We start from the raw sequence: 56,090 nt of genomic DNA, 5'->3' as shown, positions 1-56,090 counted from the left end.
ACGTTCCACCTGCCGCTGGTGTCGCTGACCGACCAGGCGGGCATGGTGATCGGCGCGGCCGCCGAACACGCGGGCGCGATCCGCCACGGCGCCCGCGCGGTGACCGCGGTCTACCAGGCGCGGATCCCGATGGCCGAGGTGATCGTCCGCCGCGTGTTCGGCGTCGGCGGCGCGGGCCAGGTCAACCGGCACCGCCTGGTCCGCCGCTGGGCGTGGCCGTCGGGCGACTGGGGTTCACTCCCGGTCGAGGGCGGCATCGAAGCGGCCTACCGCGCCGAACTCGACGCCGCCGACGACCGGGCGGCCCGGATCGAGGAGATCCGCGCCCGCCTGGACGCCGTGCGCTCGCCGTTCCGCACCGCGGAGCGGTTCTCGGTGGAGGACGTCATCGACCCCCGCGAGACCCGCGCCCGGCTGTGCGACTGGGTGCCGGACGCCTACGCGGTGCTGCCGAAATTGCTGGGCCGGCCGTCTTTCGGGATGCGTCCTTGAAGGACCCGGTACCAGTTCGGCCGCAGCGGCTCGAGCGCGACGGTCTTGCCGCCGGGGTGGTCGAACATCCGGACGCCGTCCCCGAGGAGCACCGGCACCGGCATCGCGAGGATCTCGTCGAGCAGGCCGGCTTCGAGGCACTGCCGGGCGATGTCGGCGCCGAGGACGTTGACGTACTTGTCACCCGCCGCCTCCTTCGCGGCGGCGACCGCGTCGACGAGGTTGTCGATGAACGTGACGCCGGGTACCGGCGCCGGCGCGTGGTGGGTGAGCACGACCTGCGGGCCTTCCCAGCCGCCGCCGAAGGCCTTGCCCTCGCCTTCGGTGCCGCGGTGCGGGTCGTCGCCGCCGAACGTGCGGCGCCCGACGAGCAGCGCGCCGATCTCCGGGATCAGCTCGTCGACCACCGGATCCGGGCCGAGGTACCGGGTCAGCCAGGACATGTCGCCGCCGGGGCCGGCGATGAAGCCGTCGACCGAGCAGCTGAAGCCGTAGAGCAGTTTCGCCACGATGTCTCCTTCGGGCCGGGTTCGCGGACTCCGGTACTGACGTCGGCGGCCGGGGAAAGTCATCGGTTCGCCTCACGACCGGCCGGACCCCTAGGGTGGCACCATGACCGACTCGACCTCGGAAGAGCTGGCCCGCGCCCTGCGGGACCAGGCCAGGAGCGCCGCGACCACGGCCCTGCGCGAAGGGCTGGAAGACATCGAAGCCCGGCACGGCCAGCACGTCGCCGACGAGGTCGCCGCCCTGGTCGACGTCGCCGGGGTGTTCGACGGCCTCACCGAGCGCGCGGCCCCGGCACGCCGGGACGACCGGGACGAGGACGGCGCCTGGGAGTTCAAGCCGCTGACCGGGTACTGAGGTCGTCACTTCCGCCAGTCGTAGCTCAGGGTGGGCGGGTCGTCCGTGCCCAGGTGGACGGTGAGGTTCTGGTCGGGGTGCGCGGCGGCGTACCGGGTCATCTCGGCGTAGATCCGGTCGCGCATGTCCGTGTCCCGCACCTCGATCGTGGCGCGCTGGCCCAGCGCGTCGGGGTTCACGTCCGAATCGGTGCGGATCGCCAGGTTCCAGAAGTGCTTCTTGTCGGTGCCGTCGGCGCCCTGGCCGTCGTTGGTGAAGTAGACCTCGCCGGTCGTCTTGTCGTAGATCTGCTGGGTCACCTTGATCTGGTCGTCGCCCTGGGCGGCGGAGAAGTAGCCCTCGGGGTGGTCGTCCCCGGGTTCGCGGGTGTAGAACCCGACCTCGCCGCCGTACGCCCCGCCGAAGCCGTAGCTGCCCTTCCACAGCTCCAGCCGGTACTGCTTCCCGGTCTTCGGGTCGGTGAACTCCATGTTGTCACCGCCGTCGCTGGTGTGGTCGAGCTTCGCGCCGATGACGGGTTCCAGCTTGTCGTAGAGGTCGTGCCAGCCGAGGTAGCTCTGCACGGAGTGTTCGCCGGTGGTGTAGAAGTCGCCGTTTTCGTCGTATTTGAAGCCGAAGTAGTCGTAGATCACCTGCGCGACGTCCGGGTCCTGCATGATCTTGTCCCAGTCGCCCGCGAGCAGGGCGAGCCGCAGTTCCGGGTTCTTCGCCACCAGCGCGGCGAGGGCCGGCAGCTCGCGGAGCAGGATCGCGGCGATCTCGGCGGGGTTGCGCTTCTCGGAGCCCGCCAGCTCCCACACCTGGCCGGTCTTGGTGCGCAGCTTCAGGCCTTCGGCGAGCAGGACGGCGTCGTAGGTGGTGACGGCCAGCTGCAGGTCGGCGAGCAGGACGAGGGCCTCGGCCTTGAAGATCTTGTCCTGCCCCCAGGCGAAGACGATGTTCCCCTTGCCGTGGCTCAGGTCCTGCCAGACCCGGTCGAGCTTCGTCCGGAGGGCATCGGCGCGCTCGCGCTTGTCCCGCGCTTCCGACTGGGCCTTTGCCAGCGCGTCGCGGATCACCTCGAACGACTTCGCCGACTCCTCGAGGTCTTCGGCCTGCGCGTCGCGGTTCTTCTTGAAGTCGTCGAGCGAATTCAGCGCGGCTTCACCGGCCCCGCCCTGCCAGCCTTCACCCAGTTCGACGCGCACGCTTTCGATCAGCGCCTTGGCGTCCTTGACGGCTTCCTCGGCGGTCCGGCAGGCGCGAGCCCGGTCGTCCAGCTCGGTCGTGCTGCCCTTCTCGACCTGGCCGGCGAGGTCGTGAATCCGGTCGAAGATCCCGGTCACCGGTCGATCCGTCCCAAGCCGCTGTCGAGGGCCTTCAAGAACGCGTCCCGCGCGCCGTCGTCACCGGCGCGGTAGGCCTTGGCGGCGGCGTTGATGCTCTCGACCAGGCTCTCGACCTGCTGCTGCGCGGCCTGCAGGTCTTCCTGCCGGGTGGTCAGCCAGACGTCGTAGTCGCCGGCGAACCCACCGGCCCGCGCGGTGTCCCCGACGTTCGGCGCCCCACCCGCGGCGATTCTCGGGGGTGGCCCCGCGCCGAGCTTGGCCGCGGCTTTGCGGATGTCCTCGACGTCGACCTCGAACCCCACCGGCTTCCTCCCCGTGTGACACGATCTGTCGGCAATGTAACAGTCGTGCTGGGCTGGCGTGGGGTGTTTCAGCCTGCCGGGTGGGGTGGGAATTTCGGTTCGCGGTTGGTTCCGGCTCGCCAGCGCCTTGGTCGGTCCGGAATGGCTGAATGACTCGATCGGTCGGTGTGTTGCGAGGCGAACCGCCGCACTCAGCCCCCGGAGTAGGGCGGGAATTTCGGTTCGCGGCGTTCGTTCCAGCTGGCCAGCCCCTCGGCCAGCTCGGGACGGCCGAACGACTCGATCATCAACGCCGTCGCCTCGCGGGCCGCCTCCTCCAGGGGCAGCAGAGCCTCCCGCAAGAACTGCGCCTTCATCACCGCCATCGACCGAGGTGCGCTGTGCGTCGCCAGTTCCGTCGCGTACGCGTGGGCCCGCAGCGGCAGCTCCTCCGCCGGGACCACCTCCTGGACCAGTCCGTAGTCCAGGGCCTGCTCGGCGGTGAACGTCCGCCCGGACAACAGCAGGTCGCGGGCCCGGCCCTCGCCCACCAGTGACGGCAGCAGCTTCGCGATCCCGTACTCCGCGATCAGCCCGCGCCGGGAGAACGCCGTGGTGAACTTCGCGCCCGCCGCGGCGAAGCGGACGTCCGCCGAGCACGCGATCACGAATCCCAGGCCCGCGCAGCCGCCGTTGATCGCCGCCACCACCGGTACGCCCACCGAGGACGCCGCCAGGACGTCGCGGAAGTTCTCGTGCCCGCCTCCGGATGCCGGGGGCGCCGCCGCGATGCCGTCCAGCAAGCCCAGGTCGGCGCCCGGGCAGAACGCCCGGCCCGCGCCCGTCACGACCACCGCCCGGATCGACGGGTCCGCGTCCGCCTCCCGCAGCAACCCGCCGTAGCGGGCCTGCATCGGCACGTCCATCGCGTTGCTGCGGGAGGGTTTGTCGAACGTCAGCGTGGCGACCGGGCCGTCCGCCGCGTACCGGACTCCGTCCACAGTGGACATGGGGCCTCCTCGGGGTCGCTGCCCATACTAAGCGGTCGCTTGGCGATGCCGCCAGGGAAAGCCGGATCTAGCTTCGGGCGCGCAACGCCTGCGAAAGGGCGCCGATGCTGACGCCGACGATCGCGTGGAGCTGCTCCTGGCTCGCTCCGGCCCTGCTCATCACGGCCAGCGACTGGTTGACTGCCGCAAGGTGAACGGCGAAGTCGTCGGCTGGCTTCGCGGCCTTCAAAGCGCTCCGCAGCCGCGCACGCTGAAGGTCCAAGGCTTCGATCGCGCGCTTGGCGATGGCAGGGCTCAGCACCGGTGTCGCCATCGCGGTCTGGGCGATCAGGCACCCGTCCGGCAGGTCGGGATCGGCAATGCGCTTCAGGGTGACGTCGAAGAACTGCCGTATCGCCCGCAACGGCTCCTCCGACGCACTCGAAAGAGCCTGGTCGTACCTTTCCCCGTAGTGCGCGGCGTAGCGGTCCAGGCAGCGCAGGTAGAGCGACTCCTTGTCGCCGAGCGAGGAGTAGATGGAACTGCGGTTCAGTCCAGTCGCCCTGGAGAGGTCGTCGAGCGATGTGTCGGCGTACCCGGCTCGCCAGAACTGGACCATCGCCGCGTCGAGCACGACGTCCACATCGAACTGCTTCTTCCCGGCCATCGCGCAGGCAACCTCGCTTCTGAGTCAAGTCGCTGTGACCTTCCATCGTATCTTGAACTGAACAGTTTAAGATGAGTTAGGGTGGTGACATGACCGAGAACTCGATCTCCGGGCTGCCGCAGCACGACCTCGCGGGGTTCACCCACCGCTGGGTCGACGCGGAAGGCGTCCGGCTCCATGCCGTGGAAGGCGGCCGGCCGGCCGGCCCCGCCGTCGTCCTGCTCGCCGGATTCCCGCAGACCTGGTGGGCTTGGCGCAAGGCGATGCCGGGCCTTGCCGAGCGCTTCCGCGTGATCGCGATCGACCTGCCGGGACAAGGTCACTCCGACCGCCCGCACGACAGCTACGACACGCACACCGTCGCTGCGCGCGTCCAGGCCGCGGTGACCGCGCTCGACGTGCCGAGGTACTGGCTCGTCGCGCACGACATCGGGGCGTGGGTCGCCTTCTCGCTGGCCCTGAAGTACGAAGAGCGCCTGCACGGCGTCGCTCTGCTCGACGCCGGCATCCCCGGAATCACCCTCCCGGACGCCGTCCCCACGGATCCCGGCCGGGCCTGGAAGACCTGGCACTTCGCGTTCCACCTGGTGCCCGATCTTCCCGAGACACTGCTCACCGGTCGCGAGCGTGACTACGTCGGCTGGTTCTTGACGGTGAAAGCCCTTTCCTCGACCACGTTCGACCGCACCGAGATCGACCACTACGCCGCCGCCATCGCGGCCGAGGGAGGTCTCCGCGCGTCTCTCGCCTACTACCGCGACGCCGCGGAATCCGCGCGCAAGAACCTCGACGCTCTCGGCCGGCGGCACTTGACCGTTCCGGTCCTGGGAATCTCCGGCTCCCATGGCTCGATCCCCGACATGGCCGCTTCCCTCGGCCCCTGGGCGGACTACACGACCGGCGTCGTCATCCCGCAGGCCGGGCACTTCATTCCCGACGAGCAGCCCGGCGCGGTCGTGGACGCGTTGACCGCCTTCATCGATCACGCACGCGTGGGGTAGCGGAGATCGGACAACCTGCGGGCGTTCGAAATTATCGAACCCTTTGTTCACTCGGAAACCCTTGTGCAATAGTGCTTTCCGCCGCATCTTCCCGCCGGAAGGGACTTCTCCGATGCCGAACACCCCGAGCAGACGTCAGGTCCTGGGCGGAGTCGGCGCCGCCGTCGTCACTTCCGCGCTCTCCCCGGCCGCGAAGGCCGCCGGAACCGGTCTCGGCCGGGCCACCGACCTGACCGACGGCTGGCGGTTCGTCCTCGCCAACCCCGACGGTGTCACCGACCCGGACGGCCGCTTCGCCGACGCCGCGAACCCCGGGTACGACGACTCGGGGTGGCAGGTCGTCGACGTCCCCCACGACTGGAGCATCGAACTGCCGCCGACCGCGACCGGCACGGTCAGCTCGTCCGGCTTCTTCCGCGGCGGCCTCGGCTGGTACCGCAAGACGTTCGTCCTGCCGCCCTCGGTCGCGGGCAAGCGGGTCTCGGTCGAGTTCGACGGTGTCTATTCGGACGCGCATGTTCACGTGAACGGCGAGCTGCTCGGCAACCACCCCTACGCCTACACCGGCTTCGCCTTCGACCTCACCGGCCGCCTGCACACCGACGGCCGGACCCCGAACGTCCTCGCCGTGCGGGCGGTGAACCCGCTGCCCAGCAGCCGCTGGTACTCCGGCAGCGGCATCTACCGCAAGGTCCGCCTGGTCGTCACCGAGCCGGTGCACGTCGCCCGGCACGGCACCTTCGTGACCACTCCCGGCATCGCCGCCGGCCGCGGCGCCGTCGAGGTGGCCACGGACGTCGTGAACGACTCCGCCGGAGCGCTGGCCGCCGAGGTGCGCACGACGGTCACCGATCCGTCCGGACGGGTGGTGGCCCAGGGCTCGGCGACCGTGCCGGTGGCGGCGGGGAAGACCGCCACGGCGGTCACCACGCAGACCGTCGCCGGCCCCCGGCTGTGGTCGGTCGGGGAGCCCCGGCTGTACCGCGTCCGCACCGACGTCGTCGTGGCCGGGCGCGTGCTCGACACGACCACGACGGACTTCGGCTTCCGGTACACCGAGTTCCACCCGGACCACGGGTTCTCGCTCAACGGCGTGCCGATGAAGCTGCGCGGGGTCAACCTGCATTCGAGCCAGGGTGCGCTCGGCGCCGTGATCGACCCCGCCGCGCTGGAGCGCCAGCTGCGGCTGATGCTCGCGATGGGCGTCAACGCGCTGCGGACCGCGCACAACCCGCCCGCGCCGGAGCTGGTGGCGCTCTGCGAACGGCTCGGGATCCTGATGATGGTCGAGGCGTTCGACTGCTGGCGGACCGGGAAGGTCGAGTTCGACTACCACCGCGACTTCGACGCGTGGAGCGCGCGCGACATCGCCGAAATGGTGCACGCGGCCAAGAACTCGCCGGCGGTCGTGCTGTGGTCGATCGGCAACGAGGTGCCGGACGCGTCGATGGCCGGCGGCCCGGAGATCGCGGCGGGGCTCATCAAGACGGTCCGCGGCATCGACCCGACCCGGCCCGTCATCATGGGTTCGGACCGCTACCGGAGCGTGCCCGCGCCCGGGTCGCCGCAGGACCTGATCCTGCGGCAGCTCGACGGCCTCGGCGTCAACTACAACACCGCGCAGTCGATCGACGGGCTGCACGCGGCCTACCCGGACAAGTTCTTCTTCGAGTCCGAATCGTCGTCGGAGACCTCGACGCGCGGGGCGTACCAGGACCCGGACCTGCTCAACACGGGGGAGAACCACACGCCGGGCAAGCGGGCGACGTCGTCGTACGACAACAACCTGGCCTCGTGGACGTTCAGCGGCGAGTACTCGCTGAAGAAGGACCGCGACCGCAAGTTCTGCCAGGGTCAGTTCCTCTGGGCCGGCCAGGACTACCTGGGCGAGCCGACGCCCTACGACGTCTTCCCGGTCAAGACGTCGTTCTTCGGTGCCGTCGACAGCGCGGGCCTGCCGAAGGACGCCTTTCACCTCTTCCGCAGCCAGTGGAGCACCGCGCCGATGGTGCACCTGACCCCGATGGACTGGACGGCCCACCGCCCCGGCGAACCGGTCGCGGTGTGGGTCTACTCCACTGTGGACACCGTCGAGCTGGTCCTCAACGGGAAGTCCCTCGGTGTCAAGGAGTTCGATCGGAAGACCACTGTGGACGGCCGGCCGTACCTCGAGACGACCGAACCCGTCGGCGACGACAAGAACGATCCCTCCGGCAGCTACACCAGCCCGAACGGCAGCACCGGCAAGCTGCACCTGACGTGGACCGTGCCGTTCGAACCCGGCACGCTCACCGCGATCGCCCGGTCCGGCGGGCGCGAGGTCGCCCGCGACCGGCTCGTCACGGCCGGGCCGCCGCGCGCGGTCACGCTGACCGCCGAGCCGCGCGGCGACGGCGCGATGGCGTTCGTGACGGCGTCGGTCGTGGACTCCCGCGGCGTCGTCGTGCCCGGGGCCGAACCGGTGCTGCGGTTCGCCGTCCGCGGGCCGGGACGGGTCGCCGGGGTGGACAACGGCCGGCAGGAGCTCGCGCAGAGCTACCAGCAGCCGACGATTCCCGCCTTCCGCGGGCAGGCCGTGGCCGTCATCGCCGCGACCGGCGGCCGGGGCCCGATCACCGTCACGGCGAGCGCGCCGGGCCTCACACCGGGAAAGACGACGGTGCCGGGGACGCACCTCGGGCAGCGCAACGGCCCCGGTGCGCGAGCGGTGGAGCGGCCGGAGCCCCCGGTCGTCCTGGCCGCGGACGCGAGCTATTCGGGCGCCCCGGACACGCTGCCCGCGGCGATGCTGGACGGCGACCCGGCCACCGGCTGGTCGAACTTCCACGTCAAGCAGGCGACCGCGACCCTGCCCGCGGTGAGCCGGCCGCGGCCGGCGGACTGGGTGTCGCTCGTCTGGCCGCGGCCGCAGCGGATCGGCGTGCTCACGGCAAACTTCGTCGTCGACGGCCGGCATGGACGGCCGGACGCCGTCGAAGTCGCCTACCGCACGGACCGCGGGTTCGTGCCGGTGCGCGAGCCGAAGATCACGTGGGGAACCGGCTCGAACGAGCCCACGACGGTCTCGTTCGAGCCGGTCACCACCACGGAAGTGCGGATCACGATGACGACCCGGGGCTTCCTCCGGATCAGCGCCCTCGTCGCCCGCTGACCCTCACCGGCTGCAGGGGGCGAGGGCGTCGAGGCCCTGCGGCTTGTCGGCGTTGCGGCCGATCGCCGTGGCGATGCGGTTGATGGTCGCGACGCGCTTGTCCTCGAGCGGGCCGAGGATCGCGTTCTGCACGAAGTTCGCGCCACCTTCGCCGGCACTGGTGACGAGCCGGTTGTTCGCTTCGGCGATCTGCGTGTTCAGCAGCTCGAGGTTGCGCTGGACCTCGGCCTGGGCCTGTGCGGGGATGGCCGGGAGCTGCGAAGCGACGTCCGGGCAGCTGATCTGCCCGGCGTTGCCGCCCGTGTTCCCCGTGTTCCCGGTCCCTTGCGCCGGTGCCGTCGCCGGAGCGGTCGACACCGTGCCGGCGCCGGTGTTCGCCTGCCCACCCAGCGAGCACGCGGCGAGCCCGCCGAGGTTCTGCGGCTTCTCGCCCTGGCGGCCGATGGCGATGGCGATCCGGTCGATCGTCGACGCCCGCTTGTCCTGGAGCGGCCCCAGGATGGCGTTCTGCACGAAGTTGGGGCCGCCTTGCCCGGCGGTGGTGACGAGGCGGTTGTTCGCCTCGGCGATCTGCGTGTTCAGCAGGCCGAGGTTGCGTTGCACCTCGGCCTGGGCCTGAGCGGGAATCGCGGGGAGCTGCGAGGCGACGTCGGGGCAGCTGATCTGGCCTCCCGTGGCGGCGCTGGCGGCGCCGGGGTCGCCGACGGTCGTCGCGATCACCAGCGCCCCGGCCGCGATCCCGAGGCCGAGGGCCGCCGTCGCGATCTTCGTCCGCCGCGAGAGGCGGTGTCGTCCACCGGTAGCAGGCATGAATCACTCCAAGTTAGCGTGAACATAGAGGGTCCACACGGGCAGCGCGCGGTTGTTCCGAATGGTGCGGCCGAGTCGGTCGCGGAGCAATCGTGGTGGCTTCACCAGGGGTTTGTCCAGGGCGAAGTGAGAAATAGGGAAAAGGTGAACCATTCCGAACCGGCGGCCGTATTCACCGGTGAAAGGAGAGTTCTGCATTTCCGTGGCGGAGCCGGGTCTTGACGCGGGCCGCCGTGGCCTCCTAGCGTCGGCATACCGACCGGTCGGTGTCCAAGGGAGGTCACTGGATGAGCTGGTACGACGCGAAGCCCTGGCTCGCGAGCTACGACGAACGAGTGCGGACGGCGGAACCGGCGAAGCCGACGACGCTGCCCGAGTCGTTCCGCCGCGCGGTGGACCACGTCCCCGACCGGGCCGCGATCGCCTACTTCGACGCGCGGCTGAGCTACCGCGAGGTCGACGAGCTCTCCGACGGCGTCGCCCGCTACCTCACGAAGAGCGGCTTCGCCCGCGGCGACCGGCTCGCCCTGGTGCTGCAGAACATCCCGCAGTTCGTCATCGCGCTGCTCGGCGCGTGGAAGGCCGGCGGGATCGTGGTGCCGGTCAACCCGATGTACCGCGAGCGCGAGCTGACCCACGTCTTCACCGACGCCGGCGTCAAGGCGGTCGTCTGCTCGCAGCGCGGCTGGAACGCCTACATCGGCGAGACGGCCGCGGCCAACGGCGTCGGCATCGCGCTCACCACCAGCGAGCTGGAGTTTCAGACGCGCACTGACGAACGCGTGCTGGGCAAGGTCACCCGCGAAGAGACCCCGGGCGCCACCGAACTCCTCGAAGCCGCCGCCACGCCGGGCCCGAAGCCGCCCGAACCCGCGTTCGCGCTCGACGACACCGCGCTGATCAGCTACACCTCCGGCACGAGCGGCACACCGAAGGGCGCCACCAACACCCACGGCAACATCGGCACCAACGCCGCGGGCCTCGGCTCGTTCAGCGGTCTCCCCGAGGGCTCGACCCTCTTCGGGCTCGCGCCGCTGTTCCACATCACCGGCATGGTCTGCGAAGTCGGCTCCGCGATCGACATCGGCGGCACGCTCGCCCTCGCCTACCGCTTCGACGCCGGGGTCGTGCTCGACGCCTTCCTCGAGCACCGGCCGTCGTACACGGTCGGGCCGTCCACCGCCTACATGGCGCTGATGGCGCACCCGTCCTTCAGCCGCGAGCACTTCTCGTCGTTCGCGCTGCTGTACTCCGGCGGCGCCGCGCTGCCACCCGCCGTCGTCGAGGCGTTCCGCGCGAAGACCGGGCACTACATCCACAACGGCTACGGCCTCACCGAGACGACGGCCGGCTGCGTCGTCGTCCCGGGCACCCTCGAGGCGCCGATCGACCCGGAGTCCGGCACGATCTCGATCGGCCTGCCGGTGCCGGACACGATCGTCCGGATCCTCGGCGAGAACGGCGAAGAGCTGCCGTTCGGGCAGCCGGGCGAGATCGCCGTCGAGGGCCCGATGGTCGTCTCCGGCTACTGGAACCGCCCGGACGCGACGGCGGAGTCGCTGCCCGGCGGGCGGCTGCTCACCGGCGACATCGGGTTCATGGACGAGCGCGGCTGGGTCTACGTCGTCGACCGCAAGAAGGACATGATCAACGCGTCCGGCTTCAAGGTCTGGCCCCGCGAGGTCGAAGACGTCCTGTACACGCACCCGGCGGTCCGTGAGGCCGCCGTCGTCGGGATCGCCGACGAGTACCGCGGCGAGACGGTCAAGGCGTACGTCAGCCCCGCGCCGGGCGCGACCGCCGACCCCGCGGAACTGGTCGCCTGGTGCAAGGAACGGCTGGCCGCCTACAAGTACCCGCGCACCATCGAAGTCCTCGACGAGCTGCCGAAGACCACCAGCGGCAAGATCCTGCGCCGCGAGCTGAGGGCGAGGGGCTGATGGTCGAGACCGTCCGCGGCGCGATCGCGCCGGAAGCGCTGGGCCGGGTGCTGATGCACGAGCACCTCTTCGTGCTCAGCCCCGAGTTCGTCGCCAACTACCCGGACGACGACGGGTTCAAGGAAGAAGTGCACGTCCCCGAGGCGATCCGGCGGCTCAAGGAGCTGAAGGACGCCGGGATCGACACGATCGTCGACCCGACGGTGATCGGCCTGGGCCGCTACATCCCGCGGGTGCAGCGGGTCGCCGCCGAGGTCGACGTCAACATCGTCGTCGCCACCGGGCTCTACACCTACAACGACGTGCCGCACTACCTGCACTTCCGCGGGCCCGGCACGATGCTGCAGGGCGAGGATCCCCTGGTCGGGATGTTCGTCGGGGACATCCGGGACGGGATCTCGGGCACCGGTGTCAAGGCGGCGCTGCTCAAGTGCGCCACCGACGAGCCGGGCGTGACCCCGGGTGTCGAGCGCGTGCTGCGAGCGGTCGCGAAGGCGCACGTCGAAACCGGCGCGCCGATCATGACCCACACGCACGCGGGCACCCGGCGGGGCCTGGAGCAGCAGGCGATCTTCGAAGAGGAGGGCGTCGACCTGGGCAAGGTGCTGGTCGGGCACTCCGGCGACTCGACCGACCTCGGTTACCTGACCGAGCTGGCCGACCGCGGGTCGCTGCTCGGCATGGACCGGTTCGGGCTCGACCTGCTGCTGCCGTTCGAGGAGCGGGTGGCCACGGTCGCGGCGATGTGCGAGCGCGGCTACGCGGGCAGCATGGTGCTCTCGCACGACGCGTCCTGCTACATCGATTGGCTGCCCGCCGAGCAGCTGCCGGTGCTCACGCCCAACTGGCACTACCTGCACATCACGCGGGACGTGCTGCCCGCGCTGCGGGAACGCGGGGTGTCCGAAACGGACATCACGACCATGCTCGTCGACAACCCGCGGCGGTTCCTGTCCTGGGCCGGCTGAGCCGTTATCCTGTGCGTTCGACTTTCGAGGAGGGGGTCTTGCCGTGACGCGAGCAAGCACCCGCAAGCCGGGCGAGGCGGCCGGCGACGACCAGGCCGCCGTGCCGCGCCGGCTGCTGGAGCACGCCACGAAGCTGTTCGCCAAGAAGGGCTTCGACCGCACGTCGGTCCAGGAGATCGTCGAGGCCGCGGGCGTCACCAAGGGCGCGATGTACCACTACTTCGGCTCGAAGGACGACCTGCTCTACGAGATCTACGCCCGGGTGCTGCGCGAGCAGACCCGCCAGCTGGAGAGCGTCGCCTCGTCGAGCGCCCCGCTGCGCGAACGCCTCGCCGCGGCGGCGTCCGACGTCGTGGTGTCCAGCATCGACAACCTCGACGACAACACGATCTTCCTGCAGTCGATGCACCAGCTGTCGCCGGACAAGCAGAAGGCGGTGCGGGCGGAGCGCCGCAAGTACCACGAGCGTTTCCGCGGCCTGGTCGAGGAAGGGCAGGCGTCGGGCGAGTTCCGCACGGACAAGCCGGCCGACGTGGTGGTCGACTTCTTCTTCGGGTCGGTCCACCACCTGGGCTCGTGGTACCGCCGCGGCGGCACGCTGTCGGCGCGCCAGGTCGGCGACCACTACGCGGACCTGCTCCTGGACGCGCTCCGGCCGCCTGGTTAGTTGGCGGGGTGACGCTGCCTGTTCTCGACAAGCTGACCGGAGCGGAGCGGGAACTGGTCGACGCCGCCCGTCGCGGCCTCGCCTACGTGACCGACGCTCCGGTGCGGGCCGCGGTCCTGCGCGAGCTGCTGCTCGGCCTCCGCGGTCCGGTGGACCCCCGCGGGGTGCGCGTCGCAGGCGCCCGGATCGCGGGGACGCTCGACCTCGACCACGTCGAGGCCGGAGTCGGCCTGGCGCTGGTCGATTGCGTGGTCGTGAACACGATCAGTGCGCGGCGGGCCCGGCTCCCGTGGCTCGACCTCTCCGGCAGCCGGATCGCCGGGTTCGACGGCACCGCCGTCCGGATCGGCCACGACCTCGACCTGAGCGGGGTCCGCGCGACCGGCTCCGGGGACTTCGGCGTGATCTGCCTGCGCGATGCCCGCGTCGACGGCCTGACCGTCTTCGCCCGCGCGGAGATCCGCAGCGGCGACGGCCCCGCGCTGTTCCTCGACGACCTCGAGTGCCGGGCGGTCAAAGGCATCGGCCTCCAGGCGGCCGGCACCGGAGACAGCGGCGCGGTCCGTCTGCTCGGGGCGCGCGTATCCGGTGAGATCCACCTGGGCGAAGCGGTATTGACCAACGAATCCGGGCCCGCGCTGCACGCGGACAGCGCGCTTGTCGACGGCGACCTGAACCTGGCGGGCGCCACGGTGACCGGCGCGGGCGAGGGGGGCGCGTTCCGCCTCCTCGGCGCCCGGGTCGGCGGTCAGGTCGACCTCGGGGACGCCGTGCTGGCCAACGACAGCGGCCCGGCCGTGGGAGCCGACCGTCTCCGGGCCGGCGGCCTGTACGCCACCGGCGTCACCGCGACCGGAGTCATCTCCCTGCTCGGCGCCCGGATCGACGGCCAGGTGAACCTCGGCGGCGCGAAGCTCGCCAACCCGCGTGGTCGCGCGCTGAGCGCCGACAGCATCCGGGTCGGAGGCAGCGTCCACGCCACCGGCCTGCGGGCGGTCGGCGCGGGGGAGCACGGGCCGGTCAGCCTGATGAATGCGCACGTCAAGGGCCACCTCTACCTGGTGGATGCCGTACTCGCCAACGAGAGCGGACCGGCCCTGACCGGTGACCGTCTCCAGGTGGACGGCAGCCTGCGCCTGACCGGCCTGACGGCGACCGGCGCAGGCCCGGACGCGACGGTCGGCCTGCCCGGCGCGCACCTCGGCGGTCAGCTGACCTTCACCGGCGCCGAGATCGGAGCCACCGGCGGGACCCTCGTGAGCCTCCAGGACGCCGTGGTCGACGGGCCGGTCTTCTTCCCCGCCGGGCTGGTTCCTCCCGGCGGCCTGGTGGACCTCGACGGCTTCCGGTTCGGCTCGCTCGGCGACGTCACCTGGCGCGAGTGGCTCGACCTGATCCGCTCGCACACCGCCGAATACCGGCCCGGGCCGTACCAGCAGCTGGCCGCGGCGGAGCGGGCCGCCGGGCACGATGGCAACGCCCGGCAGATCCTCATCGCCCAGCAGCGGGACCTCCAGCGGCGAGCCCCCGAAGCGATCGGCGGCTGGCCGGCCCGGCGGTTCCACTGGCTGTGGGGCGCCCTGGCCGGGTACGGCTACCGGGCCCGGCGGACGGCGGCCGTGCTGCTGCTGGCGGTGGTCGCCGCCGGGGGACTCGGGTTCTGGGCCGGGCACGTCGGCGACGCGGGCCATCGCGCCGCCGAGCGCACCGCGGACCTCACGGCCGCTCGCGGTACTCCCTGCACGACCGTCGAACTCATCGGCGTCGGCCTCGACCGCGGGCTGCCGCTCTCGCCCGGGGTGCGCGGACGGTGCGACCTCAACACCGGGATCGCCGCCGGTCAGTGGTTCACGGTGGCGATCTGGCTGGTGCAGGCCGCGATCTGGGCGCTGGCCACGCTCGCGCTGGTCGGCTACACCGGGCTGGTCCGCAAGACCGGCTAGTGCTGCCGGAGGTGGTCCAGCAGGTGCGCGCTCACCTCGTCGGGAGCTTCCATCGCCATCCACTGGCTCGCGCCCTCGACGATCTGGAAGCGGTACTCCGCGTCGATGTGGTGGACGGTCAGCTCCGCGGCGCTCTGGCCGAGGTACGGGTCCTCGCTGCCCCACAGGTAGAGCGTCGGCACGGTGATGCGGCCGGCCGGGACGTGGAATACGTCGTTCGTGGCGCCGCGGTACCAATTCAGCGTCGCGGTCAGCGCGCCCGGTTCGGAAAGGCGGGCGACGGCGCTTTCCACGAATTCGGCCGGAATCCGGCGGTTGTAGACAGCGCGTAATTGCGCGGCTTCGTCGCGTAAGAGGAATTTCTCGGCTTTGCCGACGCCACGGCGGAAGAAGCGGATGTAACCGAGGTCGTGGAACTGCCCGTCGTCGGTGGCGGCCGCGCGCTGCAGGGCCGACGGGTGCGGGGTGGACAGCACCGTCAGCGATCGCAGCCGGTGCGGGTACGCGGTGGCCAGCGCCCACGCGACCATGCCGCCCCAGTCGCGGGCGACCAGGTGGAACCGCTCGGCGCCCTGGCTTTCGGCGAACGCGAGAGCGTCGCCGACCAGGTGCTCGATCGTGTAGTGCTCGACGCCGTCGGGACGCGCTTGGCGGGCGTAGCCGCGCTGGTCGACGGCGATGGCGCGGTAGCCGGCTTCGCCGAGGGCGTGCAGCTGCTCGGTCCAGGCATCGGCGAATTCCGGCCAGCCGTGCAGCAGCAGGACGAGTTCGCCCGTTTCGGGCCCGGCCGCCAGCGCGCTGTGCCGGTGACCGCCGACGACGACGGTCATTTCCTCCAGCGCGGCGGGCGTACCGGCATCCGTCGGCGCGACGGCGAATTCCATGACGCCAGGTTAGATCCCGACGGGTGGGGAGAACCATGGGAAGCCGGGCACTTTTGCCTCCCTTTTGCCTCGCGAGTGGCCCGCCGCCCCCTGAAAAGCCGTGAAGGCCTCCTTACCGGCTTCTTTGGCCGGCAAGGAGGCCTTCACGGACAACGGCCGGGGACTACGCGGGGAGGTTGACCAGCTCCGCGAGGTGGGCCCGGTGCTTGCCCGGCGTCCCCAACGCCAGCTCGTCCGCCTTGGCGCGCTTCAGGTACAGGTGCGCCGGGTGCTCCCACGTCATCCCGATGCCGCCGTGCAGCTGGATGGCTTCCTCGGTGGCCTTCACCGCGATCGGGGCGTTCCGGGCCTGGGCGACCGCCACCGCGATCGGCACGTCGGTGCCCGTCGCCAGGCAGTCCGCCGCATAGCGCGCCGCCGCGCGGGCCAGCACCAGGTCCGTGTAGAGGTTCGCCAGCCGGTGCTTGAGCGACTGGAACCCGCCCACCGGACGGCCGAACTGGTACCGGCCCTTGAGGTACGACACCGTCTCCGTCAAGGCCCATTCGGCCACGCCGGTCTGCTCCGACGCCAGGATCCCCGCCCCGAACAGCAGCGCCTCCTCCAGCGCCGACGCCGCGGCCGGGCCCGACGCCACCAGCACCGCCGGCGCGTCCGCGAGCTCCACGTCGGCCACCCGGCGCGTCAGGTCGAACGACACCAGCTCCGACACCGTCGCCGCCGGGGCCTCGACCACGTACAGCCCCGGCCCGTCCGGACCCGCGGCCGGGACGACCAGCAGGTCCGCCACCGACGCGTCGGCGACCGTGCCCACCCGGCCGCTCAAGGTCCCGGAAGGCGACGCCGTCACCGAAGACGGGAAACCCGCCCCCGGCGCCGTCGACAGCGGCACGGCCAGCGCGCCGATCGCCGAGCCCGTCGCGAGCCGGCGGACGAAGTCGCCCGCGCCCGCCCGGACCAGCGCCGTCGTCGCCAGCACCACGCTGCCGAGGAACGGTACCGGCGCCACGCTGCGGCCCAGCTCCTCGGCCACCACGGCCACCTCGCGGGCCGACGCGCCGTGCCCGCCCAGCTCCTCGGGCACCGCCAGCCCGGCCACGCCCACCTCGTCGGCCAGCGTGCGCCACAGCTTCAGGTCGTAGCCCTCGGCCGTCTCGACGCGGGCCAGCAGGGCCGCAGCGTCGGCCTTGGCCTTGAGCAGGTCCCGGACCGACGATCGCAGGTCCTCTTCGACGTCCGAATACAGCAGGTCAGTCATCGGGGGAGGTCCTTCCAGGCGACGTCCTTGTCGACGCGCGGCTCCGAGGGCAGCCCCAGCACGCGCTCGGCGATGATGTTGCGCAGGACCTCCGAGGTGCCGCCCTCGATGGAGTTCCCCTTCGCGCGCAGGTAGCGGTAGCCGGCTTCGCGGCCGGTGAAGTCGACGATCGCCGGGCGCCGGAACGTCCAGTCGTCGTAGGCCAGGCCCTCGTCGCCGAGCAGCTCGACCTCCAGCCCGGTCAGGGCCTGGTTCAGCTCCGAGAAGGCGACCTTCATGGCCGAACCCTCCGGCCCGGGCGCCCCTGCCGTGAGCTGCTGGCGCAACCGCGTGCCGGCCAGCCGCAGCGTCTCCGCCTCGACCCAGCGCTGCACGAGCCGGTCACGCAGCTCGGGTGTGCGCAGCTCGGGCCGTTCGCGCCAGGTCTTCGCGACGATCCCGATCAGCCCGCCCTCGCGCGGCTGGACGTGCCCGCCGATCGCGACGCGCTCGTTCATCAGCGTCGTCTGCGCGACCTTCCAGCCTTCGCCGACCGCGCCGAGGCGCTGGGTGTCCGGGATCCGGACCTCGGTCAGGAAGACCTCGTTGAACTCGGCCTCGCCGGTGATCTGGCGCAACGGCCGGACCTCGACGCCCGGCGCGGTCATGTCGCACAGGAAGTACGTCATGCCCTGGTGCTTCGGGACGTCCGGGTCGGTGCGGGTGACCAGGATCGCCCACTGCGACTCGTGCGCGCCCGACGTCCACACCTTCTGGCCGGTGACGATCCAGTCGTCGCCGTCGCGGACGGCCCGCGTGCCCAGTGCCGCGAGGTCGGAGCCGGCGCCCGGCTCGGAGAACAGCTGGCACCACACCTCCTCGCCGGTCCACAGTGGACGCAGGAAGCGCTCGCGCTGCTCCGGCGTGCCGAAGGCGAGGATGGTCGGCGCGGCCATGCCGAGGCCGATGCCGATCCGGCGCGGGTTGTTGTCCGGCGCGCCCGCCTCGGTGAACACACTGTCCACAGCGGACTGCAGCGCGCGCGGCGCGTTCTGCCCGCCGAGGCCGGCGGGGAAGTGGACCCAGGCGAGACCGGCGTCGAACCGGGCCCGCAGGAACTCCAGCCGGTCGGTGGTCTCCGGGTCGTGCGCGGCCAGGAACTCCGTCGCCTGGCGGGTCAGGTCTTCGGCGGTGACAGTCACTTCGCGCCCTCCGAGAGGTACTTCTTCAGCTCACGCCGGGCGAGTGAGCGCTTGTGGACCTCGTCCGGCCCGTCGGCCAGGCGCAGCGTGCGGTTGCCCGCCCACATCGCGGCGAGGGGGAAGTCCTGGCTGACGCCGCCCGCGCCGTGCACCTGCACGGCCTTGTCGAGGATCCACTCGACGGTGATCGGGGTGGAGATCTTGATCGCCTGGATCTCGGTGTGCGCGCCCTGGTTGCCGACGGTGTCCATCAGCCACGCGGTCTTGAGCACGAGCAGGCGCTGCTGCTCGATCTTCACGCGCGACTCGGCGATCCAGTCCTGCACGACGCCCTGCTGCGCGATCGGCTTGCCGAACGCCTCGCGCGAGATCGCGCGGCGGCACATGAGCTCCAGCGCGCGCTCGGCCATGCCGATGGCGCGCATGCAGTGGTGGATCCGGCCCGGGCCGAGGCGGGCCTGGGCGATCGCGAAGCCGTCGCCCTCGCCGGCGATCAGGTTCTCGACCGGCACGCGGACGTCCTCGAAGAGCACCTCGGCGTGGCCGCCGTGGTCGCTGTCGTCGTAGCCGAAGACGTGCATGCCGCGCTTGACCGTCAGGCCCGGGGCGTCGCGGGGGACCAGGATCATGCTCTGCTGCTTGTGCGGCGCGGCGTCCGGGTCGGTCTTGCCCATCACGATGAAGACCTTGCACGCGGGGTTCATCGCGCCGGAGATGTACCACTTGCGGCCGTTGATGACGTATTCGTCGCCGTCGCGCCGGATCGCGGTCTCGATGTTGCGGGCGTCGGAGGAGGCGACGTCCGGCTCGGTCATCGCGAACGCGGAGCGGATTTCGCCGTTCAGCAACGGTTCCAGCCACTGCTTCTGCTGCTGCTCGTTGCCGAACATGGCCAGCACTTCCATGTTCCCGGTGTCCGGGGCGGCGCAGTTGAGCGCGGTCGGGGCGAGCCGGATGCTGCGGCCGGTGATCTCCGCGAGCGGCGCGTACTGCAGGTTCGTCAGCCCCGCGCCGTGCTCCCCGGGGAGGAAGAAGTTCCACAGGCCGCGCTTGCGGGCTTCGGCCTTGAGCTCGTCCATGACCGGCGGGATGGCCCACGGGTCTTCGCGTTCGGCCAGCTGCTGCTCGAACACGGGCTCGGCGGGGTAGATGTGCGAGTCCATGAACTCGAGGAGCTTCCCGCGCAGCTCCTCGGTCTTCTCGTCGAACGCGAAGTCCATTACTTCTCCTCTTTGAGAATCTCGTTGCCGTGCGTGATGAGCAGCGGGACACCGGCTCCGACGCCTTCGAAGCCCGCCCCGACCGTCTGGCCCTGTTGGTAGCGGTAGTAGATGCCTTCCAGGATCACGGCCAGCTTGAAGAACGCGAAGCTGACGTACCAGTTGAGCTGCGAGACGTCCCGGCCCGAGCGCTCGGCGTAGCGGGCGACGACCTGGTCGGTGGTCGGGTAGCCGGGGGCCGAGCTGGCGTTCGACACGAACTGCAGCGAGACCTTGTCGCGCTCGGCGTAGGCCACCAGCAGCGCGAGGTCGGTCAGCGGGTCGCCCAGCGTCGACATCTCCCAGTCGAGCACCGCGGAGATCTTGCCGTCTCCGTCGACGAGGACGTTGTCCAGGCGGTAGTCGCCGTGGATGATCGACGGCTTCCCCGACACCGGGACCGCCGCGGCGAGCCGGTCGTGCAGGTCGTCGATGCCCGGCAGGTCGCGGCTGCGGGAGGCGTCGAGCTGCTTCTTCCAGCGCCGCAGCTGCCGCTCCAGGAAGCCTTCGGGCCGGCCGAAGTCGCCGAGCCCGACGGTGGCCGGATCGACCGCGTGCAGGTCGACGAGCGTGTCGACCAGCGCGTCGGCGATGGCCCGGGTGCGCGTCTCGCCGAGTTCCGCGAGTTCGTCCGCGGTCCGGTAGGGCGTGCCTTCGACGAAGCTCATGACGTAGAACTGCGCGCCGACGACGTCCGCGTCCTCGCAGAGCAGGATCGCTTCGGGCACGGGCACGGCGGTGTCGCGCAGGCCGGAGATCACCCGGAACTCGCGGGTCATGTCGTGCGCGGTGGGCAGCACGTGCCCGAGCGGCGGGCGGCGCACCACCCAGCGCGACCGGCCGTCGCCCACCACGTAGGTGAGGTTCGACCGGCCGCCTTCCACGACGTCCGCGCTCAGCTCCCCGGCGACCAGGCCGGGGCGCTGCGCGTCCAGGTGGGCGCGCAGGCGGCCCAGGTCGAGTCCTGGCGGGTTCATCCAGCCTCCTCAAGCTCTCACTCGATCGCATGATACCGACTAGTCGGTATGCCCCGGAAAGTAGACTGGGTAAAGCCTCACTTTCGTAGGGAAAGATGCGTCCGAGGGGGTCCCGGACGCATCTTTCCCCGAGAAAGTGGCGGCTCGTGACGGAGGGTCACGCGAGGAAACGCGTCACCCATTCGGCGACGCAAGCGGGCTTCGCTTCGCCGTCGATCTCGACCGTCCACTTCGACACCGCCTGCTTGCCGCCCGGGATGTCGGTGATCTCCACCAGCTCGGCGCCGGCGCGCAGCTTCGAACCGACCTTCACCGGCTGCGGGAAGCGGACCTTGTTGAGGCCGTAGTTGATCCCCATCTTGATCCCGTTGACCTTGTAGATCTTCGGGCCGAACGCCGAGAGCAGCGACAGCGTCAGGAAGCCGTGGGCGATCGTGCCGCCGAACGGCCCCGCGGCCGCCATCGGCTCGTCGACGTGGATCCACTGGTGGTCGTCGGTGGCGTCGGCGAACAGGTTCACCCGCTCCTGGGTGATCGTGTGCCACTCGCTGTACCCGAGGTGCTCGCCGACCGCGGCGGCGAACTCGTCCAAAGAAGCGAACTCGCGCATCTGCCTCAGTCCTTCGGTCCGCCGGCGGCGTAGATGACCTGGCCGGAGATGAACCCGGCGCCCTCGCTGACCAGGAAGGAGGCCAGGTGGGCGATGTCGTCGGGCGTGCCGACGCGCTGCACCGGGATCTGCGTCGCGGCCGCGGCCTTGAAGTCCTCGAAGCCCATGCCGAGGCGCTCGGCCGTCGCGGCGGTCATGTCGGTGGCGATGAAGCCCGGCGCGATCGCGTTGGCGGTGACGTTGAACTTGCCCAGCTCGATGGCGAGGGTCTTGGTGAAGCCCTGCATGCCGGCCTTCGCGGCGGAGTAGTTGACCTGGCCGCGGTTGCCCAGCGCCGACGTGCTCGACAGGTTGACGATCCGGCCGTACTTCTCCTGCGTCATGTACTTCTGCACCGCGCGGGTCATCAGGAACGAGCCCTTGAGGTGCACGCCGAGCACGGAGTCCCAGTCCTGCTCGGTCATCTTGAAGATCAGGTTGTCGCGGGTGATGCCGGCGTTGTTGATCAGCACGACGGGCGGGCCGAGTTCGTCGGCGACCCGGGTGACGGCTGCCTCGACCTGCTCGGCTTCGGTGACGTCCAGCGCGACACCGACGGCTTTGCCACCCTGGGCGACGATCGCCTCGGCGCCCTGCTTGACACCGGCCTCGTCCAGGTCCAGCAGCGCGACGGCGAAGCCGTCATCGGCCAGCCGCGCGGCGACGGCGGCACCGATGCCACGGCCGGCACCGGTGACCACGGCGACACGGGAAGGGGAATCGGTCACGGGGACCTCCTCGTCGTTGAGAAACGGGCTCGTGCCCGCGAGCGTACTAAGCGGTTGCTTTCTGGAGGATACGCGTGACTGATCGCGAAAGTGGTGATGGCATGCGCAGATCATAGCCACGACCAAGGGTAGGAAGGAGACTGCTCCACTTGGGGGAACCGCATCAGGTGGACCGGTGCGCTGTGGCCTTGACAAGTCCGCAACTGCCTATCGAACGCATGGGCACCATCGGCCGACGCCGCGAACGCGGCTGGTGTCACCGACCGTCGCTGTGCATCGTCGAGGTCACCGGCTGTCGCAGCCTCGGACACCGCGGCCTGACCAATCGAGACTGCGGGATCATGGCGACCATCCCTCGGATCGCGACGAGCCAAGCTCGGGCTCTCGGTCGCCTTGAAATCGATCTAGTGCGGTTCGCGTCCCGTCGGGGGCACCACGCAGACCATCATCACCCTGATCGGCCCCGGCTGACCGGGACGCTGGTCATCGAGGGCACGTACGACCTCTCGTCGATGCGCGGGAGGTCGTGATGAGCTCCTCGGACGGCGTGACCAGGTTCGTCACCACGATGATGGGCATCGTCATCGGGCTGACCTTCCTCTTCGGCTTCGGGAACGTCCTGGCGTTGGCGCTGCGGATCGGTGTCCCCGTGTACGTCGAACCGCTGGTGGCGCCGGCGGTTGACCTAACGGACAGACAACGAGACCTGCACCAGACCCGGGGCGCATCATCGCAGCAGATCTGAATCAGTGGCCAGGGTGTGTCCAGAACGACGGGGCGGCCATTCCTTCCAAGCCACCACACGGGCAGAGCCTCATCAGCCACACCCCGACGTCCTGGGCATCCGGGGCACCCGCCCCGAACAACATCGGCCTTGGGGTGTCCTCATGCCTCCTCGCAAGCGCCGGTCCTACACGGCGGAGAACAAGGTCGAGGCTGCTCATCGCGACTGCTCGGTCGCAGGGCAGCGGAACAGGCGTGCCGTCCGGCTTCAGGAGCCGCACGGCACGAGGTGCCCCCGCTGATGCGTGACAGGGACGCCGATCGCGGTACTGGTCATCCGTCGGGGAAGAGTCTCGCCAGCTTGAGGGAGGGGGATATCGAGACGTTCGGGGCCGGTGCGGACAGGGGATGCAGGACGGCGTTGGTCATCTTGCTGTCGATCTCCTCCCAGATCTTGCTCAGATCGCTGCCCGCGCGGTCGGCGGCGACCGAGTAGCCCTCCTGTGCCTTGGTCGTCGCGTTCCTCAGTGTGCGCATGATCTCCCCGGGATCCCGGCCGCCCACGTAGTGCTTCTCGACTTTGTCGATTCCGTTGCTCATGACGATGTCGCCCAGGGCGGACAGCACGCCACCCCCGAACGCGGTCACCGGCGATTCCGCGTTCTGGAGCACGGCTCCCAGCCCCTCGAGTGCGAGCCCGCCGACGATCAGACCGACGCCGATCGCTTCGCCGGTCCCGCCCTTGTCGAGCTGGTCGAGCGCGTCGGACGCCTGCCTGGCCAGGTTGTACAGGTCCTTCTTGAACGCCACCACCGTCAGGTACGCGCCCTCCAGCTGGATGGCGGCTTCGTTGATGATTCCCGTCTCGCCGCTGCCCGGGCTGGGGCAATAGCCTTCCACGAGTCCGGACGTGGTCTGCAGGTAACGCTTGGCCTCCTGGTGCGCGGTGCCGCTCCAGACGTCGTCCATGGCCGCGACCGCGTTCTTCATGTCGCTGCACGCCCTGCTGTACAAGGCGTTTCCCTTGTCGACCAACGTCATCCACGGTCCGTGGCCGGAAATGAGGCTCACGTCGCCGTCGAGTGCGTAGCTCTGCCAGTACGACAGGTCCGCCATCGCGTCGTCGACCCGTTGCTGCCACACCTCCGGCTCGGGTACGGGCGAGCCCGCACGGGGCCCGGCGCCCTTGTCCAGGATCTGGTGCGGCATGGGCGTTTCATCGTGGATCTTCTTGGCGAGCGAGGCGTGACACTCAGTGAAGAAAGCCTGGCCGAGGTTCTTCGGATCAGCGGGGAATTCGGGAAAGGCGGACATGAAGCTCCTAGTTGCCGCTGATCTCGTGCTCGGTCCGGGCGTAGATGTCGCCCGTCGTGCGCAGTTGCCCGGCCGCCGCGCTCATCGTTTCCCCCAGCGCCTGGCCGTAGCTCGCCACTTCGGCGATCAGGTCGTCGAACTTCCGGCCGAGCGTGGCGCCTCCCGCGGTCGTGCCCCCGAAGACGAGCGCGGGGCCGGTGGTGGCGCCGGGCTCCGTGGTGCCGCCGAACATGACGTCACGCATCTCCGCGGTCCGGGCGCGCATGTCCGACGCGGCGTCCTCGAGCTGCGCCGCGATCCCTTTGATGCCGCCGGTGTCCGCGAAAAACCCCGGCCCGCGTTCGGGCTTGTCCTGCATCAGTGCCTTCCTGGTCGAAAGTTCGGCGGTCACCGCCGGTAGGTCCGGAGACTGAAGTCTTCGTCATCGTCCTCGGCGGCCGGTTCGGGCTCGGCCCGCCGGTCCGGTGGCTCCGCGAGTTCGTCGGCGACCTCGCGGAGGTAGGGCCAGAGGGTCTCCTCCGCCCTCGGCGTGAACAGTGACTGGGCGAACGGATGCTCGCACCGGCCGCCGGCCACGTCGTCCCAGGTGAACCTGCCGTCCAGGACCGCGTCGGCGGCACGCAGCAGCCGCGGGGGCGCGTGCGGCCGCCGCGCGGCTTCACGCAGGACCTCTGCCGACAGCGGAGTCACCGGCCGGCCGGTCCCCTCGGATCCCACGGCGACGCCCCCTGATCGGTTCCGGAGCGGTGCCGCTCCCGGGTTCAGCGTGCTCACTGTGCCGCGGCGACCTTGCCGAACACCTTGCCATCGGCGGCCGGCCGCTTCCGGTGGGCGGTTTTCAGGTGTTGAGGCGGATGACCTCGGGCATCGCGGGGACGTCCTGGGCGAGCATCTCGGTGGCCTCCTCGTCGTCGACGGCCTGGATCTCGCGCAGGATCGTGATGGCCGTGCGCCAGTGCGGGCGTGCCGTGTCCGGGTCGCCGGAGTCGTGCGCGGCCTGCGCGATGCCCCAGTGCTGTTCGGCTTCGTTGTAGCGGTCTCCGATGGCTTGGAAGATCTCCAGGCCGCGCCGGTGGTAGCCGACGGCCTCGCCGGGGTGCCCGGCGCGCTGGTGCGCCCAGCCCCGGTTGGCCAGCGCGATCGCCGCACCGAGGTCGTTGCCGATCTCGTGGAACAGCGCTGCGCTGCGGGCGAGGTGCTCGATCGCGGTCTCGAACTCGGCCGTGCCTTGGTAGGTCAGGCCGAGGAAGTTGAGCACGGACGCTTCGCCGCGGCGGTTGCCGGATGCGACGGCGATCGCGAGGCTCTGCCGCAGGAAGTCGAGGGCTTTCTCGTGGTCGCCCTGCTGGCGGCACGTGTTGCCGAGGTCGGCCAGGCAGCCTTGCTGCCCGACGGGGTCGGCCAGCTCGGTCCAGATCTCGAACGCCTGCCGGCTGCAGGCCTGGGACTCGACGGCCGCCCCGATCTGGCCGCAGAGGGTGCCGAGGTCTTCCAGGGACTGCGCCTCGGCGTGGCGGTCGCCGGCTTGCCGGGCGATGCGCACGGCCATCCTGGTGAGGGCGATGCGATCGGTCGAGTGACCACGGTTGGCCAGGGGCCGGTAGAGGGCGGCGACCAGCTCCAGCGCCAGAACAGCGTCCGGTGCGCGCGCCACGGCCTGCGCGGTGGCGACGAGGTTCTCGTACTCCGTCTCCGTCCACTCGACCGCCTCGACGGCGGTGCGCCAGGGCGGCGGACCCTCCGGTGCGCTGACCCGCCGGGTTTCCGGCGGGTGGATCAGCAGGGTCGCGTGGCGTGCCCGGAGGAGGTAGTGGCGGGCGAGGCCGTCGAGTGCGGCCTGCCGGTCCGGTTCGGGATCGTGTTCGCGGGACCGCTCGCCGAGGTACTGCCGGATGAGGTCGTGCATGCCGTAGCGGTGCCGGGTGCTGCTCGGCACCAGCAGGTGCTCGTCGAGCAGGTCGTCCAGGACGGCCTGCGCGGGTGCCTCGGTGATCCCGGCGAGCGCGGCGACCGCGCAGACCTCGAAGTCGCGTCCCGGGTGGACCGCCAGCAGGCGGAAGACCCTCTGATGGCCGGCGGGCAGACCCCGGTAGGACAGGTCGAAGACGGCGCGTGCCGCTCGTGCGGGCGGGGACAGCTCGCTGAGCCGGTCCTCGCCGGTGCCGAGGCGGCGGACGAGCTCACCGAGCCGCCAGTCCGGGCGGGACCGCAGGTGCCGCGCCGTGACCGCGACGGCGAGAGGCAGGTTCCCGCACAGGTCGGCGAGCCGGCGTGCGTCGTCCGCTTCCCGCCGCACCCGGTCGCTCCCGGCGTACCGGTCGAGCAGGTCGAGCGCCTCCACGGTGCTGAACCCGCCGACCGGAACGGAACCGGCGCCGTCGAGGCCGGGCAGCGTCCGCCTGCTCGTCACCACGACGAGACAGCCCGCGGTTCCGGGCAGCAGAGGGCGGATCTGCTCCTCCGACGCCGCGTCGTCGAGCAGCACCAAGGCCCGGCGCCCGGCCAGCCTGCCGCGGTAGAGGGCGGCCCGCGCGTCGAGATCGGCCGGGAGCTGGTGCGCGGCGACTCCCAGCAGCCGCAGGAAGTTCTCCAGGACGGCCGCGGGATCGGCGGGCGGCTGCTCGGGGTGGAAGCCGCGCAGGTCGGCCCACAGCTGGATCTCGTCGAACAGGCGGCGGCGCACCAGCTGGTGGGCGAAGCGGACGGCCAGCCGGGTCTTGCCGGTCCCGCCCATTCCCTCGATGACGCAGATCGTCGTCGCGGTGGCTGACGTCGCGTCGTCCGCGACTTCGTGCAGGCGCCGCAAGTGTTCCCGGCGCCCGGTGAAGTCCGCGATGTCCGCGGGGAGCTGATGGTGCGCGGCGGGGACGTGCGACGGTTCCGCGCCGGGGCGCAGTGCCGGGTCGGCGCGCAGGATCCGCTGGTGCAGCCGGCGCAGCTGCGGTCCGGGATCGATGCCCAGATCGTCGACCAGGTGCCGCCGGGCTCGGTCGAGGGTGTGCAGTGCATCGTCCTGCCGGCCGCAGCGGTGGAGAGCGAGCGCCAGCTGGGCCCACAGCTTCTCCCTGGTGGGGTGCTCGGCGGTCAGCGCGGTCAGTTCGCCGATGAGCTCACTGTGCCGTCCGCACTGCAGTTCCGCGGCCAGGGCGAGTTCGGTCGCGTCGAACCGCGTCTCGGTCAGCTCGGCAGCCAGCCGTTGCCGGAGCAAGGAAGAAGCGGAATCCTGCAGGGCCGGTCCACGCCACAGAGCCAGGGCCGTCCGCAGCGCGGTGGCCCGCGCACCCGGCTCGCCGAGGGCACGGGCGGCGCGCACGAGCCCCGTGAACCGGTGTGCGTCGATCGCGTCCGGGTCGGCTTCGGCGAGGTAGCCGCGGCGGTGGGCGTGCAGGCGGAAGCCGTGGCGGCCGTCCCGGTCCGGATCGAGGGCGGTGCGCAGCCTGGACACGTGGGTGTGCAAGGCGGCACGGGCCGACGCCGGAGGGGCGTTGTCCCACAGCAGGTCGGCCAGCCGCTCGGTGGGGACGACGTGTCCGGCTTCCAGCAGCAGCACCGCCAGCAGCGCGCGTTCGCGACGGCGTCCCAGCTCGAGCTGACGGTCGCCCAGGTGGGCCTCGACCGGCCCCAGCAGCAGAAAGCGCAGTTCAGGCACCTGGCTTGCCGTCGGCTGGGGGCTTGGCAAGGTGTTTGGAAAGGCAGATGCGGAAGTGTCTTTCCCGTCCTCCTTGGCGGTCCGGTCGTCCTGGGCGAACCGGGGGAGGAGGGCGCGGTGGTCGGGGGAATCCATGCGGGCACACCGGTGGTTCGTCCGGAACGGCCGGTCGCCCGGGGCGACGGGCAGGCGGCCGGTGGCCGCCTGCCCGTCATTCTCGCCGAAAACGGCATGCTCGTGGTGATTTCGCCACCATTGTTTCGCCCCGGCGGTGGGAGCCGCACGGGGACCGGCTTACCGGAAGGAGTTTCAGGGTGAAACGAACGTTTTGCCGGAAAGACGATCGGCTTTCGCTGCAGCGCTGCTGCTGGCCGTGGCGGGGCTTGTGCTCGGCGCACCGCCCGCGGGCGGTGCCGCCCGGACCGCGCTCGACGATTTCGAGGTCGACGTGGCCCAGGCGGGGACGCCCGATTTCGACACGTACTTCATCGGCTGCGTCGACTACACCGGGGTGGAGGCGTGTTTCCAGCCCTATGGCGACGTCCTGTGGGTGAAGGACACGGGCGGGTCGGCCGCGACTGCGGCCTGGGGTAACGACCTGTGGACCGGAAGTGCCTGGAAGCGCTATCGCACCGGTGAGTGCGACAACCACCTGGGTGTCGGCCATTGGGGCTACTGCACCAAAGAGTTCTACGAGGACAGCAGTGTCAGCTACCACGGGGGAACGGGGAGCGGGCTTTGGCTGTGGGCCCAGACCGACTTCGGCTATTCCGAGGGTGAGTGGAACTACAGTACCGGTAGCAGGATCTCCGCTGGAGTCAGCCACGCGATGATCTACCACGCTGCCTGCTCGGTCGCGGCGATCCGCGCCGGTTGGGAGGATTCATGGGCCGTGCGGAATCGTCGACGTCATGGCCGTCGATGCTCTCGTCGCCGTGGTCGATGGCAGCAGGGGCGCTCGGCGTCTCCACCTCGGCGGTGTTGATCGGAATCTCGGGTGCCTCGCCGGGGACGGCGACCCTCTACCGGTGCGCGCTCGCCGCAGTGATGCTGCTGCCGCTGGTGATTTACGAGTGGCGTCGCGAAGGCGCGCCGACGAACCGGCAACGGCTGTACGCACTGGCGGCCGGGCTGCTCTTCGCCGGCGACGCGCTGTGGTGGACGCAAGCGATCGGCGAGGTCGGTGCGGGCCTGTCGACCGTGCTGGTCAACGCCCAGGTGGTGATCGTGCCGCTGCTCGCCCTGGCGGTGGACCGCGAGCCGATCAGCCGGCGGTTCCTGGCGGTCCTGCCCGTCATGATCATCGGGATCGTGCTCACAGGCGGCGTCCTCGGAGAGGGAGCTGGCGGCAGCCGGCCGCTGGCCGGCACCGTCCACGCCCTTCTGGCAGCCGCATGCTACTCGGGATTTCTCTTCCTGCTGCGGCGCGGCGGAAGCGAAGGCAGGATTGTTCAGACCTATCAGTACGTGGTGCTCAGTGCGGCGCTGGTGTCGCTGGGGGCGGGATTCCTTTGGAACGGCATGACTCTGGCGCCGGGCTGGGCACGATTCGGTTGGCTGGTATTGGTCGCTTTCGGCGGGCAGGTTGCCGGGTGGCTGCTTGTCGCGCTCGCGACACCGCGCCTGCCCAGTGAGGTGGGTGCGGCCCTCCTCATGCTGACGCCGATCGGCGCGCTGGCGCTGGGGGCCTCGGTACTCGGCGAACGCCCTTCGCCGCTGCAGATCACCGGCTGTGTGGCGATCCTGGGTGGCGCGTATTTCACCTCCCGCAGAGCGAACCGCGATAGGCCGGAAACCGGCAGACTCACGTCGCTGCGTCAACACCTGATCTGGACCCACAACGGGCCGGAAGCCCGCTCACGTCCGGAGCCTGGTCGCCCTCGCAAGGATGATCACGCATCCTGAGTGCATCCGCTGGCGGAACTCCGCGCGAACGTGCTGGTTTGGCTTCTTGCCGGTGCGGATATCCGGATTCGATTCGACGTGGTCGGAGGAGGAAGCCATAACGGAGTCGTTCACTGTAGGCATCGGGACGTCGGTGGTCGAGGGAGCCTTCGCCGTACCGGTCGACGCTGCCGGAGTGGTGGTTTTGCTCACGGTTCAGGTAATTCGCGGCACAGCCCTGCAACCAGGCGGTCGCCCGGACCACCGCTTCGCGAGGCTGCTGTTCGATATGCTGAGCGAAGAGGAGGACCGTGCCGAGTCGGCGGGCGGCCGGCGGCGGTTCGACATCGGACTGCTGCGGGACAGGTCGCTGCGTGCGCTGGACGACCTGGGCCACCATCCCGCGGTGGCCGGGCTGCCTGTGGGGCTGTTCGGGGCCAGTACGGGGCGCGGCTGCCGCGCTGGAGGGTGTGCTGTCCGGTGTTGCTGATCGTCGGCTGACATGACGACACCGTGCGACAGCGGAACGTCGGGGTTGACCGTGGCTAGCGACAGCGCCTGGCGCTCGTTCGCGCTGTACCCGGCGAACAGGGACAAGCCGATGTTGTTGCCGTCCGCGTCCACGATGGAGTCGAAGTTCGACGAGCCGTAGTTCGCGTTGGGCAGGTCAGCGCTCGGCGAACTGCAGAACGAGCTGCGAATCACGCACGTCGCCGGGACAGCGGGCAAAGGATCGGTCACCGCGTACGCCGTGGCAATCCTGCGTGCGCAGGGTTTCCACGTCGGTTCGTACTTTCTCCGCACGCCCATTCGATTCTCGAACGGTTCCAGCTTGACGGAGCGCCGGCCTCGCCTGAATTGCTCGGCGCCGCGCTGTACGTCGTCCGAGACCGGGAACGCGAAGTCAGCGCCGTCCGGCATGGAACGGTCAGCATGTTCGAAGCGGCGACCGCGCTGTCGTCGAGACGGGGCTCGGAGGACTTCACGATGCGACGAGCACCGTGGCTAGTTCACCCCCGGCTTCACCAGCCCCGTCTCGTAGGCCAGCACGACGGCTTGGACACGATCCCGCAGGTCCAGCTTCGCCAGGATCCGGGCGACGTGTGTCTTCACCGTCGCCTCGGCGAGGTGGAGCCGGCCCGCGAGCTCGGCGTTGCTCAGGCCGCCGGCGAGCAGCCGCAGTACCTCCAGTTCGCGCGGGGTAAGCGCCGACAGGTCCCGGCGCAGCCGCTCGGCGCCGGTGTCGCGGAGCGCGAACCGCTCGACGAGGCGGCGGGTGATCACCGGGGCCAGCAGCGCGTCGCCGGCACGGACCGTGCGGACCGCCGCGACCAGGTGCTCCGGCGTGACGTCCTTGAGCAGGAACCCGCTCGCCCCGGCCGCAAGCGCCGCGTAGACGTACCGGTCGAGGTCGAACGTCGTCAGGATGAGCACGCGCGGCTCGCCGGGGGTGCCGGTGAGGATGCGGCGGGTCGCGGCGAGGCCGTCCAGCTCAGGCATCCGGATGTCCATCAGGACGACGTCGGGGCGGGTGCGGCGGACCTCGGCGACGGCTTCAGCGCCGTTGGTCGCCTCGCCGACGACGTTGATGCCGTCGGCGGCGAGGATCATCCGGAACCCGGTCCGGACCAGGGCTTGGTCGTCGGCGATCAGCACGCGCGGCGGGTCGGTCACGCCGCCTCCCAGGGGATCAGGGCCTCGACGCGGAAGCCGCCGGTCGGGCGCCGGCCCGTCTGCAGCGTGCCGCCGTAGAGCGCGAGACGCTCGCGCAGGCCCGGCAAGCCGCGGCCGTTGCCGGTCGCGGCGGCGGGGGCGGCGGCTCCTCCGGTATCGGTGACCTCGACGCGGAGCCGGTCGGGCCCGTACTCGACGACTACGTGCGCGGCGGCGCCCGCCGCGTGCTTCACCGCGTTGGTGAGGGCTTCCTGGACGACGCGGTAGGCGGCGAGCCCGATCCCCGACGGCACCGGCCGCTGCGGCCCGGTTACCGTCAGCTCGACGTCGGCGCCCGCGGCGCGCACCCGGCCGACCAGCGCCGGGAGGCCGTCCAGACCCGGCTGCGGGGTGAGGTCCGGCCCGTCGGAGTCGGTCGTCAGCAGGCCCATCGCCTGCCTCAGCTCGGTCATCGCCAGCCGGCCGCTGTCCTCGACCGAGAGCAGCGCCTCCCGCGCCTGGTCCGGGTCGAGGTCCATGATCTTCCGCGCGGCCCCGGCCTGGATGACCATGACGCTCACGTTGTGCGTGACGACGTCGTGCAATTCGCGGGCGATGCGGGCGCGTTCGTCTTCGACGGCGCCGCGCAGCCGTTCCGCCTGCCGACGCTCCACTTCGGACACACGCTCGCGCTCGGCGTCGGCCCGGACGCGCCACGCGCGCAGCCCGAGGGTCGCGACGAGCATCGGGAGCACGATGAGCAGGGTGACGTACTGGGTCGGCACGATCGGCCAGACCTCGTAGCGCAGCTCCCCGGTCTCGAACACCCCCAGCAGCAGGCTTACCAGCGTCGGGGCCCGGTAAGGGCTGAACGCCGCCGCGCTGTAGGCGGCAATCACGAACGGGTAGAACGTCAGCCGCGACGCCAGGTCGGGCGTCAGCGCGAGCGCCGCGAGCTCGACCCAGAAGACGGCCAGCGGGTACCGGCGGCGGAAGACCAGCGCGACGCCCGACACGAGCGACAGCGCGAGCAGGCCGAGCATCCGCGCCGTGTGCGCGTCGAGCGGGATCCGGCGGTCGAGCACGCTGAGGTAGTTCAGCCCGATCGTGGTCACGACGAACGCCAGCGCGATGTCGAACGCCCACCCGGGCCGGGACGGGCGCGGCAACGGGCCGCTCGGCCGGGCGAGCGGCCCGGCCCACGGGAACAGGCGGTCGGCGGTCATCGGCCCATTCTCACCGAACCGGGCCACGACCGCGTCAACCTCGCGACTACACCGGAAGGATGACGCCGGCGGGAAATGCGCCCGCGGGCCGACGCGCCCAGGCCCGGCGTGCTCCTAGCTTTCCCTCGTCCGGTCCGCTGAACGAGGAGAACCCATGACGACACCGCTGATCGAGGTGACCGCGGTGAGCCGCCGGTACGACGACGGCCCGCCCGCGCTTGACGACACGTCGCTGTCCGTGGGAGCGGGCGAAGCGGTGGCGATCCTCGGGCCGTCCGGCAGCGGGAAATCCACGCTGCTCAACCTGATCGCCGGGCTGGACCGGCCGGACGCGGGCACCGTGACCGTCGACGGCGTGCGCGTCGACCGGCTCGGCGAAGCCGCTTCCGCGCGCTACCGGCGGGCGAAGATCGGCATGGTCTTCCAGTTCTTCAACCTGCTGGACGACCTGACCGTCGCCGACAACGTCGTGCTGCCCGCGCAGCTGGCCGGGATGGCCCACCCCGCGGCCCGCGCCCGGGCGGCGGAGCTGCTCGAGGTCCTCGGCATCGCGCGGCACGCCCGCGCCTACCCCGGCCGGCTCTCCGGCGGCGAACGCCAGCGCGTCGCCGTGGCCCGGGCCCTGGTGAACCGGCCGCCGCTGCTGCTGGCCGACGAGCCGACCGGGGCGCTGGACACCGCGTCCGGCGAGGACGTCGCCGACCTGCTGCGCGAGCTCAACGCCGACGGCCAGACGATCGTCGTGGTGACCCACGACCTGGCCCTGGCCCGGTCCTGCACGGACCGCACGGTCAACCTGGTCGACGGCCGGGTCACCGCGGACGTCGTCCGATGAGCGCGCTGGGCCGCGTCGTGCGCTCGGGGGCCGGGCGCCGCCGGGTGCAGTCCGCCGTGATCGGGCTGGCCACGACGATGGCAGTGACCTCGGCCGTGCTCGGCGGCGCACTGCTGGTCGCGTCGCAGGCGCCCTTCGACGACGCGTTTGACGCGCAGCGCGGCGCGCACCTGACCGTTCAGTTCGACGGGACGAAGGCGACGGCCACGCAGGTCGCGACGGCGCCCGGCGTCACCGCGGTGGCGGGTCCCTTCGCCGTCGCGTCGCTCACGCCGGAACTCGACGGCACGGCTCTGCCGCCGCTGACCGTCGCCGGCCGGGCCGAGCCCGGCGGCGCGGTCGACGCCGTCGCACTCACCCAGGGCCGGTGGGCCACCGGACCCGGCGAGATCGTGCTGTCGGCCGACGGCGAGCCAGGAGTTCCCGGCGCCACCCTGCGGTTCCCGGAGCTGCCGGGAGCGCCGGCTCTGACGGTCGTCGGGCTCGCGCGCTCGATCAGCCACACCGCCGACGCCTGGGTGCTGCCGGGCGTGCTGCCGGCCGTGAACTTCCGGATGCTCTACCGGTTTTCCGCCGCGGCCACGGCCGAGCAGGTCGACGTGGACCGCGCGGCGGTGGCGGCGAAGGTGGCACCGGACGCCGTGAGCGGAGTGCAGTCGTGGCTCACGGTCCGGCAGGTGGCCGTGCGCGCGACGGCGTTGTTCGTGCCGTTCCTGATTGCCTTCGGCGTGCTCGGCCTGGTCACGGCGGTGCTGATCGTCGGCAACATCGTGGCCGGTGCGGTCGGCGCGGGCCGGCGCCGGATCGGCGTCCTCAAGGCCCTCGGGTTCACCCCGGGACAGGTCGTGCGGGCCTACATCGGCCAGGCGCTGATCCCGGCGGCCGTGGGCGTCGTGCTGGGTGTCGCGGCGGGCAACGCGCTGGCCGTCCCGGTGCTGGCCGAGACGCAGGAGGCGTACGCCGTGTCGTCGCTGGCCGTCCCGCTGTGGATCGACGCCGCGGTGATCGCGGGCGCGGTCGCCGTGGTCACGCTGACGGCGTGGGCGAGTGCCTGGCGCGCGGGCCGGCTGCCGACCGTCGACGCGCTCGCCCTCGGGCACACCCCGCCGGCCGTCCGGGGCCGGTGGGCGACGCGGCTGGCCTCGCGCTCGGCGCTGCCGCGTCCGGTCGGCCTGGGTCTCGCACGACCGTTCTCGCGGCCCCTCCGGACGCTGGCGATGTTCGTGGCGGTCGGCTTCGGCGCCACCGCCGTCACGTTCGCCGTCGGCCTGTCCTCGTCGCTGCTGGCCGTCCAGACCGCGCGGGACCACGACATCGCCGACGTGAGCGTCGGCACGTCCCGCCCGGAGCCGGGCGCCCGGCCGGCCGAGGACCGGCCGATCACCGATCCGGTGGCCGTGGCCGCGGCGATCGCCGCCCAGCCGGGCACCCGCGCGTCCTACGGGGTGGCTCATGCGGACGCGACGGTCGCCGGCGTGACCGGTTCGGTTCGGGTCACGTCGTTCACCGGCGACGCGTCGTGGGGTGGCTACCAGCTGACCGCCGGACACTGGCTCGCCGCACCCGGCGAAGCCGTGGTGCCGACTGCGTTCCTCACCGCGACCGGGACCCACCTCGGCGATCGCGTCACGCTGTACGTCCGGGGCGAAACGGTCACGGTCCGGCTCGTCGGCGAAGTCTTCGACACCCGGCACGGCGGCATGACGGTCTACACGACGCTGCCGGAGCTGCGGCCGGACACCTTTTACGTTTCGCTGCGGCCCGGCACGGACCTGGCTGCCTACACGGGCGCCCTGAACCCGGCGCTGGCCGGACTGGACGTCGCCGCCGACGCGGCGCCGCCGGCGGGAGGCAGTGGCCAGATCGCCGCGCTGAACGCGCTGACCGCAGTGCTTACGCTGATGCTGGTCGTGGTGGCGGGTCTGGGCGTGTTCAACGGAGTGGTGCTCGACACCCGCGAAGGCGTCCGCGACCTCGGGATCTGCAAGGCCCTCGGGATGACACCGCGCCAGACCTTGACGATGGTGCTGGCGTCGGTCGGAGTCGCCGGTCTCGCCGGTGGCCTCGCCGGAGTACCCGCGGGCACGGTGCTGCATGCGGCGATCGTGCCGGCGATGGGCCGCGCCACCGGCGTCACGCTGCCGCCGTCGGCGTTCGCCGTGTACCGGCCCGGAGAGCTGGTCCTGCTCGCGCTGGGCGGGCTGGTGATCGCGCTCCTGGGCGCGTTGCTGCCCGCGGGCGGGGCAGCCCGCACCCGGACCGCGACAGCGCTACGGACGGAATGACCCAGAGGAGCCAGTAGGTGAACCCGGCGTCGGCGAGCCGGCCGAACGTCCATGAGCCTTACCGGAGGTGCGTGGCGAACGGATCGTCTCGACGCCCTGCGTGACAGCGACGGACGGTCAGCTCACGACCGTGCCGGAGCGGTGCACGGTCAGTGTCGCACGGCGGGCCCGCCTCGAACCCTGCCACAGCGGTGGGGGCATCCGGCCACACCACAGCCCGGACGCCCCGGCGATCCCCAGCTACACCCGCGCACCCCGCGCGGACGACCACGCTTGGAGGCACAAGATGGCGCACCGCGTTCTGATCACCGGTTCCCGTGCATGGCACGACATCGCCCTTATCCGGCGTGCCCTCGCGCACGTCTGGCACCACGACACATTCCTGATCTTCGGCGCCTGCCCCCGCGGGCCGACGCGCTCTGCGAAGCTGGACTTCGTGGGGCGGCCGCGTCGAACAACATCCCGCCCAGGGGTGCAGCCGCGGCCGCGGCGCCGGGTTCGTCCGCAACCAGACCATGGTCGAAGCCGGAGCGGACATCTGCCTGGCCTCATCCTCGACGATTCCCGCGGAGCGAGCCACACCGCCGCGCTCACCCGCGCAGCCGGCATCACCACCTGGATCTTCCGGGCCTGCTCCTCGCGCCGTAGCGCAACAGCAGAGTGAACCAATGCGGGCGGCGGCCCTGCACGCGCGGGTGTTCACGCCATGTAGCCGCGGGACAGGACCCCGCGCCGCCACCGGATCCCGGTTCTGGCCGGCCGGGCCAGCGCGCGCGGCGCCGACCCGGCCAGCCCCTTCCATCGGTGGCTTGCCCAGCTGCCGCTGCCGTCCCGGTGACGCTGTCTGCTGGCTGTAGTGGCCGTCGGCGAGGCTGCATGGGCTCGGCTTCGCGGCGCAGTAGCACCCCCGGTGTGCACTGTGTCGGTCTCGCGTCGATCAATGGCTTATGGGTGAGTACGACCCCCGGGCGCTTGATGGCGGGTCCGCCGTGCTTCCTATCGCCGGTGGAGGTGACTTTTGTGCGGGCTACCCGGCCTCGGCGAGTGCTATCGATGGCTTCCGTAGGTCTTCTGGTACCGAGCCGATACCGGCGGATGCTCCTCACTGCACTGCTTGAGGTGGCGGAAGTGCCTTGACGAAGTGGGCGAGGCGCCGCAACGCCGCACTCGCTTCCGGCAGCCCGCGGGCCAAGGGGAAGGCGTGTGACTGTCCCGGCCAGGAGGCCAGTTCGACCCGTACGCCGGCGTCGCCGAGCAGGCGGGCCAGTAGTTCGCTGTCGTGGCGGAGGAAGTCGTGTTCTCCGGTGATGATCAGGGTCGGCGGCAGGCCGCGCAGGTCGGTGTCCGCGGGCGGTGGGAGCATCAGGCCGTCGGCCGTGCACAGGCGGGTGACCCGGGCGATGCAGTTCGCGGTCAGGAACGGGTCGGGCACGGGCGCGCGGGAGCCGGGGTCGAGGTCGGCCCACGGCGAGATGACCGCGATCCCGCCAGGGCCGGGCCGTCCTTCCGCGCGCAGCCGGGTGGCCACCGCGAACGTCAGCCCACCCCCGGCGGAATCGCCAGCCAGCACGATTCCGGGTCCCGGAAAGTCTCGGTCGACGAGCCATCGGTAGGCGTCGAGCGCGTCCTCGATCGCGTCGCCGATCGTGTGCTCGGGCACGAGGCGGTAGTCGACGGAGAGCACGGGCAGTCCGATGTGGGCGGACAGTGCCGCTACGAACGGCCGCCAGGCGCGAGCCGACCCGGCGATGAACCCGCCGCCGTGGAGGTAGAGCACGACCGGAGCCGCCGCCGCGGCCGCCGGTGCGCGGACGAGTTCGGCGCGGCAGCCGGGCAGGACGACGGGTTCCCAGGTGGTGCCGCGGGGCAGCCGTCCGGTGCCGGCGGCGGCGCGGTCGATGGCACGCCGGATCCACGGCAACGTCGTGGCGGTGAGCGGGACGTGTGCGCCGAGCGGACGGGCCGTGAGGGTGAGCACCTGGGCGAGCAGCCGGGACTGCCAAGAGGGTGCGGTCATGGGACGGCGGGCTCTCGCACGTCGTCGATGATCGGGTCGGCGTAGAGGTCGTCGATCTCGGGGGCGTACTTGGCGGCGATGGGTTTGCGGCGCAGCTTCATGGTCGGGGTGAGCTCGTCGCCGCCGGGTTCCCAGAAGTGCGGGAGGACGCGGAACCGCTTGATCTGCTCGACGCGGGAAAGCCCGGTGTTCGCGGTGGCGATGGCGGCGGCCACGTCGGCCACGACGTCCGGGTGACGTGGGAGGTCCGCCGGTGTCGTCGCGATGCCCCGGCCGGTGAGTGCTTCGGGATCGAGGACGACGAGAGCCGTGGTGTAGGGACGCCGGTCGCCGATGGCGACGACCCCGGCGATGAGCGAGCACCGGGCTTTGACGGCGTTCTCGATGTTGGCGGGGGACATGTTCTTGCCGGAGGCGTTGATGATGAGCTCTTTCTTGCGGTCCACCACCGTCAGGTAGCCTTCGGCGTCGACGGTGACGATGTCGCCGGTGGACAACCAGCCGTCCGCGTCGAGGACTTCGGCGGTCTTCCCCGGCTCGCCGCGGTAGCCCTTCATCACCAGCGGTCCCCGCATCCGGAGCTCGCCGTCGGCGGCGACGCGCATTTCCATGCCCGGCAGGATCTTCCCGACGGTGCCGAGCTGGGCCGGCGTGGCCGGGGCGACGCTGGCGATGCAGGTCAGCTCGGACATGCCCCAGATCTCGGACACCCGCAGGCCGAGGCCGGCGAAGAACTCGAGCGTTTCGGGCGGGATCGGCGCCGCCCCCGACACGGCCCACTTGAGGTCGCCGAAGCCCAGTTTTTCGCGCAGGGGCGCGAGGATCGCGGCCTCCGCGCGGGCGTGCTGGCCCGGCGCGTTGCAGGGCGACACGGCGGGCGCCGACCTCCAGTCCCCAGCGCAGCGCGGCCCGGCAGGTCTTGTCCGGCTCGCGCTCGACGGCCAGTTCGACGGCGACCTTCAGCTTCTCCCACACCCGCGGGACCGCGCCCCAGATGGTCGGCCGGCAGTCGGGCAGCGCGGCCGCGACGGCGCCGGGGTCGTCGACGACGGTGACCTGGGTGCCGAAGACGAGCTGAAAGTACAACGCGGTCATGCGGTCGGCGATGTGCGCCGACGGCATGAACGAGGTGATCCGGTCGCCGAACTCGACGGGCAGGACGCCCGCGACGGCCTGGGCTTCGAACAGCAGCGAGGCGTGGGTGGTCTCGACGCCCTTGGGATCGCCGGTGGTGCCCGAGGTGTAGATGAGGGTGGCGACGTCGTCCGGCCGCACGGCCCGCCAGGCGGTGTCGAAGTCGAATCCCGGCGCGTCGAGGGTCATCAGTTCGCCGAGCGCGAGCGTGCCGGCGGGGGCGTGGCCGGGCGCCGCGTCCACGACGACGATCGTCTCGACGGCGGCACCGGAGGCGCGGATGGCTGCCCGCGTCTACGAAGGAGAGCTGGCACCCAATTCGGTCAAGTCCTACGACCTCGAAAGTAGAGACGGGAGGCGAGTTCAGGTGAAGGCGAGGATCGTCGGCCCGAACACCGGCGCGGGCGCGATCTTCTCGGCCTTCCGCTCGTTCGACTTCGACGTCGCCGTCTTGATCGCCTTCGACCACACTACCTACGACGTGCTCTGGGCCCGCGAGGTGCCGGCCGCCGACATCGAGACCGCCGGTTCGTTCTCCGCGCACGTCAACGGGCACCGAATCCGGATCACCGCAGGTAAATACCTCGGAACGGACGTCACCCCGCGATTCAAGGCAATGCTGTCTGCGTAGCAAGGCTGGGACGGCCGTCATAGCCATGTCTGCAGCAGAAGCGGTGCTGGCCGAGGGGGCTGCGCTCGGCACAGGACCTGCGGAGTACGCGACCGGCGCCAGGTGACTATTTGCTTTTCCAGATCATCGGTCCCGGTTGATCTGGGCACCAGGTCAGCCAGCCGAAGCGGCTCGAGACCGGGTTCGACGTCATCTGCGGTGAACATCGGGTCGCCGACGGCCAGTCGTTCCCCAGGCGGGCGGAACAGGTGCCCGTAGAAACCCATCACCACGTCGTCCGCAGTGATCGCGCCGCCATGGCTGGCGCGGGTGAGCCCGTCCAGCAGAGCGTGGGTCCAGTCACGTAGCAGCGACTGCTCCCCAGCAACCTGCTTTCCGATGCCGTGCACGCATGCGATCCGACCCATCGCGCCTCCAACGCGAGAGCGCGCGAGTCTACGGCGCGCTACGGCTAATAATCGCTGGTCACGCCACCTGCGTTCCCGTGTTGCCGGTCGACCACTCGGTCGGCCCAATGGAAGTCGCCGGCGACCGCGGCGAGTACCGCGTTCACCTCGCCCGGATCTGCGTTGTGCGTGGGTCGGAACGACGTCCAGGCGTCCTCGGGGTCGATCGGGCTGGTCGCGGCGACCGACGGCAGGAATAGCAGGGCGTCCACCCCGGAGCGCCGGTGACGGCGTAGGGCAGTCGACCACTATTACTCCGTCGTTGGCGGTGAGCGACCCAGCCGGATTCCAGCTCGTGAAGCGCCGGCTCGTAGCCAATCATTCGGATGGAGGTTGGCTACCGACGACGCGCCACTAGCTCTGGGGATAGTCCCCGCCGACCGCTTTATGCAGGGTGTTGGCCGCAGTGCGGAGGTCTCGAACGATCCCGTCTTCTCGGGGACTGCCGAGACCAGACGCCGCGAGCTGCCGGGCCAGCCCGTCGAGGTAGGTCGCGGCCTTGGACACGTGCGCAACGCCGTCTTCCGTGCTCGAGCCGCGCAACGTGACCGTCTGAGCGACCAGGTCGGACAGCTGGTCCGAGAGCTGCTCTTGAGCGCCGCCGGGCAGCGGCATGCGGGTGAGACGGCGCAGCAGCCGTTGGCAAGCGTTGACCAGCAGTTCGAGGAGTCGGGTGTCCTTAGAAGAGAAGATCGTCACGTCGCCGCTGACAATCTGTGAGGCTACGTCGGTGTTGTCGGAGCCGAGCATCAGGCGCAATTGGCGCAGCCTGGCCGCTGTCCCGAACGGCATCGGGGTCATCGGTTCTTCGGCGCCGAGCGCCGGACGGAAGCAGGGATGGATGTGGAACTCGTTCTCCTGCGGCTGCAGGGGGAGTTGCCCGGAGCCGGCGTACGAAACACCGGTTTTTCGTAGCACGCCGAGAAACCCCACGCGGTACAGGATCTCGGCCACGCCGTCGGTGGTCAGGACGTGCTTGTAGTTCGGGAAACGGTCGTGCAGGGCCTCGACGAACGGTTCCAGTCTGTTCGCCACCGCGCTGCGCATCACCACATAGCCGGTGTTCTGGAAAAGTACGAACAGCCGATCCAGGAAGGGGACCGTGACCAAGTACTCCTTGGCCAGGTCCAGCAGCTTCCATTGGGAGAACTGCAGCGTCGCGCCCACCACGTCCGCCTCAGCGATCTGTTCTGCGCCTCGGCTGTGGGCGGCGTCGCGGCAAAGGTTGAGAAACTGGATCGCGTCGCGGGGACGCGGGAGCGTGCGGGAGAAGAGGTAGGTGTCGACCAGTTGGCCATCCACCAGCGGAGGGAAAACTTCGCCCCACAGCTCGTCGCGCGACACCGGCCGGCCGAGGGATGCACGGGCGCGCAACAGCGCGACCTCGCCGAGCTTCTCCGGCGTCCAGTCGAGGCGCAGCTCGTCGCTGTGGAACTTGTCGGCGTCGTCGAACCGCAGCGCGTCGTAGATGTCCGAACGGACAAACAGGACGCACCGCATCGTGCCGCCGTACGCCTGGTTGACGCGCTTGCTCGCCAACAGCAGCCCGATAACCAGGTCATCGCTCTCGCGGTCGCTCGACCAGACCTGTTCCAGCTGGTCGACCAGCACCAGCAGCGGGCCGCCGTCCGTGCAGCCCAGCGCCTCGAAACCGCGCGCGACCCCCGCTTCAAGCACCTCAAGCTGCTTCGACGCGCGTGCGCCCTCCGACGCACCGTTCTTGTGGTCGAGGCTCGCCTTAACGCCGAACGCCTCCAGCGACAGCGTCGCCTGCAAGCCCCGGCCGCCGCGCAGGATGCGGTCGTAGAAGCTCATGTCGGCGAGTTCGCCATTCTTCTTTAGGAACCGGTGCAGCGCCCGGACCGGCTTCGGGGACCGGCGGTGCACCTTGCGCGCATGGCCCACGAGGTGTCGCGCCGCTTGTATAGCGAAGACGTATCGCCAGATCAGGGACTTCGCTGTTGCGCCGGTGAGCCCTTGAAGCTCGAACCGCCGCAGCTCTTCGCCGGCGGCGTCGTCGGGGGTGATGAGGCAGCTGCCGTCGCGGGTCCGCAGCCGCATGCAGATTGCGCTCTTGCCGGTACCTTTGCGGCCGATGACGAGGTTCTTGTGGCCGGCCGACACCTCCTCGAAGGCCCTAGTGACAAGGAACCCCTCGCGCAACAGGCCGTCGGCGAAGTCGTGCTCGGCGTCGTCGCGCCCGAAGTACAGCCGTCCGACGGTCCCCTCGGCCACGTCCACCTCCCCCGATTCCTGGCTCAGGGTACCGCCGCGGTCACCGTCTTCGCGCTAGCTTCGCTAGCTTCCGCAGCCGCGCGTCCGGCAGGTAAGTCCGGCTCTGCGTCGGATCGACGATGAGGTCTGCACTCTCGCACACCATCTCATCGTGATGCGTGCGCACCTGCGACCGTGCATAGAACACGTGTGCGATCTGGTGAGTATCTTGTGGGAATAGTGCACCATTGAATATGTGCATCACCCCGGCACGTGACCCCGGTAACCCCAGGTGAAAGACCCGACATGGCGTACGGAGATGCGTGGTAGAACGTACTCCGCGTGGTTGAATGCATGGCGGGTTCATTAGGCCGAACGAATGATCTGGGGAGTGCGCGTGGCGGAGGATCCGGACCTGACCGGGGTGTCGAGCGACAAGCTAGTTGGTCATCCGCCAGGCATTCTGGTCACTCCCGTGGCCGCGCGACACTGAACTTGGCCTCTCGGCAGGCGGCCTGAACGCCCGCCTGCCGAGCGTGATCAGGCGCAGCAGCCTTCGCGCTGGGTGGCCTTGTCGGTCTGGTCGGTTGCGGCGTCCGGAGGCACGGCGCAGTCGACGCCTACTCGGCCGTGACCCACGGATCGCAGCACCTGCGTAGCCCTGACGCGAACGGCCTGCTTCCCTCCGTAAGCGGGCCGTTTTCGGGTCAACCTTCCGGCCGGTTCGTGCGTGTACTCCCCGAGGCGAGGGGGAGCGGGTATGGACTACGCGGGATCGACGGAGGCCGAGGTCAGAGTGGCCAGGAAGTGGCTGGCCAAGCGCGGCGTGGAGGTGGCAGAGCCGACGACGCTGCTGGCGCTGCGGCTGGGCGCCCGCGGCGGTGCGCGGCCGCCGGGGTCCTGGGCGTGGGTGGTTGTGCTGGTGGTCGTGGCGGTGGCCGGCAGCTTCGCTCTGGGATTCCTGCCGCACGCCACCGGCCTCCGCTATTCCGACATGCCCGAGGGCCGGTCGTTCTTCGCGCTGTACGCCACCCTGGTGGTGGCCTTCTGGCTTGCGGTGCGGCTGGGTGATCGGCGGGCCACCCTCCACCTGGCCGGCCGGGGGATCGACCGGCCCCGGCCGGACTGGCGAGCGTCGCTGAACGGGTGGAACCTGGCTTCGGTGGTGATCACCTTCGGTGGTGGCGCCGTGCTCGCTGTCGTGATGTCCGTGACGACGTCGAAGCCGGCCTGGGCGCTGAGCTGGCTCGGCCTCCTGGCGCTCGGGGCGGTCGTGGTGACGGTGATCCTCACCGGTGTGCTCCGGCGGCCGGTCATCGCCGAAGACGAAGCCTCGCTCGCGGTCGACAGCCTGCTGCGCGGCGACGACCAGTACCTCGCTTACCCGGCGCTGTTCGCGTACCCGGCGATCTTCGACCCCTTGGTGCAGGGTGGGCAGCCGCGCGAGTTCACGCCGTGGCTGGTCGGCTACTTCGCCCTCGCGGTGGTGACCCAGGCGATCGGCTTCTACACGCAGTACCGGCGCCGGAAGCTCCCGGCGGGCGACTACGGCACCTTGGCGGTGGCCCGATGATCTTGGTGACCGCCGCGGAGCAAAACGCAGCCCGACACTGGCTGGCCAAGCGCGGGCACCCGGTCGGACGGCCGACGCCGTTGCTCGCCGCGCTGATCGGGACGAGACCGGCTTTCGGCGGCGCGGTGCGCTATTTCGTCTACCTGATGCTCGCCTACGCCGCCGGGGCGGCATTCATATCGCTGTTCGGCTCGGGGACCACCCAGGGCGGGCCCGTGTATTTCCTCTACTTTGCGTTGTCGCTCTCGAGCTGGGACACCGTGCGCCTGCGTGAGCGGGGCTTCCGGGACGACGTTGCCGCCCCGCACCCGCCGGATCCGTGGCGGCGCGTCCTGGGTGGCTGGTACCTCGCGTCCCTCGTGCTCGTGTTCGGCGGCGGGGCCGCGCTCGCCGGCGCGATCTACTCCGGCACGCCGTCTCGGACGTACGCGCTGAGCTGGCTCGTGCTGCTGGCCCTGAGCGCGGTCGTCACCGGCTGGGTTCTGGTCGGCTTGCTCCGGCGTCCGCTGCTCGCCGAAGACACCGCGTCCCTGGCGGTCGCCCGCGCCTTGCGCGCGGAGGCGGTGTACGCCGCGTCGCCGGTGCTGGTGGTCATCCCGCTGGTGCTGGACTTCCTGCTGCACAGCGTGCCGCCGGGATTCCTGCCGTGGCTGGGCGCCTACGTCGCGGCGGTCGCGCTGCTCCAGGTCATCAGCTACGCCGTGCACTGGAGCCGGCACCGCACACTGCCACCGGGCCACTACGGCACACCGCCGGTACCGGACCCGGGCACCACGGTCGACTGATCGCCGCCGCGGGAGGCCCGATGATCGAGGTGACGTCGGCGGAGGAAGCGACCACGGATTCGGGCCCGGGGCCGAATTCAGGCGGGAGCGCTCCGCGGCGAGGTTGTCGGCCACGATCGCCGAGGGCCCGCTGTCGGTGATCCACTGCAGCAGGCGGGGTCCTGGCTACTTCCCCGGACATGCAGCCGGACGAGGCACTGCTGTTCCGCCTCTGGGACACCGACTCCTCGATGCCTGGGACGAGTTTGACGAGTTCGCGGACTGCGCCTGATTCGAAGCAGTCACCTGTCCCCGTCGGATGTAGTCAGTGCCGTCGGAATCCGGCTGCGCGAGCGCGGCGACCGGGCGTGCGAGGATCCTCGGTCCGGCCGCCGTCAGGCAGACGGCAACCCGGGGCCGAGCGCCAAGCCGGCGACTGGCAGCCCGTGCCCGACTCGGCCGCGTCACCCGATGCGGACGGGCGAACCGGCCGGTCGCAACCACGCGTCGCGTGGGTCGCCCGTTGGGGTGATCGACAGGGAGCTCGTGACGGGGCGAACGTCGGTGTACGAGCGGTGTGGCTGCAAGGTGGGGGAGGGGTGGTGCGCCAGTCGGCGAGAGGCGACCTACTTCACGCTCGGCCGGCCGCGTGGCCGCGGATGTGGGCGATCACGGCGTTCAAAGCGGCTTCGAGCGCGCTCGTGTTGTGCTGGGCCTGGGCGAGCAGGAGTCCGCCCTGGACGGCCGCCAGCAGGGCGAGGGCGAGCTCGTCGGCGTCCGTCCCCGGCCGGAGAGCACCGTTGCCGACCATCGTGGCCAGGCCGTCGCGAATCGCGCCGGACCACGCACTGAACCCGGCCGCAAGAGCGTCGCGGGCCCACGGATGGTCGTCGGACAACTCGCTGGACAGGCTGCCCAGCGGGCACCCGCCGGCGCCGTTCTGCCGACGTGCCGCCTCCACCACGACGTCTCGCCACGAGTCGAGGGCGTCGAAGCTGTCGAGGGTGACCAGCAGGGGCGTCTGGTGCGCCAGAATTGCCTGGGACTGGTGGGTGATGACCGCCTTGGTGAGGTCGTCCTTGTCGGCGAAATAGTGGTAGATCTGCGACGAGCTGACCCCGGCGGCGTCGCGGACCGCCGGCGTGCTGGTGCCGGCCACCCCGTGGCGGTACATGAGCTCGGCCGCGGCCACGACGATCCGGTCCCGGGTCGCGCGGCCCTTCTGCGTGCTCGGCGCACCTTGCGACGTCATCAGCTCACCCACTTCGGACTGGACTTGACGATCCAATCCTACCGGCGCTAGTTTGGATAGATCAATCCAATCTGCGGAGTATCTTGAAGGAGGCCACGTTGATCCTGGTCACCGGCGCGACCGGCAAGGTCGGCTCGGAAGCGGTCCGGCTGCTCGCTGCGCAGCACCACCCCGTGCGAGCGCTGGTCCGCGACCCGTCCCGCGCGCCCCTCGACGATGTCGAGGTCGCCGTCGGCGATTTCGGCGACCCGGGCACGCTCGCCGCCGCGATGCACGACGTCGACACCGTGCTGCTCGTCAGCCCCGCGGTGCCGGCCCAGGAAATGGCGGTCATCGACGCCGCCGTCCGCCACGGAGTGACGCACATCGTCAAGGTCAGCAGCAAAGCGTCAGCGGACTCCCCGGTCGCCCGGCGCCGGGGCCAGGCGCGGATCGAGGCCCACCTGGAAGCCGCCGGCCTCGCGCACACGCTGCTGCGGCCGAACGCCTACCTGCAGAACCTGCTCGCCCTGGCACCGGCGATCTCCCGGACCCGGGGCTTTCCGATGTCGGCCGGCGACGGTCAGGTCGGGATGATCGACGCGCGGGACGTCGCCGCCGCCGCGACCGCGATCGTGACCGCGCCGGGTGAGCACGCCGGCCGGACCTACTGGCTGACCGGGCCGGAACTGATCACCTACACCGACGTTGCGGAGGAACTCGCCGCGGCGCTGGGGCATCCGGTCGAATACCGGCGGCTCACCCCGGCCGAACACCGCGCGGCGATGATCGGCGCGGGCGTGCCCGAGACCGTCGCTGACTCCAATGCCCAGGCGTTCGGCTTGATAGCTGAAGGCGACGCAGCGTGGCTGTCGGACGAGGTGAAAGCACTCACCGGCGAACCACCGCGCAGCCTGCGCGCCTTCATCGCCGAGCACAGCAAAGCCTTCTCCTAGGGTTGAAGTTCGGTGCCGCACCAGTTGTCGGCCGATCTCGTCGAGCTCGGCGAGTTCCTCGTCGGAGAGCGGGAATCCGCGTCGGCGACGTTCTCGTGTCCTGTCGCGACGCGACCGCAAAGCCGGGGACTGCAAGGCCATCACGGGAGCCGACAACCACGGAAAGATAGTTACCTTTTTGTGGCTCGCGACCAGGGAGTTGTGGTCACCAGGCCCGGCATGAGTTACGCCCCAGTCAAGCAGCGTGATGTGCCGGCGCAGCCGGCGTATCGGGCGCAGTGATGACCCGGTAGAGCTCGCAGGCGATGTAGCGTTTGACGTACCGGACGCCTTGGCGTGTGGTCTTCCCCTCGTGGACATGCCGGTCGGATGTAGTCGCGAGTGCGTCGGTCCCAGCGCAGGCGCACCAGCACGATTCTGCGCAGAGCGGAGTTGGCTTGGCGGTCGACACCGCGGTTCAGTCGGTGGCGTTGTGTCCTGCCTGAAGATGCTTCCACCGGGCTGGCTCCGCAGAGCGCGGCGAACGATGCTTCGCTTCGCAGGCGTTCGGGGTTGTCGCCGGCGGCGATGAGAGCGTGACGCACCTGCACTGCAGGGTTGCGTGCTGAGCCTCGTCCAGGTGCTGCCCCGAGGCGGCCGAACCACCTTCGAAGGTGCCACGCTGAAATGGCCGTCGTCTCTCCGCGCCAAGCGCAGAACGCAGATGTTGGCGGTCGTGACGACCCGTAGCTCTCGCCGCTGTGGCCAGCGCAGGTTCCTCGGCCGCCGGCTGCCGCGACGGCGCGGCAGCACGCTCACGGCGGTTCAGTGCGGCCAGGGTGCGGCGCCACCGTCGACACCGAGAGTCATTCCGGTGACGTAGCTCGCGCGATCGCTGAGGAGCCAGGCGGCCGCCTCGGCAATCTCCTCCGGCTGGCCGGGGCGCCCCAGGGCGGTGACGGAACTGAGCTGCTCGACGATGCTCGGATCGCGCTGCTCCCAGGCCACCATCATGTCGGTCATCGTCGCGCCTGGCGCGATGGCGTTGACGCGGACACCGTCACGACCGTATTCGACCGCGGCCGCACGGCTCATGGAGATGACCGCGGCTTTCGTCGCGCCGTACACGCTTTGCCCGTTGGCACCGAGGGTTCCCCCGATGCTGCTGACATTCACGATCGCCCCGCCGCCTGCGCCCTCCGCGGTCATCGCCCGCAGCTCGGCGCGCATCGCCAGCCACACGCCCTTGAAGTTGACCTCCAACACGGAGTCGAAGGTCTCGTCGGGCACCTCAGCGAGGCGGCCGCCACCCTGGCTGCGGCCGGCGTTGTTGAGGGCGCCATCGAGCCTGCCCCACCTCTCGACCGCTGTCGCGATGGCGTGTTCCAGCTCATCGGCGTTCGTGGTGTCCGCCTGAACGGCGAGAACCCCGCCTCCGGTGATGCTCTCGGCGACACGGTCGAGTTCGGCCTTGCGACGAGCCGTGATGACGACGTTCGCACCCTCACGTGCGAACAGGTGAGCGGCGGACGCGCCGATACCGGACGAGGCGCCGGTGATGAGGATGGTCTTGCCCTTGAGCAGATCGGTCATCGGTGTTGCTCCTTGGAAAAATGGCTCCCGCCTCACTCCGGACGGAGGAGGTCGGACTCAGTAACGCCCGTCGTCCATGACGAGCGCGTCGATGACGGCGTCGCGGACGACGGCTGAAATCATGTGGTGGTCCCGGCCGCCGGGGGTCGCGGCGACCGCGTGGGCGACGCCCCGGAGGGCCGCGCGCAACGCGTTCGTCGCCAGCTCCGCGGTGATACCGGGCCGGAGCAAACCCGCTCTTTCGAACTCGTCGAAACCCGCGCGCAGCAGGGCGCCACTGCGTTCGACGTGGCTCGGCAGTGGGCCTGACGTCGGGTACATCGCGGGGTAGAGGCCGGGGTAGGCCTGCGCGAACGCGATGTGCGCATCCCACCCCGCGGCGACACGGGCTCCGGGGCCCGTGCCGGCCGTAGAGGTGCTGGCGTCCTTGTGCTGGAAGTACTCCTCGAACGCGGCGTCGACCACCGCGCGGATCAGTCCGGCGCGGTCGCCGAAGTGGTGGTATAGCGACGGGGCCTGCACGCCCGCGGCCGCGCAGACCGCACGCGTCGAGACCGCGTCGACGCCCTCGCGCGTGGCTGTTTCGAACGCCGCGGCGAGCAGCCTCGCGCGGGCCTGGGGCTCCGGGCTCTGTACCATCGCTACAGACTATAGCACTGCTACAGAGCAGGGCCGGACGAGCTCGTCCACCAAAGCCCTGTCCACCTGGTTCACCCCGGCCTCGTAGGTGTCCACCGCCTGCTCGGCCTTCATAATCGCCTCTCCCTCTTCACCGACGGCCAGGTACGCCGGGTCGGGCCCGACCACGTCACCTCGCCGTTGCCAGACCGCACCTGAGCCATGTCGTCGGCCGCCGCGATGAGGGGAAACCAGGACACCACGACGACGTGGCCGGCATCCGCACGCGCACAGGCGATGGACGGCTGCCTCCTGTAGGGTCTCACCCCGCGTAAGCGCGCTGGTCGAAACCAGGTCGCCCTTGCCACTTCTTGAGGGAGAATAGGCGCGGCGCGAGACCACCCGCCAGAAGGACTCGCCGTGGTTCATGCGGGTCCCTTACCGAGCTCCGTCTCTACGCTTATCGAGTGACCTTCACAGCTCTTCACCGGGCGGTCGGGGCGGACCCCGGGCCGCTAAGCAACGATCTCCTCACCCACGCCGTGACCACGGGGATTACGGAGTCGAGTGACCTTGACTGGAAGTCCGAGTTGCCGCCGGCGAAGGGGATGGCGCAAACCGACTTCCCTAAAGACGTTGCGGCGATGGCTAACAGCGGTGGCGGCGTGATCGTGTTCGGCGTACGCGAGTCGCAGAAGGCAGCGATCAGCCGGGTTGACGTGGGCGACTTTGATGAGGCCTGCGAGCGTTCGTTGCGTAGTGTGGCGATCACTGCTATCTCTCCGCCGGTCTTCGGTTTGAACGTGTACTGCCTTGGCGCTGAGGGGGAACGGGCCGTGGTCGTCGAGGTGCCTGCGAGCGTGGACGGGCCGCATCTGATCTATAGGAACGAGTGCTTCGGTGCGCCGGTTCGAAACGACGCCGACACCGTGTGGATGAAGGAGCGTCAAGTCGAGGCTGCGTACCGAGCTCGGTTTGACGAGCGCAGGCACGCGACGGAGGTGCTTGACATCCTGTTCGCAGATGCTGCGGCCGGCCGTGACAGCGAGACGCGGGCGTGGTTGATCGCGGTCGCGCACCCGCGTATACCAAAGCTCCGCACGCGTCTCACTCGCGATCAAGGGGTCTGCCCAGACTTCGGTTGACACCGGGGGCTGACTGTTTCAGGCTGCAGCTGCGGCCATGTAGATGGTCTCAAACTCGACCGGGGTGAGCTTGCCCAGCCCCCGTTGACGGCGTTTGCGGTGGTACTTCGTCTCGATCCAGGACACGATCGCCAGCCGGAGCTCCTCCCGGGTCCGCCACCGCCGGTTGTCGAGAACATTCTTTTGCAGCAACGAGAAGAACGATTCCATTGCGGCGTTGTCACCACAGGCGCCGACCCGGCCCATCGACCCGGTCAGCCCGTGAACGCGCAACAGACGCCGGTAGGCGTCGGATCGGAATTGGGCTCCGCGGTCGGAGTGGACGACGGTGTCGCGCGGGTCTCGCAGCGCGATCGCGTTACGCAACGCAGCGACTGCGAGCGAAGCCCGCATGTGCGACGCGATCGAGTATCCGACGATCTTGTTGGAATAGCAATCCTTGACCGCACACAAGTACAGCTTGCCCTCGCCGGTGGGATGCTCGGTGATGTCGGTCAGCCACGTCACGCTCGGTGCCGTCGCGGTGAAGTTCCGGCGAACCAGGTCCTCATGCACCGACGGCCCCGCCTTCGCGTTACGGCCTTTCTTCCTGGCGTGCGAAGAGAAGATCTGCTGCATCGAGCAGATCCGCCACACCCGGTTCTCCGAGACGCTGAAGCCCTGCCGGGCGAGTTCGTCGGCGATGAACCGGTACCCATCGCCTGGGTCGTCGGCGTGGATCTCGAGCGCGGCGTTGATCAGGTGCGCGTCATCCCAGTCGCGCTGGCAGACCGGGGCTGCGCACCACTGGTAGTAGGCCTGCCGGGAGATGCCCAGCACCCTGCACGTCACCGCGACCGGCACCCTGACCGGGGCGCCGGCCGCGGCCAGTTCACGGACGAGCGGGAAGGCTATTTCCCGGCAGATTGCCCTGGGCAAGGTAAGCCGCAGCTTTGCGCAGGACCTCGTTCTCCTGCTCCAGCAGGCGGTTGCGCTTACGCAGTTCCCGCAGCTCGGCGGACTCGTCCCGGGTCACGCCGGGCCGGGTGCCGTCCTCGACATCGGCCGCGCGCAGCCAGTTGGCCAGGCACGACTCGGAGATCCCGAAATCTTTCGCGACCTGCTTCAACGGCGTCTCGCCGCGACGGGCGACGGCGACGACGTCGTCACGAAACTCACGGGGATAAGGCTTGGGCACGATGACATCCTTCCAAGCGAGGCCGAAGCCTCACACATCAGGTGTCAACCAGACTCTGGGCAGACCCAAGCTCGGCAGGTCCTAACAGAAACTAGAGGCCTGGCATTGGTGTATGCGGCGAGTACTGGGGTTCATCCGTTGGAGAGTGTGGACTATCTCAATCCTCGTCCCGGTTTGCGTAGGTGGGTTGCGGTTAACACGGCAACCGAAGAAGGCATGACCTGGCGCGAATCGTGGATCAGCATCCACCATGATGGGTCGGCGACTGTCGCTGCCGCGGTCGGTGGGCACCCAGCGGGCCGCGCCGACATGCTCGACGGCAATCAGATCAAATCCGCGGCTATCGAGTGCGCGATCGCAGACCTGATGGCTCTCGTACGCACGACCGCCGAAGCGACGGGTAACGACGAGTACGACATTCGGGTCGGGATCGAATGTGGAGGCGGCACGCCGCTGACGATCCTCACGACGGATACCATGGGCTTCAACTACGACGGTGTGTCGATTCCGCTTCACCGGTACACACCTGTCGAGATGACTGTGAACGCTCAGGAGTCGCCTGAGGACTTCTTCTGGCATGTGCATAACCTCGCCGAGGACTGTGTGAACCAGGGGGGTGTCTCGAACGTACAGATGATTCATCCGCCGGTGCGCGACGACAAGCCCAGCGACGGATAGAGCGCCGGAACAGAAGGAGACGAGTCGCGCCGATCGCGAAGCCATCCGAATGAGTGATTCAAATCCAGGTGCGATGAGGTGCGAGGTGTGGCATTCTGTTCCGTTCGCCACCGGCGGCCATCAGTCCGATGCCACATCTCGTCCAACGGAGACTCGCATGCCCAGCCGCCGGCCAGAACTTCACGACGCGATCAAGACCTTGATGGGGGTTGCTCTCGACGACCTCCGGCAGTACGAAGCTGCTCCTGTGATCGGCCCGTCGGTCGACACACGTGGCTGGCGGCGGTACACACAATCGTCGTTTGTGGCCCTGAAAGCCGCCGCATGGCAGATACCGGCGCGAGCCTCCGAAGCTGGCTGGCTCGACACATTCCCCGAGATGGTCGCAGTTCGAGAGGTCATCGACGCCGACTCGACGATCGGTTCTCGCGTCGACACCGTGGTCGGAACCGAGTTCGCGAAGCAGTTCCGACGTCTCAACTGGCTACTCGTCGAGCATCTGCTGCGACGCCGACGCCAGGTTGGTCTCCCGGCAGAGGTGAGCCCGTGCTCCGCGAACAGCGTTGAGAACACCGGCGAGTGACAAGTCCTCCTGGCGGCCTTCGCTCTCACCATGGCCGGGGAGGTCAAAACGGAGCGAGGCTACGCCGCTCTCGGCCAGGCCGGCAGCCAACCGGGTGAAGAAGCCCGCCTCATGGCGCGTGACACCGCGACCGTGCACGAGCACGGCGGCGTGGCGGCTTGGGCCGTCCGGCTGGACCAGAGTGCCGACCAGGCTGAGGCCGTCTGGCGTACGAACGGTGGTCTCGGTGCTTCGTGCGGTCATGCGGCCAGCCTAGGGCGTCGATATATGTGCGAAATGAGTTTTCAGAGTTACGTAGCCAGCGCACCTCGGTCTCGACTCTTCCATGATCTTAGGGCGGAAGAGTCGGGCCCCCACCTTCCGCGGCTGCGGCTACCGTTGTTCCGACAGACGGGTGAAGGATCGCCGGTACGCCGTCGGTGTTAGCCCGACCCGCCGGGTCAGGTGCTGGCGCATCGAGTCGGAGCTGCCCAGTCCGCTGCGAGCGGCGACGAGGTCCATCGGCAGGTTGGTGGATTCCAGAAGTTCGCGCGCTCGGTTGATGCGCTGATGCAGCAGCCATTGCAGCGGGCTGAGGCCGGTTTCGGTGCGGAATCGGCGAGTCAGCGTCCGTACGCTGTTGTTGGCGTGCCGGGCCAGATCGGTCAGCGTGAGTGGCTGATCAAGCCTTTGCAGCGCCCAGGCCCGGGTTGCGGCGAGGGAGACACCGGTCACGGCAGGCAGTGGGGTCTCGATGAACTGCGCCTGACCGCCCGGGCGTACCGGCGCCACAACGGCCAGCCGGGCCACCGCGTTGGCCGCTGCGGCGCCGTGGTCGGAGCGGACCAGGTGCAGGCAGAGGTCGATGCCGGCCGCTAGCCCCGCTGAGGTGAACACGGGGCCGTCCTCGACGAACAGCACGTCCGGTTCGAGCGTGACGGCAGGGTAGCGCTGACGAAATATGTCCGACTTCACCCAGTACGTCGTGGCGCGTCGGCCCTCGAGCAGACCGGCGGCCGCCAGCACGAAGGCGCCGGTGCAGATCGATGCGAGACGTTTGCCCGCCGCAGCGGCTGCACGCAGCGCCTCCAGGACCGCCGGAGGGACGTCGTTGCGGCCGGCCCCGCCAGTCACCATCACCGTGTCGGCCTCGTCGACCGCCTCAAGGCCGTGCCGGACGAACAGGTCGAAAGCGCCGTCGGACGGCAGGATCCCCGGTTCAGCCGTGCAGACCCGGACGTCGTAAGCGGGCCGCCCCTCGATCTCCACCCCGCGGAAGATCAGCTCAGGGATGGACAGATCGAAGGTGTTGACCGGCGGAACGGCAATGACGACGACGCGGTGCATGGCCAGAACCTCCGGATGTATGGCACTCGGGCCACTACTGTACAGCGCTGCAGCTCGGCAAGGTTGAGACATGTCAATCGTCGTTGTCACCGGGGCCGGCGCAGCCGGCCTGCCCACCGCCCGCCAGTTCGCTGAGAGCGGCGAGCGCGTCCGCCAGATCACCCGTAGTGGCCGTGGCGCCGACCATCCGCTGGTGGAGCTCGTGGCCGCGGACATCACCGATGCCGACCGGCTCACCGAGCTCACCGAGGGCGCGCGCGTGGTGGTCAACTGCGCCATTCCCGCGTTGGACCGCTGGGCTGTCGACGTGCCACCGATGTCTGCGGCGCTGCTGACCGCGGTCGAGCGGACCGGAGCGGCTTACGTGATGCTGGGCAACACCTACGGCTACGGTCATGTCGACGGGCCGATGACCGAGGACCTGCCGATGGCCGCGACCACGGTCAAGGGTCGTGTGCGAGCGCAGATGTGGCTCGACGCGCTGGCCGCTCACGAAGCAGGCCGCGCGCGGGTCACCGAAGTGCGGGCCACAGGTTTCCTCGGCGCGGGCCCCGTGGGTCCCTACGGCGCGTTCGTGCTGGGTCCCCTCCTGGCCGGCGAGGTGGCGTCCTACCCGGGAGACCTCGACGTAGCACACAGCTGGAACTACACCGAAGACATCGCCCGGGCGCTCGTGGCCGCGAGTCGCAACGACGCCGCGTGGGGCCGGCCCTGGCACGTGCCGGTCACGTCGTCTCTGTCCGTGCGGGCGCTGAGCGAGCGGCTCGCCGAACTGGCCGGAGCGCCCACGCCGAAGCTGCACCGCATCGATCGCGACGAGCTGGCCGCGCTGGCTCGACAGCAACCGGTGTTCGGCGAACTCATGGAACTGATGTACAGCAACGAGAACCCGCATGTGATCGACTCCAGCCGGACGGAGGCGGTCCTCGGCGTGCAGCCGACGCCACTGGACACAGTCCTCCGAGAGATGGTGACCGGCGCCGTCGGTGCAACGGAAGACATCGCGGACCGGCTCTCCCGCCGCCTCGCCCCCCAACAGGGCGGCACCATCTGAGTGGGTAGCCGCGAGGCTGTAGCCCCACTGCCGTCGCCAGACCGGTACCGGCCGAAACTCCCGGCTGCCGACGCCGCGCGGCGTCCATGGCGGGGACCCGCAGCCCGCTGTCCACCCTGGCCAACTCCGCCTGAGCAGCTGCACGGGACCTCGATCGCCGGTCCGGAATAACCATCCCCAGTCGACTTCGTCAAGGATTGTGATGTCCACCAAAGCATTTCAGCCGTATGCGCTGGCCGGAAAGAAGCTGAAGAACCGTATCGTCATGGCCCCGATGACCAGGAGCCGTGCCCCCGGTGCCACGCCGACCCGGTCGATGGCCACCTACTACGCGCAGCGAGCCGGTGCCGGTCTGATCATCACCGAGGGCACCCACCCGTCGGTGCAGGGGCAGGGCTACACCGACGTGCCCGGCCTGCACTCGCCGGCACAGGTGGACGCCTGGCGCGCCGTCACCGACGCGGTGCACGCCAACGACGGTGTGATCTTCGCCCAACTCATGCACAGCGGTCGCATCGGGCACCCCGACCTGCTGCCCGACGGTCTCGTTCCGGCCGGCCCGTCCGCCGTACGGGCCAAAGGGCAAGTCTTCACCCACACCGGCCTGCAAGACTTCGTCGTCCCCCGCGAACTCACCGAGGACGAGATCCTGGCCACCATCGAGGACTACGCATCGGCCGCCCGCAACGCCATCGCCGCCGGATTCGACGGCATCGAGCTGCACGGCGCCAACGGCTACCTCATCCATCAGTTCCTTTCCGCCCACACCAACAAGCGCGCCGATCGATGGGGCGGCGCAGTGGAAGGCAGAATCCGATTCGCCGTCGAGGTCGCCCGCGCCACGAGCCAAGCCGTCGGCGCCGACAAGGTCGGCATCCGCATCTCACCCGGGGCCACCGTCAACGACATCAACGACGACCCCGACCACGACGCCACCTACTTACCCCTGGTACGCGAACTGGCCGCTCTCGACCTCGCCTACCTGCACTTCGCCGAACGCGCCGGGCGCGACCTGACCCGCCGAATCCGCACGGAGTGGCCCAACACCCTGATTCTCAACCCCGACACCGGAACCACACCCACCGGTCCAGCGGAGCTGGGCCTCATCGAGGACGGCACCACCGACCTGCTCGCCTTCGGCACCAACTTCATCGCCAACCCCGACCTGCCGTACCGCCTCGCCACCGGAGCCCCACTCGCCCAGGGTGACCGCACCACCTTCTTCGGCGGCGACGACCGCGGCTACATCGACTATGCCCCAATCGACTGAACACGCCGGGCTGAAGTCCGGCGGGATGGGCACGGTGAGTGATGACATCGGAGCTTGTGAGTCCACGCAAGCGTGAGTCCAAGCCGGCGCGGGAG

The 56,090-nt window shown here is 70.2% G+C and carries 52 protein-coding genes and 2 pseudogenes (1 of these 54 running past the window's edge); 23 read left to right on the top strand and 31 right to left on the bottom strand.

The genetic code is table 11. The annotated features are described in order from the left end of the window. Positions 1–492, top strand: the final stretch of a protein-coding gene (locus AB0M83_RS17825) for a carboxyl transferase domain-containing protein (protein ID WP_364518239.1). Its footprint begins 1,056 nt before the window's first position; 492 of the gene's 1,548 nt are visible here — the last part of the coding sequence; its start codon lies off the left edge, out of view; the stop codon is at positions 490–492. On the opposite strand, the gene AB0M83_RS17820 is transcribed toward AB0M83_RS17825, so the two are convergent. Continuing rightward, positions 438–1,001, bottom strand: coding sequence for a dihydrofolate reductase family protein (locus AB0M83_RS17820; RefSeq protein ID WP_364518238.1), 564 nt, complete (start codon positions 999–1,001; stop codon positions 438–440). The two genes, AB0M83_RS17825 and AB0M83_RS17820, sit on opposite strands and share 55 nt — an antisense overlap. A 103-nt stretch (positions 1,002–1,104) precedes the next feature. On the opposite strand from AB0M83_RS17820, the gene AB0M83_RS17815 reads away from it, so the two are divergent. Then, positions 1,105–1,356, top strand: coding sequence for a hypothetical protein (locus tag AB0M83_RS17815; RefSeq protein ID WP_364518236.1), 252 nt, complete (start codon positions 1,105–1,107; stop codon positions 1,354–1,356). Between the two features lie 5 nt (positions 1,357–1,361). Here AB0M83_RS17815 and AB0M83_RS17810 read toward each other — a convergent pair whose 3' ends face one another. From AB0M83_RS17810 to AB0M83_RS17795, 4 genes are all read right to left on the bottom strand, one after another. After that, positions 1,362–2,681, bottom strand: coding sequence for a DUF4474 domain-containing protein (locus AB0M83_RS17810; RefSeq protein WP_364518234.1), 1,320 nt, complete (start codon positions 2,679–2,681; stop codon positions 1,362–1,364). Next, a complete protein-coding gene (locus tag AB0M83_RS17805; RefSeq protein ID WP_364518232.1) occupies positions 2,678–2,986 on the bottom strand; it encodes a hypothetical protein in 309 nt (102 codons plus the stop codon). Before AB0M83_RS17805 ends, AB0M83_RS17810 begins: the two co-directional genes overlap by 4 nt. Positions 2,987–3,177: 191 nt before the next feature. After that, positions 3,178–3,975 carry an enoyl-CoA hydratase-related protein gene (locus AB0M83_RS17800; RefSeq protein ID WP_364518230.1) on the bottom strand — a complete coding sequence of 266 codons (798 nt, stop codon included), beginning with the start codon at positions 3,973–3,975 and terminating at the stop codon, positions 3,178–3,180. Between the two features lie 67 nt (positions 3,976–4,042). Further along, positions 4,043–4,621 carry a TetR/AcrR family transcriptional regulator gene (locus AB0M83_RS17795; RefSeq protein WP_364518228.1) on the bottom strand — a complete coding sequence of 193 codons (579 nt, stop codon included), beginning with the start codon at positions 4,619–4,621 and terminating at the stop codon, positions 4,043–4,045. Between the two features lie 89 nt (positions 4,622–4,710). Between AB0M83_RS17795 and AB0M83_RS17790 the strand changes: the two genes are divergently transcribed. Continuing rightward, positions 4,711–5,622, top strand: a complete 912-nt coding sequence (locus tag AB0M83_RS17790) for an alpha/beta hydrolase (protein ID WP_364518226.1) — start codon at positions 4,711–4,713, stop codon at positions 5,620–5,622. A gap of 112 nt (positions 5,623–5,734) precedes the next feature. Then, the gene (locus tag AB0M83_RS17785; RefSeq protein WP_364518225.1) at positions 5,735–8,773 is read left to right on the top strand and encodes a glycoside hydrolase family 2 TIM barrel-domain containing protein; all 3,039 of its coding nucleotides are present in this window, start codon (positions 5,735–5,737) and stop codon (positions 8,771–8,773) included. A 3-nt stretch (positions 8,774–8,776) separates the two neighbouring features. Here AB0M83_RS17785 and AB0M83_RS17780 read toward each other — a convergent pair whose 3' ends face one another. Next, the gene (locus AB0M83_RS17780; RefSeq protein ID WP_364518223.1) at positions 8,777–9,583 is read right to left on the bottom strand and encodes a hypothetical protein; all 807 of its coding nucleotides are present in this window, start codon (positions 9,581–9,583) and stop codon (positions 8,777–8,779) included. A 287-nt stretch (positions 9,584–9,870) separates the two neighbouring features. Between AB0M83_RS17780 and AB0M83_RS17775 the strand changes: the two genes are divergently transcribed. From AB0M83_RS17775 to AB0M83_RS17760, 4 genes are read left to right on the top strand one after another with little or no spacing between them, the layout of a single operon-like run. Beyond that, a complete protein-coding gene (locus AB0M83_RS17775; protein WP_364518221.1) occupies positions 9,871–11,523 on the top strand; it encodes an AMP-binding protein in 1,653 nt (550 codons plus the stop codon). Next, a complete protein-coding gene (locus AB0M83_RS17770) occupies positions 11,523–12,491 on the top strand; it encodes a phosphotriesterase-related protein (RefSeq protein WP_364518219.1) in 969 nt (322 codons plus the stop codon). Before AB0M83_RS17775 ends, AB0M83_RS17770 begins: the two co-directional genes overlap by 1 nt. Before the next feature lie 43 nt (positions 12,492–12,534). Continuing rightward, positions 12,535–13,158, top strand: a complete 624-nt coding sequence (locus tag AB0M83_RS17765) for a TetR/AcrR family transcriptional regulator (protein WP_284740207.1) — start codon at positions 12,535–12,537, stop codon at positions 13,156–13,158. 8 nt (positions 13,159–13,166) lie between these two features. Beyond that, a complete protein-coding gene (locus tag AB0M83_RS17760; RefSeq protein ID WP_364518217.1) occupies positions 13,167–15,101 on the top strand; it encodes a hypothetical protein in 1,935 nt (644 codons plus the stop codon). On the opposite strand, the gene AB0M83_RS17755 is transcribed toward AB0M83_RS17760, so the two are convergent. From AB0M83_RS17755 to fabG, 7 genes are all read right to left on the bottom strand, one after another. Continuing rightward, positions 15,098–15,985 carry an alpha/beta hydrolase gene (locus tag AB0M83_RS17755; RefSeq protein ID WP_364518215.1) on the bottom strand — a complete coding sequence of 296 codons (888 nt, stop codon included), beginning with the start codon at positions 15,983–15,985 and terminating at the stop codon, positions 15,098–15,100. The genes AB0M83_RS17760 and AB0M83_RS17755 overlap by 4 nt on opposite strands. A 163-nt stretch (positions 15,986–16,148) precedes the next feature. Then, entirely contained in the window at positions 16,149–17,243 is a 1,095-nt protein-coding gene (locus tag AB0M83_RS17750; RefSeq protein WP_364518213.1) for an acyl-CoA dehydrogenase family protein, read from the bottom strand. Beyond that, positions 17,240–18,424 carry an acyl-CoA dehydrogenase family protein gene (locus AB0M83_RS17745; protein WP_364518211.1) on the bottom strand — a complete coding sequence of 395 codons (1,185 nt, stop codon included), beginning with the start codon at positions 18,422–18,424 and terminating at the stop codon, positions 17,240–17,242. The genes AB0M83_RS17750 and AB0M83_RS17745 overlap by 4 nt, the downstream gene beginning before the upstream one ends. Further along, a complete protein-coding gene (locus AB0M83_RS17740) occupies positions 18,421–19,644 on the bottom strand; it encodes an acyl-CoA dehydrogenase family protein (RefSeq protein WP_364518209.1) in 1,224 nt (407 codons plus the stop codon). Before AB0M83_RS17740 ends, AB0M83_RS17745 begins: the two co-directional genes overlap by 4 nt. Continuing rightward, positions 19,644–20,660: a phosphotransferase family protein gene (locus AB0M83_RS17735; protein WP_364518207.1), complete on the bottom strand. Its 1,017-nt coding sequence runs from the start codon at positions 20,658–20,660 to the stop codon at positions 19,644–19,646. The genes AB0M83_RS17740 and AB0M83_RS17735 overlap by 1 nt, the downstream gene beginning before the upstream one ends. Positions 20,661–20,817: 157 nt before the next feature. Next, the gene (locus AB0M83_RS17730; protein WP_364518206.1) at positions 20,818–21,270 is read right to left on the bottom strand and encodes a MaoC family dehydratase; all 453 of its coding nucleotides are present in this window, start codon (positions 21,268–21,270) and stop codon (positions 20,818–20,820) included. A 5-nt stretch (positions 21,271–21,275) separates the two neighbouring features. Then, a complete protein-coding gene (fabG, locus tag AB0M83_RS17725; RefSeq protein WP_364518204.1) occupies positions 21,276–22,037 on the bottom strand; it encodes a 3-oxoacyl-ACP reductase FabG in 762 nt (253 codons plus the stop codon). A 529-nt stretch (positions 22,038–22,566) separates the two neighbouring features. On the opposite strand from fabG, the gene AB0M83_RS17720 reads away from it, so the two are divergent. Further along, entirely contained in the window at positions 22,567–22,782 is a 216-nt protein-coding gene (locus tag AB0M83_RS17720; RefSeq protein ID WP_364518202.1) for a hypothetical protein, read from the top strand. Between the two features lie 311 nt (positions 22,783–23,093). Here the strand turns inward: AB0M83_RS17720 and AB0M83_RS17715 are convergent, their stop codons facing one another. From AB0M83_RS17715 to AB0M83_RS17700, 4 genes are all read right to left on the bottom strand, one after another. Then, the gene (locus AB0M83_RS17715; RefSeq protein ID WP_364518201.1) at positions 23,094–24,074 is read right to left on the bottom strand and encodes a hypothetical protein; all 981 of its coding nucleotides are present in this window, start codon (positions 24,072–24,074) and stop codon (positions 23,094–23,096) included. A gap of 7 nt (positions 24,075–24,081) precedes the next feature. Then, positions 24,082–24,432 carry a hypothetical protein gene (locus tag AB0M83_RS17710; RefSeq protein ID WP_364518200.1) on the bottom strand — a complete coding sequence of 117 codons (351 nt, stop codon included), beginning with the start codon at positions 24,430–24,432 and terminating at the stop codon, positions 24,082–24,084. Positions 24,433–24,461: 29 nt separating this feature from the next. Further along, positions 24,462–24,791: a hypothetical protein gene (locus AB0M83_RS17705; protein WP_364518199.1), complete on the bottom strand. Its 330-nt coding sequence runs from the start codon at positions 24,789–24,791 to the stop codon at positions 24,462–24,464. Between the two features lie 121 nt (positions 24,792–24,912). Then, the gene (locus AB0M83_RS17700; protein ID WP_364518198.1) at positions 24,913–27,723 is read right to left on the bottom strand and encodes a BTAD domain-containing putative transcriptional regulator; all 2,811 of its coding nucleotides are present in this window, start codon (positions 27,721–27,723) and stop codon (positions 24,913–24,915) included. A 271-nt stretch (positions 27,724–27,994) separates the two neighbouring features. Here AB0M83_RS17700 and AB0M83_RS17695 point away from each other — a divergent pair, with 271 nt between their 5' ends. The 3 genes from AB0M83_RS17695 to AB0M83_RS17685 are packed head-to-tail and all read left to right on the top strand — an operon-like array spanning position 27,995 to position 30,097. Further along, on the top strand, positions 27,995–28,708 hold the full coding sequence (locus AB0M83_RS17695; RefSeq protein WP_364518197.1) for a hypothetical protein: 714 nt from the start codon (positions 27,995–27,997) through the stop codon (positions 28,706–28,708). Beyond that, positions 28,609–29,628 (top strand): DMT family transporter, encoded by a 1,020-nt coding sequence (locus AB0M83_RS17690; RefSeq protein ID WP_364518196.1) that lies wholly within the window; start codon positions 28,609–28,611, stop codon positions 29,626–29,628. The genes AB0M83_RS17695 and AB0M83_RS17690 overlap by 100 nt, the downstream gene beginning before the upstream one ends. Next, on the top strand, positions 29,612–30,097 hold the full coding sequence (locus tag AB0M83_RS17685) for a hypothetical protein (protein WP_364518195.1): 486 nt from the start codon (positions 29,612–29,614) through the stop codon (positions 30,095–30,097). Before AB0M83_RS17690 ends, AB0M83_RS17685 begins: the two co-directional genes overlap by 17 nt. A 515-nt stretch (positions 30,098–30,612) precedes the next feature. On the opposite strand, the gene AB0M83_RS17680 is transcribed toward AB0M83_RS17685, so the two are convergent. Both AB0M83_RS17680 and AB0M83_RS17675 read right to left on the bottom strand, forming a co-directional pair. Beyond that, complete coding sequence (locus tag AB0M83_RS17680) at positions 30,613–31,281, bottom strand: response regulator transcription factor (RefSeq protein ID WP_364518193.1); 669 nt, start codon at positions 31,279–31,281, stop codon at positions 30,613–30,615. After that, positions 31,278–32,486, bottom strand: coding sequence for a histidine kinase (locus AB0M83_RS17675; RefSeq protein ID WP_364518191.1), 1,209 nt, complete (start codon positions 32,484–32,486; stop codon positions 31,278–31,280). Before AB0M83_RS17675 ends, AB0M83_RS17680 begins: the two co-directional genes overlap by 4 nt. Positions 32,487–32,640: 154 nt before the next feature. Between AB0M83_RS17675 and AB0M83_RS17670 the strand changes: the two genes are divergently transcribed. Beyond that, positions 32,641–33,321, top strand: a complete 681-nt coding sequence (locus AB0M83_RS17670; RefSeq protein ID WP_364518189.1) for an ABC transporter ATP-binding protein — start codon at positions 32,641–32,643, stop codon at positions 33,319–33,321. Beyond that, positions 33,318–35,606, top strand: a complete 2,289-nt coding sequence (locus AB0M83_RS17665) for an ABC transporter permease (protein WP_364518187.1) — start codon at positions 33,318–33,320, stop codon at positions 35,604–35,606. The genes AB0M83_RS17670 and AB0M83_RS17665 overlap by 4 nt, the downstream gene beginning before the upstream one ends. A 1,102-nt stretch (positions 35,607–36,708) precedes the next feature. Here the strand turns inward: AB0M83_RS17665 and AB0M83_RS17660 are convergent. The 3 genes and pseudogenes from AB0M83_RS17660 to AB0M83_RS17650 form a co-directional block, all read right to left on the bottom strand. Further along, positions 36,709–37,623 (bottom strand): alpha/beta hydrolase, encoded by a 915-nt coding sequence (locus AB0M83_RS17660; RefSeq protein WP_364518352.1) that lies wholly within the window; start codon positions 37,621–37,623, stop codon positions 36,709–36,711. Beyond that, on the bottom strand, positions 37,620–38,495 hold the full coding sequence (locus AB0M83_RS17655) for an AMP-binding protein (RefSeq protein WP_364518185.1): 876 nt from the start codon (positions 38,493–38,495) through the stop codon (positions 37,620–37,622). The genes AB0M83_RS17660 and AB0M83_RS17655 overlap by 4 nt, the downstream gene beginning before the upstream one ends. A gap of 103 nt (positions 38,496–38,598) precedes the next feature. Then, a pseudogene (locus AB0M83_RS17650) lies at positions 38,599–38,946 on the bottom strand (AMP-binding protein); the annotation flags it as partial. On the opposite strand from AB0M83_RS17650, the gene AB0M83_RS17645 reads away from it, so the two are divergent. Next, positions 38,870–39,388, top strand: coding sequence for a hypothetical protein (locus AB0M83_RS17645; RefSeq protein ID WP_364518183.1), 519 nt, complete (start codon positions 38,870–38,872; stop codon positions 39,386–39,388). The pseudogene AB0M83_RS17650 and the gene AB0M83_RS17645 sit on opposite strands and share 77 nt — an antisense overlap. A gap of 17 nt (positions 39,389–39,405) precedes the next feature. Here AB0M83_RS17645 and AB0M83_RS17640 read toward each other — a convergent pair whose 3' ends face one another. Beyond that, positions 39,406–39,795 (bottom strand): hypothetical protein, encoded by a 390-nt coding sequence (locus AB0M83_RS17640; RefSeq protein ID WP_364518181.1) that lies wholly within the window; start codon positions 39,793–39,795, stop codon positions 39,406–39,408. 393 nt (positions 39,796–40,188) lie between these two features. Next, positions 40,189–42,069, bottom strand: a complete 1,881-nt coding sequence (locus tag AB0M83_RS17635) for a hypothetical protein (RefSeq protein WP_364518179.1) — start codon at positions 42,067–42,069, stop codon at positions 40,189–40,191. Positions 42,070–42,808: 739 nt separating this feature from the next. Between AB0M83_RS17635 and AB0M83_RS17630 the strand changes: the two genes are divergently transcribed. Together AB0M83_RS17630 and AB0M83_RS17625 are read left to right on the top strand one after the other, a co-directional pair. Continuing rightward, positions 42,809–43,621 carry a hypothetical protein gene (locus AB0M83_RS17630; RefSeq protein WP_364518177.1) on the top strand — a complete coding sequence of 271 codons (813 nt, stop codon included), beginning with the start codon at positions 42,809–42,811 and terminating at the stop codon, positions 43,619–43,621. Continuing rightward, on the top strand, positions 43,618–44,406 hold the full coding sequence (locus AB0M83_RS17625; protein WP_364518175.1) for a hypothetical protein: 789 nt from the start codon (positions 43,618–43,620) through the stop codon (positions 44,404–44,406). Before AB0M83_RS17630 ends, AB0M83_RS17625 begins: the two co-directional genes overlap by 4 nt. A 610-nt stretch (positions 44,407–45,016) precedes the next feature. On the opposite strand, the gene AB0M83_RS17620 is transcribed toward AB0M83_RS17625, so the two are convergent. Further along, positions 45,017–45,637, bottom strand: a complete 621-nt coding sequence (locus tag AB0M83_RS17620; protein WP_364518173.1) for a TetR/AcrR family transcriptional regulator — start codon at positions 45,635–45,637, stop codon at positions 45,017–45,019. 98 nt (positions 45,638–45,735) lie between these two features. Here AB0M83_RS17620 and AB0M83_RS17615 point away from each other — a divergent pair, with 98 nt between their 5' ends. After that, a complete protein-coding gene (locus AB0M83_RS17615) occupies positions 45,736–46,572 on the top strand; it encodes an SDR family oxidoreductase (protein ID WP_364518171.1) in 837 nt (278 codons plus the stop codon). A 235-nt stretch (positions 46,573–46,807) separates the two neighbouring features. On the opposite strand, the pseudogene AB0M83_RS17610 reads toward AB0M83_RS17615, so the two are convergent. The 3 genes and pseudogenes from AB0M83_RS17610 to AB0M83_RS17600 all read right to left on the bottom strand — a co-directional run. Next, a pseudogene (locus AB0M83_RS17610) lies at positions 46,808–47,174 on the bottom strand (transposase); the annotation flags it as partial. A gap of 202 nt (positions 47,175–47,376) precedes the next feature. Beyond that, positions 47,377–48,144, bottom strand: coding sequence for an SDR family oxidoreductase (locus AB0M83_RS17605; protein ID WP_364518169.1), 768 nt, complete (start codon positions 48,142–48,144; stop codon positions 47,377–47,379). Between the two features lie 57 nt (positions 48,145–48,201). Then, the gene (locus AB0M83_RS17600) at positions 48,202–48,783 is read right to left on the bottom strand and encodes a TetR/AcrR family transcriptional regulator (protein ID WP_364518167.1); all 582 of its coding nucleotides are present in this window, start codon (positions 48,781–48,783) and stop codon (positions 48,202–48,204) included. 446 nt (positions 48,784–49,229) lie between these two features. On the opposite strand from AB0M83_RS17600, the gene AB0M83_RS17595 reads away from it, so the two are divergent. Next, positions 49,230–49,907: an ATP-binding protein gene (locus tag AB0M83_RS17595; protein WP_364518165.1), complete on the top strand. Its 678-nt coding sequence runs from the start codon at positions 49,230–49,232 to the stop codon at positions 49,905–49,907. A gap of 18 nt (positions 49,908–49,925) precedes the next feature. Here AB0M83_RS17595 and AB0M83_RS17590 read toward each other — a convergent pair. Next, positions 49,926–51,084, bottom strand: a protein-coding gene (locus tag AB0M83_RS17590) for an IS3 family transposase (protein WP_364518163.1) whose coding sequence is annotated in 2 segments (ribosomal slippage) — positions 49,926–50,804 and positions 50,806–51,084 — 1,158 coding nt in all. Because the reading frame shifts where the segments join, the coding sequence is not laid out codon by codon here. A 216-nt stretch (positions 51,085–51,300) separates the two neighbouring features. Between AB0M83_RS17590 and AB0M83_RS17585 the strand changes: the two genes are divergently transcribed. Continuing rightward, positions 51,301–51,762 (top strand): hypothetical protein, encoded by a 462-nt coding sequence (locus AB0M83_RS17585; protein ID WP_364518161.1) that lies wholly within the window; start codon positions 51,301–51,303, stop codon positions 51,760–51,762. A gap of 157 nt (positions 51,763–51,919) precedes the next feature. Beyond that, complete coding sequence (locus AB0M83_RS17580; protein WP_364518356.1) at positions 51,920–52,345, top strand: hypothetical protein; 426 nt, start codon at positions 51,920–51,922, stop codon at positions 52,343–52,345. Here AB0M83_RS17580 and AB0M83_RS17575 read toward each other — a convergent pair. Beyond that, the gene (locus tag AB0M83_RS17575; RefSeq protein ID WP_364518159.1) at positions 52,247–52,588 is read right to left on the bottom strand and encodes an alpha/beta fold hydrolase; all 342 of its coding nucleotides are present in this window, start codon (positions 52,586–52,588) and stop codon (positions 52,247–52,249) included. The genes AB0M83_RS17580 and AB0M83_RS17575 overlap by 99 nt on opposite strands. A gap of 129 nt (positions 52,589–52,717) precedes the next feature. Next, positions 52,718–53,671: a helix-turn-helix domain-containing protein gene (locus AB0M83_RS17570; RefSeq protein ID WP_364518157.1), complete on the bottom strand. Its 954-nt coding sequence runs from the start codon at positions 53,669–53,671 to the stop codon at positions 52,718–52,720. Between the two features lie 70 nt (positions 53,672–53,741). Here AB0M83_RS17570 and AB0M83_RS17565 point away from each other — a divergent pair, with 70 nt between their 5' ends. Together AB0M83_RS17565 and AB0M83_RS17560 are read left to right on the top strand one after the other, a co-directional pair. Continuing rightward, positions 53,742–54,725 (top strand): NAD-dependent epimerase/dehydratase family protein, encoded by a 984-nt coding sequence (locus AB0M83_RS17565; protein WP_364518155.1) that lies wholly within the window; start codon positions 53,742–53,744, stop codon positions 54,723–54,725. Between the two features lie 202 nt (positions 54,726–54,927). Next, positions 54,928–55,995 carry an alkene reductase gene (locus tag AB0M83_RS17560; protein WP_364518153.1) on the top strand — a complete coding sequence of 356 codons (1,068 nt, stop codon included), beginning with the start codon at positions 54,928–54,930 and terminating at the stop codon, positions 55,993–55,995. Positions 55,996–56,090: the final 95 nt, after the last annotated feature.

The sequence above is a fragment of the Amycolatopsis sp. NPDC051106 genome (assembly GCF_040682775.1).
Lineage (GTDB): Bacteria > Actinomycetota > Actinomycetes > Mycobacteriales > Pseudonocardiaceae > Amycolatopsis.
The sequence above is the reverse complement of the archived record's forward strand: the minus strand, read 5'-3'. Positions and strand labels throughout refer to the sequence as shown.

Coding starts and splice junctions, on each gene's coding strand:
- AB0M83_RS17815 (WP_364518236.1), top strand. CDS start 1,105: ATGACCGACTCGACCTCGGAAGAGCTGGCCCGCGCCCTGCGGGACCAG.
- AB0M83_RS17800 (WP_364518230.1), bottom strand. CDS start 3,975: ATGTCCACTGTGGACGGAGTCCGGTACGCGGCGGACGGCCCGGTCGCC.
- AB0M83_RS17795 (WP_364518228.1), bottom strand. CDS start 4,621: ATGGCCGGGAAGAAGCAGTTCGATGTGGACGTCGTGCTCGACGCGGCG.
- AB0M83_RS17790 (WP_364518226.1), top strand. CDS start 4,711: ATGACCGAGAACTCGATCTCCGGGCTGCCGCAGCACGACCTCGCGGGG.
- AB0M83_RS17785 (WP_364518225.1), top strand. CDS start 5,735: ATGCCGAACACCCCGAGCAGACGTCAGGTCCTGGGCGGAGTCGGCGCC.
- AB0M83_RS17780 (WP_364518223.1), bottom strand. CDS start 9,583: ATGCCTGCTACCGGTGGACGACACCGCCTCTCGCGGCGGACGAAGATC.
- AB0M83_RS17775 (WP_364518221.1), top strand. CDS start 9,871: ATGAGCTGGTACGACGCGAAGCCCTGGCTCGCGAGCTACGACGAACGA.
- AB0M83_RS17770 (WP_364518219.1), top strand. CDS start 11,523: ATGGTCGAGACCGTCCGCGGCGCGATCGCGCCGGAAGCGCTGGGCCGG.
- AB0M83_RS17755 (WP_364518215.1), bottom strand. CDS start 15,985: ATGGAATTCGCCGTCGCGCCGACGGATGCCGGTACGCCCGCCGCGCTG.
- AB0M83_RS17750 (WP_364518213.1), bottom strand. CDS start 17,243: ATGACTGACCTGCTGTATTCGGACGTCGAAGAGGACCTGCGATCGTCG.
- AB0M83_RS17740 (WP_364518209.1), bottom strand. CDS start 19,644: ATGGACTTCGCGTTCGACGAGAAGACCGAGGAGCTGCGCGGGAAGCTC.
- AB0M83_RS17735 (WP_364518207.1), bottom strand. CDS start 20,660: ATGAACCCGCCAGGACTCGACCTGGGCCGCCTGCGCGCCCACCTGGAC.
- AB0M83_RS17730 (WP_364518206.1), bottom strand. CDS start 21,270: ATGCGCGAGTTCGCTTCTTTGGACGAGTTCGCCGCCGCGGTCGGCGAG.
- AB0M83_RS17720 (WP_364518202.1), top strand. CDS start 22,567: ATGAGCTCCTCGGACGGCGTGACCAGGTTCGTCACCACGATGATGGGC.
- AB0M83_RS17715 (WP_364518201.1), bottom strand. CDS start 24,074: ATGTCCGCCTTTCCCGAATTCCCCGCTGATCCGAAGAACCTCGGCCAG.
- AB0M83_RS17710 (WP_364518200.1), bottom strand. CDS start 24,432: ATGCAGGACAAGCCCGAACGCGGGCCGGGGTTTTTCGCGGACACCGGC.
- AB0M83_RS17690 (WP_364518196.1), top strand. CDS start 28,609: ATGGGCCGTGCGGAATCGTCGACGTCATGGCCGTCGATGCTCTCGTCG.
- AB0M83_RS17685 (WP_364518195.1), top strand. CDS start 29,612: ATGATCACGCATCCTGAGTGCATCCGCTGGCGGAACTCCGCGCGAACG.
- AB0M83_RS17675 (WP_364518191.1), bottom strand. CDS start 32,486: ATGACCGCCGACCGCCTGTTCCCGTGGGCCGGGCCGCTCGCCCGGCCG.
- AB0M83_RS17670 (WP_364518189.1), top strand. CDS start 32,641: ATGACGACACCGCTGATCGAGGTGACCGCGGTGAGCCGCCGGTACGAC.
- AB0M83_RS17665 (WP_364518187.1), top strand. CDS start 33,318: ATGAGCGCGCTGGGCCGCGTCGTGCGCTCGGGGGCCGGGCGCCGCCGG.
- AB0M83_RS17660 (WP_364518352.1), bottom strand. CDS start 37,623: ATGACCGCACCCTCTTGGCAGTCCCGGCTGCTCGCCCAGGTGCTCACC.
- AB0M83_RS17645 (WP_364518183.1), top strand. CDS start 38,870: ATGAGGGTGGCGACGTCGTCCGGCCGCACGGCCCGCCAGGCGGTGTCG.
- AB0M83_RS17640 (WP_364518181.1), bottom strand. CDS start 39,795: ATGGGTCGGATCGCATGCGTGCACGGCATCGGAAAGCAGGTTGCTGGG.
- AB0M83_RS17630 (WP_364518177.1), top strand. CDS start 42,809: ATGGACTACGCGGGATCGACGGAGGCCGAGGTCAGAGTGGCCAGGAAG.
- AB0M83_RS17625 (WP_364518175.1), top strand. CDS start 43,618: ATGATCTTGGTGACCGCCGCGGAGCAAAACGCAGCCCGACACTGGCTG.
- AB0M83_RS17620 (WP_364518173.1), bottom strand. CDS start 45,637: ATGACGTCGCAAGGTGCGCCGAGCACGCAGAAGGGCCGCGCGACCCGG.
- AB0M83_RS17605 (WP_364518169.1), bottom strand. CDS start 48,144: ATGACCGATCTGCTCAAGGGCAAGACCATCCTCATCACCGGCGCCTCG.
- AB0M83_RS17600 (WP_364518167.1), bottom strand. CDS start 48,783: ATGGTACAGAGCCCGGAGCCCCAGGCCCGCGCGAGGCTGCTCGCCGCG.
- AB0M83_RS17585 (WP_364518161.1), top strand. CDS start 51,301: ATGACCTGGCGCGAATCGTGGATCAGCATCCACCATGATGGGTCGGCG.
- AB0M83_RS17580 (WP_364518356.1), top strand. CDS start 51,920: ATGCCCAGCCGCCGGCCAGAACTTCACGACGCGATCAAGACCTTGATG.
- AB0M83_RS17575 (WP_364518159.1), bottom strand. CDS start 52,588: ATGACCGCACGAAGCACCGAGACCACCGTTCGTACGCCAGACGGCCTC.
- AB0M83_RS17570 (WP_364518157.1), bottom strand. CDS start 53,671: ATGCACCGCGTCGTCGTCATTGCCGTTCCGCCGGTCAACACCTTCGAT.
- AB0M83_RS17565 (WP_364518155.1), top strand. CDS start 53,742: ATGTCAATCGTCGTTGTCACCGGGGCCGGCGCAGCCGGCCTGCCCACC.
- AB0M83_RS17560 (WP_364518153.1), top strand. CDS start 54,928: ATGTCCACCAAAGCATTTCAGCCGTATGCGCTGGCCGGAAAGAAGCTG.